54 protein-coding genes and 1 other RNA gene (1 of these 55 only partly in view) are annotated in these 56451 nt (G+C 58.9%); 26 read left to right on the top strand and 29 right to left on the bottom strand.

Annotation, left to right across the window (positions count from 1 at the left end):
* Window positions 1-886, bottom strand: the 5' portion of a protein-coding gene (locus Q4481_RS15135; RefSeq protein ID WP_304377230.1) for a threonine aldolase family protein. Its footprint begins 170 nt before the window's first position; only the first 886 of its 1056 coding nucleotides appear in the window; its start codon is at window positions 884-886; its stop codon lies beyond the left edge, outside the window.
* A 413-nt stretch (window positions 887-1299) separates the two neighbouring features.
* Here Q4481_RS15135 and gltB point away from each other — a divergent pair, with 413 nt between their 5' ends.
* From gltB to Q4481_RS15120, 3 genes are read left to right on the top strand one after another with little or no spacing between them, the layout of a single operon-like run.
* Window positions 1300-6021 (top strand): glutamate synthase large subunit, encoded by a 4722-nt coding sequence (gene gltB / locus Q4481_RS15130; protein WP_304377366.1) that lies wholly within the window; start codon window positions 1300-1302, stop codon window positions 6019-6021.
* Between the two features lie 8 nt (window positions 6022-6029).
* Entirely contained in the window at window positions 6030-6356 is a 327-nt protein-coding gene (locus Q4481_RS15125; protein WP_304377365.1) for a heavy metal-binding domain-containing protein, read from the top strand.
* Window positions 6357-6367: 11 nt separating this feature from the next.
* Entirely contained in the window at window positions 6368-7822 is a 1455-nt protein-coding gene (locus tag Q4481_RS15120; RefSeq protein WP_304377229.1) for a glutamate synthase subunit beta, read from the top strand.
* A gap of 66 nt (window positions 7823-7888) precedes the next feature.
* On the opposite strand, the gene Q4481_RS15115 is transcribed toward Q4481_RS15120, so the two are convergent.
* Both Q4481_RS15115 and Q4481_RS15110 read right to left on the bottom strand, forming a co-directional pair.
* A complete protein-coding gene (locus tag Q4481_RS15115; RefSeq protein ID WP_304377228.1) occupies window positions 7889-9046 on the bottom strand; it encodes an SGNH/GDSL hydrolase family protein in 1158 nt (385 codons plus the stop codon).
* Window positions 9047-9159: 113 nt separating this feature from the next.
* Entirely contained in the window at window positions 9160-10380 is a 1221-nt protein-coding gene (locus Q4481_RS15110; protein WP_304377227.1) for a lytic murein transglycosylase, read from the bottom strand.
* Window positions 10381-10567: 187 nt separating this feature from the next.
* Between Q4481_RS15110 and Q4481_RS15105 the strand changes: the two genes are divergently transcribed.
* Window positions 10568-11455 carry a UTP--glucose-1-phosphate uridylyltransferase gene (locus Q4481_RS15105; RefSeq protein ID WP_377353183.1) on the top strand — a complete coding sequence of 296 codons (888 nt, stop codon included), beginning with the start codon at window positions 10568-10570 and terminating at the stop codon, window positions 11453-11455.
* A gap of 54 nt (window positions 11456-11509) precedes the next feature.
* Here the strand turns inward: Q4481_RS15105 and Q4481_RS15100 are convergent, their stop codons facing one another.
* Complete coding sequence (locus tag Q4481_RS15100; RefSeq protein WP_304377225.1) at window positions 11510-12886, bottom strand: outer membrane beta-barrel protein; 1377 nt, start codon at window positions 12884-12886, stop codon at window positions 11510-11512.
* A gap of 244 nt (window positions 12887-13130) precedes the next feature.
* Between Q4481_RS15100 and Q4481_RS15095 the strand changes: the two genes are divergently transcribed.
* Window positions 13131-14126, top strand: a complete 996-nt coding sequence (locus tag Q4481_RS15095) for a KpsF/GutQ family sugar-phosphate isomerase (RefSeq protein ID WP_304377224.1) — start codon at window positions 13131-13133, stop codon at window positions 14124-14126.
* Window positions 14127-14145: 19 nt separating this feature from the next.
* Here Q4481_RS15095 and Q4481_RS15090 read toward each other — a convergent pair whose 3' ends face one another.
* The 11 genes from Q4481_RS15090 to Q4481_RS15040 all read right to left on the bottom strand — a co-directional run bounded on the left by Q4481_RS15090 (window position 14146) and on the right by Q4481_RS15040 (window position 25912).
* Window positions 14146-14604 carry an NfeD family protein gene (locus tag Q4481_RS15090; protein ID WP_304377223.1) on the bottom strand — a complete coding sequence of 153 codons (459 nt, stop codon included), beginning with the start codon at window positions 14602-14604 and terminating at the stop codon, window positions 14146-14148.
* Window positions 14601-15635, bottom strand: a complete 1035-nt coding sequence (locus tag Q4481_RS15085) for an SPFH domain-containing protein (protein WP_377353182.1) — start codon at window positions 15633-15635, stop codon at window positions 14601-14603. Before Q4481_RS15085 ends, Q4481_RS15090 begins: the two co-directional genes overlap by 4 nt.
* A 131-nt stretch (window positions 15636-15766) precedes the next feature.
* On the bottom strand, window positions 15767-16789 hold the full coding sequence (gene hemH, locus Q4481_RS15080; protein ID WP_304377221.1) for a ferrochelatase: 1023 nt from the start codon (window positions 16787-16789) through the stop codon (window positions 15767-15769).
* 131 nt (window positions 16790-16920) lie between these two features.
* Window positions 16921-18801, bottom strand: coding sequence for a 5'-nucleotidase C-terminal domain-containing protein (locus Q4481_RS15075; RefSeq protein WP_304377220.1), 1881 nt, complete (start codon window positions 18799-18801; stop codon window positions 16921-16923).
* A gap of 97 nt (window positions 18802-18898) precedes the next feature.
* A complete protein-coding gene (gene omp10 / locus Q4481_RS15070; RefSeq protein WP_304377219.1) occupies window positions 18899-19285 on the bottom strand; it encodes an outer membrane lipoprotein Omp10 in 387 nt (128 codons plus the stop codon).
* Between the two features lie 170 nt (window positions 19286-19455).
* Window positions 19456-20901 (bottom strand): homospermidine synthase, encoded by a 1446-nt coding sequence (locus tag Q4481_RS15065; RefSeq protein WP_304377218.1) that lies wholly within the window; start codon window positions 20899-20901, stop codon window positions 19456-19458.
* A gap of 149 nt (window positions 20902-21050) precedes the next feature.
* The gene (locus Q4481_RS15060) at window positions 21051-21932 is read right to left on the bottom strand and encodes a heme-dependent oxidative N-demethylase family protein (RefSeq protein WP_304377217.1); all 882 of its coding nucleotides are present in this window, start codon (window positions 21930-21932) and stop codon (window positions 21051-21053) included.
* Window positions 21929-22228, bottom strand: a complete 300-nt coding sequence (locus Q4481_RS15055; protein WP_304377216.1) for a YciI family protein — start codon at window positions 22226-22228, stop codon at window positions 21929-21931. The genes Q4481_RS15060 and Q4481_RS15055 overlap by 4 nt, the downstream gene beginning before the upstream one ends.
* Before the next feature lie 9 nt (window positions 22229-22237).
* On the bottom strand, window positions 22238-22864 hold the full coding sequence (locus Q4481_RS15050; RefSeq protein WP_304377215.1) for an aminotransferase class IV family protein: 627 nt from the start codon (window positions 22862-22864) through the stop codon (window positions 22238-22240).
* On the bottom strand, window positions 22861-24018 hold the full coding sequence (locus Q4481_RS15045) for an aminodeoxychorismate synthase component I (protein ID WP_304377214.1): 1158 nt from the start codon (window positions 24016-24018) through the stop codon (window positions 22861-22863). The genes Q4481_RS15050 and Q4481_RS15045 overlap by 4 nt, the downstream gene beginning before the upstream one ends.
* Before the next feature lie 22 nt (window positions 24019-24040).
* Complete coding sequence (locus Q4481_RS15040; protein ID WP_377353129.1) at window positions 24041-25912, bottom strand: M3 family oligoendopeptidase; 1872 nt, start codon at window positions 25910-25912, stop codon at window positions 24041-24043.
* 134 nt (window positions 25913-26046) lie between these two features.
* Here Q4481_RS15040 and Q4481_RS15035 point away from each other — a divergent pair, with 134 nt between their 5' ends.
* Complete coding sequence (locus Q4481_RS15035; protein ID WP_304377213.1) at window positions 26047-27618, top strand: sigma-54-dependent transcriptional regulator; 1572 nt, start codon at window positions 26047-26049, stop codon at window positions 27616-27618.
* A 369-nt stretch (window positions 27619-27987) separates the two neighbouring features.
* Window positions 27988-29811 carry a peptidoglycan L,D-endopeptidase MepK gene (locus tag Q4481_RS15030; RefSeq protein WP_304377212.1) on the top strand — a complete coding sequence of 608 codons (1824 nt, stop codon included), beginning with the start codon at window positions 27988-27990 and terminating at the stop codon, window positions 29809-29811.
* Between the two features lie 87 nt (window positions 29812-29898).
* Here the strand turns inward: Q4481_RS15030 and Q4481_RS15025 are convergent, their stop codons facing one another.
* The 3 genes from Q4481_RS15025 to Q4481_RS15015 all read right to left on the bottom strand — a co-directional run bounded on the left by Q4481_RS15025 (window position 29899) and on the right by Q4481_RS15015 (window position 31399).
* On the bottom strand, window positions 29899-30165 hold the full coding sequence (locus tag Q4481_RS15025) for a DUF2312 domain-containing protein (protein WP_304377211.1): 267 nt from the start codon (window positions 30163-30165) through the stop codon (window positions 29899-29901).
* 103 nt (window positions 30166-30268) lie between these two features.
* A complete protein-coding gene (locus Q4481_RS15020; RefSeq protein WP_304377210.1) occupies window positions 30269-30577 on the bottom strand; it encodes a DUF1244 domain-containing protein in 309 nt (102 codons plus the stop codon).
* Between the two features lie 15 nt (window positions 30578-30592).
* Complete coding sequence (locus Q4481_RS15015) at window positions 30593-31399, bottom strand: N-formylglutamate amidohydrolase (protein ID WP_304377363.1); 807 nt, start codon at window positions 31397-31399, stop codon at window positions 30593-30595.
* Window positions 31400-31752: 353 nt separating this feature from the next.
* On the opposite strand from Q4481_RS15015, the gene Q4481_RS15010 reads away from it, so the two are divergent.
* Together Q4481_RS15010 and pyk are read left to right on the top strand one after the other, a co-directional pair.
* Window positions 31753-32181 carry a DUF1036 domain-containing protein gene (locus tag Q4481_RS15010; protein ID WP_304377362.1) on the top strand — a complete coding sequence of 143 codons (429 nt, stop codon included), beginning with the start codon at window positions 31753-31755 and terminating at the stop codon, window positions 32179-32181.
* Window positions 32181-33620, top strand: a complete 1440-nt coding sequence (pyk, locus tag Q4481_RS15005) for a pyruvate kinase (protein WP_304377209.1) — start codon at window positions 32181-32183, stop codon at window positions 33618-33620. The genes Q4481_RS15010 and pyk overlap by 1 nt, the downstream gene beginning before the upstream one ends.
* Here the strand turns inward: pyk and Q4481_RS15000 are convergent, their stop codons facing one another.
* The 4 genes from Q4481_RS15000 to rcdA form a co-directional block, all read right to left on the bottom strand.
* Window positions 33621-34652, bottom strand: a complete 1032-nt coding sequence (locus tag Q4481_RS15000; protein WP_304377208.1) for an alpha/beta fold hydrolase — start codon at window positions 34650-34652, stop codon at window positions 33621-33623.
* A 23-nt stretch (window positions 34653-34675) separates the two neighbouring features.
* Complete coding sequence (locus Q4481_RS14995) at window positions 34676-35296, bottom strand: tetratricopeptide repeat protein (protein WP_304377207.1); 621 nt, start codon at window positions 35294-35296, stop codon at window positions 34676-34678.
* 57 nt (window positions 35297-35353) lie between these two features.
* Window positions 35354-35479: a type B 50S ribosomal protein L36 gene (ykgO, locus tag Q4481_RS14990; protein ID WP_025557146.1), complete on the bottom strand. Its 126-nt coding sequence runs from the start codon at window positions 35477-35479 to the stop codon at window positions 35354-35356.
* Between the two features lie 227 nt (window positions 35480-35706).
* Window positions 35707-36225: a protease adaptor protein RcdA gene (gene rcdA / locus Q4481_RS14985; RefSeq protein WP_304377206.1), complete on the bottom strand. Its 519-nt coding sequence runs from the start codon at window positions 36223-36225 to the stop codon at window positions 35707-35709.
* A 479-nt stretch (window positions 36226-36704) separates the two neighbouring features.
* Between rcdA and Q4481_RS14980 the strand changes: the two genes are divergently transcribed.
* From Q4481_RS14980 to Q4481_RS14960, 5 genes are all read left to right on the top strand, one after another.
* The gene (locus Q4481_RS14980) at window positions 36705-37733 is read left to right on the top strand and encodes a flagellar motor protein MotA (protein ID WP_377353125.1); all 1029 of its coding nucleotides are present in this window, start codon (window positions 36705-36707) and stop codon (window positions 37731-37733) included.
* Complete coding sequence (locus tag Q4481_RS14975) at window positions 37733-38761, top strand: peptidoglycan -binding protein (protein WP_304377204.1); 1029 nt, start codon at window positions 37733-37735, stop codon at window positions 38759-38761. The genes Q4481_RS14980 and Q4481_RS14975 overlap by 1 nt, the downstream gene beginning before the upstream one ends.
* Before the next feature lie 371 nt (window positions 38762-39132).
* On the top strand, window positions 39133-40410 hold the full coding sequence (locus Q4481_RS14970) for an MFS transporter (RefSeq protein ID WP_304377203.1): 1278 nt from the start codon (window positions 39133-39135) through the stop codon (window positions 40408-40410).
* Entirely contained in the window at window positions 40407-40598 is a 192-nt protein-coding gene (locus Q4481_RS14965) for a DUF1192 domain-containing protein (RefSeq protein ID WP_304377202.1), read from the top strand. Before Q4481_RS14970 ends, Q4481_RS14965 begins: the two co-directional genes overlap by 4 nt.
* A gap of 3 nt (window positions 40599-40601) precedes the next feature.
* A complete protein-coding gene (locus Q4481_RS14960) occupies window positions 40602-41300 on the top strand; it encodes a DUF1345 domain-containing protein (RefSeq protein WP_304377201.1) in 699 nt (232 codons plus the stop codon).
* Window positions 41301-41323: 23 nt separating this feature from the next.
* Here the strand turns inward: Q4481_RS14960 and Q4481_RS14955 are convergent, their stop codons facing one another.
* On the bottom strand, window positions 41324-42940 hold the full coding sequence (locus tag Q4481_RS14955; protein ID WP_304377200.1) for a TadE/TadG family type IV pilus assembly protein: 1617 nt from the start codon (window positions 42938-42940) through the stop codon (window positions 41324-41326).
* A gap of 219 nt (window positions 42941-43159) precedes the next feature.
* Between Q4481_RS14955 and Q4481_RS14950 the strand changes: the two genes are divergently transcribed.
* The 3 genes from Q4481_RS14950 (at window position 43160) to Q4481_RS14940 (ending at window position 45427) form a co-directional block, all read left to right on the top strand.
* Window positions 43160-43747 carry a 5-formyltetrahydrofolate cyclo-ligase gene (locus tag Q4481_RS14950; protein WP_304377199.1) on the top strand — a complete coding sequence of 196 codons (588 nt, stop codon included), beginning with the start codon at window positions 43160-43162 and terminating at the stop codon, window positions 43745-43747.
* The gene (locus Q4481_RS14945) at window positions 43744-44568 is read left to right on the top strand and encodes a TIGR00282 family metallophosphoesterase (RefSeq protein WP_304377198.1); all 825 of its coding nucleotides are present in this window, start codon (window positions 43744-43746) and stop codon (window positions 44566-44568) included. Before Q4481_RS14950 ends, Q4481_RS14945 begins: the two co-directional genes overlap by 4 nt.
* Before the next feature lie 112 nt (window positions 44569-44680).
* Window positions 44681-45427 carry a YebC/PmpR family DNA-binding transcriptional regulator gene (locus Q4481_RS14940; RefSeq protein ID WP_304377197.1) on the top strand — a complete coding sequence of 249 codons (747 nt, stop codon included), beginning with the start codon at window positions 44681-44683 and terminating at the stop codon, window positions 45425-45427.
* 62 nt (window positions 45428-45489) lie between these two features.
* On the opposite strand, the gene Q4481_RS14935 is transcribed toward Q4481_RS14940, so the two are convergent.
* Together Q4481_RS14935 and Q4481_RS14930 are read right to left on the bottom strand one after the other, a co-directional pair.
* Entirely contained in the window at window positions 45490-46488 is a 999-nt protein-coding gene (locus Q4481_RS14935; protein WP_304377196.1) for an LLM class flavin-dependent oxidoreductase, read from the bottom strand.
* Window positions 46489-46598: 110 nt separating this feature from the next.
* Window positions 46599-47180 carry a TetR/AcrR family transcriptional regulator gene (locus tag Q4481_RS14930; RefSeq protein WP_304377195.1) on the bottom strand — a complete coding sequence of 194 codons (582 nt, stop codon included), beginning with the start codon at window positions 47178-47180 and terminating at the stop codon, window positions 46599-46601.
* A gap of 53 nt (window positions 47181-47233) precedes the next feature.
* On the opposite strand from Q4481_RS14930, the gene Q4481_RS14925 reads away from it, so the two are divergent.
* A complete protein-coding gene (locus Q4481_RS14925; protein ID WP_304377194.1) occupies window positions 47234-47926 on the top strand; it encodes a DUF4336 domain-containing protein in 693 nt (230 codons plus the stop codon).
* A gap of 62 nt (window positions 47927-47988) precedes the next feature.
* On the opposite strand, the gene Q4481_RS14920 is transcribed toward Q4481_RS14925, so the two are convergent.
* On the bottom strand, window positions 47989-50286 hold the full coding sequence (locus Q4481_RS14920) for a methyl-accepting chemotaxis protein (protein WP_304377193.1): 2298 nt from the start codon (window positions 50284-50286) through the stop codon (window positions 47989-47991).
* Window positions 50287-50517: 231 nt separating this feature from the next.
* Between Q4481_RS14920 and ruvC the strand changes: the two genes are divergently transcribed.
* From ruvC to Q4481_RS14885, 7 genes are all read left to right on the top strand, one after another.
* Complete coding sequence (gene ruvC, locus Q4481_RS14915; RefSeq protein ID WP_304377192.1) at window positions 50518-51039, top strand: crossover junction endodeoxyribonuclease RuvC; 522 nt, start codon at window positions 50518-50520, stop codon at window positions 51037-51039.
* A gap of 82 nt (window positions 51040-51121) precedes the next feature.
* Entirely contained in the window at window positions 51122-51739 is a 618-nt protein-coding gene (gene ruvA / locus Q4481_RS14910) for a Holliday junction branch migration protein RuvA (RefSeq protein WP_304377191.1), read from the top strand.
* Between the two features lie 71 nt (window positions 51740-51810).
* Window positions 51811-52851: a Holliday junction branch migration DNA helicase RuvB gene (gene ruvB / locus Q4481_RS14905; protein WP_304377190.1), complete on the top strand. Its 1041-nt coding sequence runs from the start codon at window positions 51811-51813 to the stop codon at window positions 52849-52851.
* The gene (locus Q4481_RS14900; protein WP_304377361.1) at window positions 52851-53738 is read left to right on the top strand and encodes a metallophosphoesterase; all 888 of its coding nucleotides are present in this window, start codon (window positions 52851-52853) and stop codon (window positions 53736-53738) included. Before ruvB ends, Q4481_RS14900 begins: the two co-directional genes overlap by 1 nt.
* Window positions 53739-54242, top strand: coding sequence for an NUDIX hydrolase (locus tag Q4481_RS14895; RefSeq protein WP_304377189.1), 504 nt, complete (start codon window positions 53739-53741; stop codon window positions 54240-54242).
* Between the two features lie 2 nt (window positions 54243-54244).
* Complete coding sequence (gene ybgC, locus Q4481_RS14890; RefSeq protein ID WP_304377188.1) at window positions 54245-54694, top strand: tol-pal system-associated acyl-CoA thioesterase; 450 nt, start codon at window positions 54245-54247, stop codon at window positions 54692-54694.
* A 94-nt stretch (window positions 54695-54788) separates the two neighbouring features.
* The gene (locus Q4481_RS14885) at window positions 54789-54983 is read left to right on the top strand and encodes a hypothetical protein (RefSeq protein WP_304377187.1); all 195 of its coding nucleotides are present in this window, start codon (window positions 54789-54791) and stop codon (window positions 54981-54983) included.
* Window positions 54984-55077: 94 nt separating this feature from the next.
* Here the strand turns inward: Q4481_RS14885 and ssrS are convergent.
* The 3 genes from ssrS to Q4481_RS14870 form a co-directional block, all read right to left on the bottom strand.
* Window positions 55078-55234, bottom strand: a non-coding RNA gene (gene ssrS, locus Q4481_RS14880) — 6S RNA.
* A 56-nt stretch (window positions 55235-55290) separates the two neighbouring features.
* Complete coding sequence (locus Q4481_RS14875) at window positions 55291-55662, bottom strand: cell division protein ZapA (RefSeq protein ID WP_304377186.1); 372 nt, start codon at window positions 55660-55662, stop codon at window positions 55291-55293.
* Window positions 55663-55691: 29 nt separating this feature from the next.
* Window positions 55692-55964, bottom strand: coding sequence for a DUF4164 domain-containing protein (locus Q4481_RS14870; RefSeq protein ID WP_304377185.1), 273 nt, complete (start codon window positions 55962-55964; stop codon window positions 55692-55694).
* Window positions 55965-56281: 317 nt separating this feature from the next.
* Between Q4481_RS14870 and Q4481_RS14865 the strand changes: the two genes are divergently transcribed.
* On the top strand, window positions 56282-56451 hold a 170-nt coding region (locus tag Q4481_RS14865; protein WP_304377360.1), incomplete at its 3' end, for a thiamine pyrophosphate-binding protein.

Raw genomic sequence — 56451 nt, 5'->3', positions numbered from 1 at the left:
TGATGATGAAGACCTGGCTTGACCCGGTCTCCCAGGCGAGGCGCATGGTGCTTGATGCACGGACCAGCGCGACCAGTCGTGCAGCCATTTCATTGGCATGATGGGCAAGCTTCAGCCAGAGATCGTCACGCAGCCATGCATCGAACTGCGAGGAAACCAAAGCGCTCTTCGAAAAGAGATTGCCGGCACGCTTGCGCAGGTGCGGCAGGTCGATGCTGTTTGCCTGATCGAAGACGATCACCGCTTCCGCACACCAGCAGCCATTCTTGGTGCCGCCCAGCGATAGGAGATCGATACCCGCTTTCCATGTCATGTCGGCAGGCGTGCAGCCAAGTGCTGCCACGGCATTGGAAAAACGGGCGCCATCCATATGGACCTTTAGACCGTGCCGATGAGCGATCTCGGCGAGGGCGGCGATCTCCTCGAGACTGTAAATGGTTCCGGCTTCGGTGACCTGCGAAAGCGACAGCGCCATCTTCTGTCCGACATGGACATCGTTTGACGGAAAGCGGGCAATCGCCTGTTCGAGAGCGGCAGGATCGATCTTGCCCATCTGTCCCGGAACGCTTGCGACCGGAACCAGTTTGGCGCCTCCGGTCTGGAATTCGACGGCACCACCTTCATGATGAATGATATGGGCTTCCGAATGGCAGAAAATGACGCCACCCGTCCGCCGGCAGGAGGCCAGTGCGAGAGAGTTTGCGGCGGTGCCGGTCGCCACGAAGAAGGCTTCGACCTCGCGGTCGAAAAATCGGCTCAGCTTACCCGCGACCTCGCAGTCATAATCGCTTTGGCCATAGGGTGCGTGTAAGCCGGCAGATGCCTTGAGAATGCTCTCGGCGATGAGCGGGTGGGCGCCGGGCCAATTGTCGGATGCGAAGATCAATTCCGTCTTCCTTTTTTCGGTTTTGGAAGCCTCTGTTCACAAGGGTGAAAAGAACCTTTCAAGCGCGTAGATTCAAGCTCATATATCAGAAATCCGTACCGTTTTTTTATGTTGCGGTCTTGCAGCTATTAATGCTTTCTGTCATAGAGCCTATGAATAGGACAGTCATGCTGTCCTATTTTTCTGCGTGGATCCTGAAGGCCGAAACGGTCTTTCAAAAAGCGGTCCGGCTCCGGATGCGTAGGGGAAAACGCTGGAGCAGAAGCCGAAGGTTGCATAGAGGCCGAATGGCCCGAATATTGCAGCCGTTCAGGAAAATGCGCCGTAAGGTTCTCGCGAGTCTCTGGCATGCGGTCAGGGCTGGCGATTGGCAAGGGATGCCCGATTGGGCCATGGCTGGAGGATATGAGATGATGGAACAGACCCCATCGACCGTTTTCGATGAAGCGCGCAGTGCCGGTCAGGCCGCGACGACGAAAACGCCCTCTTTCAATGCCGGCTTGCCAGAGAAACAGGGTCTTTACGATCCTGCAAACGAACATGATGCCTGCGGCGTCGGTTTCATCTGCCATATGAAGGGCCAGAAGTCGCACCAGATCGTGCGCGATGGTCTTTTCATGCTTGAAAACCTCACCCATCGCGGCGCCGTCGGTGCCGATCCCTTGATGGGTGATGGTGCCGGTATTCTGGTGCAGATCCCCGACCGGTTCTTCCGTGAGGAAATGGCGGGCCAGGGTGTGACGCTGCCGCCGGCTGGCGAATATGCGGTCGGCTATCTCTTCATGCCGCAGGATGAGGCACAGCGTGCCCATATCAAGGGCATTATCGCTGAAGTCGTCGCTGCCGAAGGTCAGATCCTGCTCGGCGACCGCGCCGTGCCGGTTGACAATTCGTCGCTCTCCAAGGCGCCGGATATCGCGGCAACCGAACCCTATCACCTGCAGATCTTCATCGGTGCGGGCGAAGGCGTAAAGGACAATGCCGAATTCGAACGCCGGCTGTTCGTTTTGCGCAAGGTCATTTCCAACCGCATCTATGCGGAGACGGAAGGTCGCGACAACGGCTTCTACATCGTGTCGCTGTCGACCACGACCGTGGTCTACAAGGGCATGTTCCTGGCTTACCAGGTGGGCGCCTACTACCGCGATCTTGCCGATCCGCGCTTCGAATCGGCTGTCGCGCTCGTCCACCAGCGCTTCTCGACCAACACCTTCCCGTCCTGGAAGCTGTCGCATCCCTACCGCATGGTTGCGCATAACGGCGAAATCAACACGCTGCGCGGCAACGTCAACTGGATGGCGGCACGTCAGGCTTCGGTCTCTTCGCCGCTCTACGGCGATGATATCTCCAAGCTGTGGCCGATTTCCTACGAAGGCCAGTCGGATACGGCCTGCTTCGACAACGCGCTCGAATTCCTCGTGCGTGGCGGTTATTCCCTTGCGCATGCCGTGATGATGCTGATCCCGGAAGCCTGGGCCGGCAACCAGTTGATGGCGCCCGATCGCAAGGCCTTCTACGAATATCATGCGGCACTCATGGAGCCGTGGGACGGACCGGCAGCGGTGGCCTTCACCGATGGCCGCCAGATCGGTGCAACGCTCGACCGTAACGGTCTGCGTCCGGCCCGCTATATCGTCACCGATGACGATCGCGTTATCATGGCGTCGGAAGCCGGCGTGCTTCCTGTGGCCGAAGAGCATATCGTTCGCAAGTGGCGCCTGCAGCCCGGCAAGATGCTGCTGATCGACATGGAAAAGGGTCGCATCATTTCCGACGAGGAAGTGAAGGCTGACCTGGCGACCGCGCATCCCTACGGCGACTGGCTCGACAAGAGCCAGCTGATCCTTGAGGATCTTGATCCGGTCGAGCCGCGCGCACTGCGTCGCGACGTCTCCCTGCTCGATCGCCAGCAGGCGTTCGGCTATACGATCGAAGATACCAAGCTCCTGATGTCGCCGATGGCGACGACCGGCCAGGAAGCGGTCGGATCGATGGGCACCGATACGCCGATCTCGGCCATGTCGGACAAGTCGAAGCTGCTCTATACCTATTTCAAGCAGAACTTCGCCCAGGTGACCAACCCGCCGATCGACCCGATCCGCGAAGAGCTGGTGATGAGCCTCGTCTCCTTCATCGGTCCGCGCCCGAACATTCTCGATCATGCGGGTGCTGCCAAGGCCAAGCGTCTCGAAGTGCGCCAGCCGATCCTGACCAATGGCGATCTCGAAAAGATCCGTTCGATCGGTCATACCGAGGACCGGTTCGACACCAAGACGCTGGACTTCACCTATGATGTGGAGCGCGGCGACGAAGCCATGGCCGAAATGCTCGATCGCCTGTGCGACCGTGCCGAAGCGGCTGTGCGCGCCGGCTACAACATCATCGTGCTGTCGGACCGGCAGATCGGTCCGGATCGTATCGCGATCCCGGCGCTGCTCGCAACTGCAGCCGTGCATCACCACCTCATCCGCAAGGGGCTCAGAACCTCTGTCGGCCTGGTGGTGGAATCGGGCGAGCCGCGTGAAGTGCACCACTTCTGCTGCCTGGCCGGTTATGGCGCCGAGGCGATCAACCCCTATCTCGCCTTCGACACGCTGATCGACATGCACAAGAAGGGCGAATTCCCCCAGGAAGTCAGCGAAGAGGAAGTCGTCTATCGCTATATCAAGGCGGTGGGCAAGGGCATCCTCAAGGTCATGTCCAAGATGGGCATTTCGACCTACCAGTCCTATTGCGGCGCCCAGATCTTCGATGCTGTCGGCCTGTCTTCCGAGTTCGTCGACAAGTTCTTCTTCGGAACCGCCACCAAGATCGAAGGTGTCGGCCTTGCTGAAGTCGCCCGCGAAACCGTCGCCCGTCACGTCGCCGCCTTCGGTCGCGATCCGATCCTCGCCGCGACGCTGGATGTGGGTGGCGAATATGCCTTCCGTATGCGCGGCGAAGCCCATTCCTGGACGCCGGATGTGGTGGCCGAGCTGCAGCATGCCGTGCGCGGCAATGCCGAGGACCGGTTCCGGGCCTTCTCGAAGCTGGTCGATGAATCGGCTGTGCGGATGAATGCCATCCGTGGCCTGTTCGACATCAAGATGGCGGCAGAAAGCGGCCGCCAGCCGGTCGACATTTCCGAAGTCGAACCGGCTGCCGATATCGTCCGCCGCTTCGCAACCGGTGCGATGTCGTTCGGCTCGATCAGCCGTGAAGCACATACGACGCTTGCCATTGCCATGAACCGGCTCGGCGGCAAGTCGAACACCGGCGAAGGCGGCGAAGAAGCCGAACGCTATCTGCCGAAGCCGGACGGCTCGCTGCCGCTCGAGCGCTCTGCCATCAAGCAGGTCGCTTCCGGCCGTTTCGGTGTGACGACGGAATATCTTGTCAATGCCGACATGCTGCAGATCAAGGTCGCGCAGGGTGCCAAGCCCGGCGAAGGTGGTCAGCTGCCCGGTCACAAGGTCGATGCCACGATCGCCAAGACCCGTCACTCGACGCCGGGCGTGGGCCTGATTTCGCCGCCGCCGCATCACGACATCTACTCGATCGAAGATCTGGCGCAGCTGATCTACGACCTCAAGAACGTCAACCCGGCTGCCGATATCTCGGTCAAGCTGGTGTCGGAAGTGGGTGTCGGTACCGTTGCCGCCGGTGTCGCAAAGGCCCGTGCCGACCATATCACTGTCTCGGGCTATGATGGTGGTACCGGTGCATCGCCACTCACCTCGCTCAAGCATGCCGGCAGCCCGTGGGAAATCGGTCTGGCCGAAACCCAGCAGACGCTGGTGCTCAACGGCCTGCGCAGCCGCGTGGCACTGCAGGTCGATGGCGGTCTCAAGACCGGTCGCGACGTGATCATCGGTGCTCTTCTTGGTGCCGACGAGTTCGGCTTCTCGACCGCGCCGCTGATTGCTGCCGGCTGCATCATGATGCGCAAGTGCCATCTCAATACCTGTCCGGTTGGCGTTGCCACCCAGGATCCGGTGCTGCGCAAGCGCTTCAAGGGCACGCCCGAACATGTGATCAACTTCTTCTTCTTCGTGGCCAACGAAGTGCGCGAACTTCTGGCCGCCATGGGCTTCCGCAGCCTCTCCGAAATCGTCGGCCGCTCGGAACTGCTCGAGAAGAACGAAGCGATCGAACATTGGAAGGCCAAGGGCCTCGATTTCTCGCGCCTCTTCCACAAGGTCGAAGCGCCTGAAGAAGCGATCCGCTGGACCGAACGGCAGAAGCACCCGATCGACGATATTCTCGACCGCAAGCTGATCGAGGCGGCGATGCCGGCGCTCGAATACAAGCAGCAGCTGACGATCGAGACCGAGATCAAGAATGTCGACCGGTCCGCTGGTGCGATGCTCTCAGGCGAACTGGTCAAGCGCTACGGCCAGAAGGGACTGAAGGACGATACACTGACGGTGAAGCTCAAGGGCACGGCCGGTCAGTCGTTCGGCGCCTTCCTTGCGCGTGGGATCACCTTTGATCTCGAAGGCGATGGCAACGACTATGTCGGCAAGGGTCTGTCGGGGGGCCGCATCATCGTGCGTCCGCCGGCCAACACCCGCATCGTGCCGGAAAACTCGATCATCGTTGGCAACACGGTGCTCTATGGCGCAACCACCGGCGAATGCTATTTCAACGGTGTGGCCGGCGAACGTTTCGCCGTGCGTAACTCTGGCGCGATTGCCGTCGTCGAAGGCGTCGGCGACCATGGCTGTGAGTATATGACCGGCGGTGTCGTGGTGGTGATCGGCCAGACCGGCCGTAACTTCGCCGCCGGCATGTCGGGCGGTGTGGCCTACGTGCTCGACGAGAGCGGCGATTTCGCCAAGCGCTGCAACATGGCGATGGTTGAACTTCAGCCGGTTCCGGAAGAAGACGAGCTGCTCGAAAAGCTGCACCATCACGGTGGCGACCTCATGCACAAGGGCATGGTGGACGTTTCCGGCGACATGACGCGGCATGACGAGGAGCGTCTGTTCCAGCTGATTTCCAACCATGTGCATTTCACAGGGTCGGCACGCGGCAAGGAAATCCTCGACAACTGGGCAAGCTTCCGTCCGAAATTCCGCAAGGTCATGCCGGTCGAATACCGTCGTGCGCTTGAGGATATGGAACGCATGAAGATGCAGGATGCAGCCGAATGAGCAACGCGATCATCGTCACCACGACCAACACGTTCGAAGGGCGTGCTATCGTGGACTACAAGGGGATCGTGACCGGAGAGGCTATTCTCGGAACCAATATCTTCCGGGATCTGTTCGCCGGTATTCGCGATCTGGTTGGCGGCCGTTCGGGTTCATATGAACAGGTTCTTCGTGATGCGCGCGAAACCGCGCTTCGCGAACTGCGCGAGGCTGCTGCTGCACTGGGTGCCAACGCCGTTGTGGGCGTTGACATCGACTATGAGACGATTTCCACCGGCTCCAGCGGTTCCATGCTGATGGTATCGGCATCGGGCACGGCTGTTGTGGTTCGGTAAAGGGGAGAGATATGGGCAAGGTTACGGGTTTTCTTGAGATCGACCGCCAGGTTGGCAAGTATCAGCCGGCTTCGGATCGTATTCGCCATTTCCGCGAATTCACCATTCCGATGTCGGATCAGGAAGTGGTCAAACAGGCCGCCCGCTGCATGGATTGCGGCATCCCCTTCTGTCATGGTCCCACCGGTTGCCCGGTGCATAACCAGATTCCGGACTGGAACGACCTCGTCTACAACAACAAGTGGGAAGAGGCGATCCGCAACCTGCATTCGACCAACAACTTCCCGGAGTTTACCGGTCGTGTGTGCCCGGCGCCCTGCGAGGAAGCCTGCACGCTGAACCTCGAAGATATTCCGGTGGCGATCAAGACGGTCGAACAGGCGATTGCCGACAAGGCCTATGAAATGGGCTTCATCGTGCCGCAGCCGGCAACGGTGAAGACCGGCAAGTCGGTGGCCGTCATTGGCTCGGGACCGTCCGGCATGGCGGCAGCCCAGCAGCTTGCCCGCGCCGGTCACGATGTGACCGTCTATGAACGCGAATCGAAGCCGGGCGGACTGCTGCGCTACGGCATTCCGGATTTCAAGATGGAGAAGAACTTCATCGATCGTCGTGTCGACCAGATGCGCGGTGAGGGCGTTCATTTCCAGTGCGGCGTCAATGTCGGTGTCGATCTGCCGATCGAGAAGCTGCTCGCCGATTTCGATGCGGTTCTTTATTGCGGCGGCTCCGAACGTCCGCGCGATGCCGGCATCCCCGGCGTCGACCTTGCCGGCGTTCACGATGCGATGCCCTATCTGGTGCAGCAGAACCGTCGCGTCGGTCGCGAGAATATCGATAGCGTTGCCTGGGCTTCAGCGCCGATCCTGGCTGGCGGCAAGCATGTCGTTGTCGTCGGTGGTGGTGATACGGCTTCCGACTGCGTGGGCACAGCCTTCCGCCAGGGTGCCGTGCGCGTCACCCAGCTCGACATTCGCCCGATGCCGCCGGAAAAGGAAGACAAGCTGGCCGTCTGGCCCTACTGGGCAACGAAGATGCGGACGTCCTCTTCGCAGGCCGAAGGCGCAGTTCGCGAATTCCAGGTCGCGACGCTCGAGTTCGTCGGTGAAGATGGCGTCCTGACCGGCGTGAAATGCTGCCAGGTTGACGAGCGCCGCAAGCCGATTGCCGGCACCGAATTCATCATCAAGGCGGATCTCGCTTTCGTGGCAATCGGTTTCTGCGGTGTGCTTACGAATTCGGTCGTCAACGAACTGGGCGACAAGCTGGAACTGGTGACCGACAAGCGCGGCTCGACCAATGTGAAGGCGAACGAGCAGGATTATCAGACGACCGTGCCGAAGCTCTGGACGGCGGGCGACGTACGTCGCGGTCAGTCGCTGGTGGTCTGGGCGATCCGCGAAGGCCGCCAGGCGGCGCGAGCGATCGATGAATCCCTGATGGGCGCGACCACACTGCCGCGCTGAGGGCAGAGACAGATGCCCCGGTTCGCCGGGGCATTTTTGTAACGATCGATTTGGGGCCTGACCGTTCTAGCCAGCCGGCTCGACTTTCGGTGGCGTTGCGGGCCTGATCGCAAAATCATCGACCCGGCCCACCGGAGCGTCGACCGTTTCACCCTTTTCGATCAGGCGATCACGCGGACTATTTCCCGACGATTTCGGAATGAGTGCATCATCGAGCAATGCTGTTGATCCGTCCAGTTCGGGATCGGCGAGATTGACGGGTGGGACCACCTTGATATCCGCGATGTCCGGCGCCGCCTTCACGGCCTCGGCGGGCGTATCTGTTGTCCCCGGCAAGGCAATTGCCGGCATGGTGGCCACATCCGCTAGGCTGCGGATCGATTTCTCCAGATAGAAGGCCATCTTGCGCTTGCCGGCACGGGTCAGGCTCAATCCATCCGAGCCACGCAGTCGCACCGGCTGGCCGTTGATATCGGAGCCGGTGGCAATGAACTTGCCATCCTCATCGGCAAACCCGTCCCAGATGTCGATGAATGTCGCGCCGGTCATCTCTACCCGCGAGCGGTAGATGTTGTTGAGCGCTGCCGCATCCGTACTGAGCGAGTTCGACTGGAACGAGGGCAGGCCGGTCCAGATAATCGGCACCTGCCGGCTTCTGGCGACCTCGAGGAGCTTGTCGATGCGCTTCTGGTACTCGTTCTTCCAGGCGTCCGACTGAAACTTTTCCTTCGTGCCCGCAATCGCAATCTGCTGGCGGTCATTGGCGCCCAGCATAACCACCACCACCTTGGGCTTGATCTCCTCAATGTAGGTAGAAAGTGTCGCTGGCCAATCGAGATGGTCGGTACGCGCAAGGCCGGACGATCCGTCGGTTTTCTTTTCGATGACGATGTTCGGATCGGTCGCAAAGGCCGTCACCAGACCATCTGCGAGGGCTGATGCCATGAAATCACCGACGACGATGACCTTCCGGGCATCGGGAAGTTTCTCTACGGTGCCAGGGGCGTCGGCCGTAGTGACCGATTGGACCGAATTCCGGTTGCGTGGCTTTTTCTTCCTGGGTTTGGTGTCTGTAACGTCCTGTTTGCGCTTCTTGCGTCCGCCAAAGAAGAAATCGATGATGGAGCGTCGCTCCTTGATTTCCTGCGCATGCGCAACGGGGACCTGGAAAGGCGGAGCCATGTCGCCCAAGAGAAAGGCGATGGCGAGGGTTGCTACGAACACGCGCGGCAATAGCTTTCCCCTGATGGCCAAGGCTCCGTTCCTCCCGAATGAAAAGGACCGCTGAAGGTCACCGATCAGCGGTCCATATGGTGGCGATTATAAGGCGGTCGGCCTTAGCGGCGCAAGGCCTTGAGCAGTTTGGCGGAGGGTTCGCCATCCGGTGTCATGCCAAGCTGCGACTGGATGGCAGCGATTGCAGCCTTGGAGCCGGAGCCAAAATTGCCGTCGATCTCGCCGTCGTAATAGCCGAGCGTCTTCATGCGTTTCTGCAATTCGAACTTCTGCTTGATGTCGAGTGTTCCTTCCGGACGCGGCCAGGCGAGCTGCATGCCGCCATAACCGGCGATCTCGTCGGCAAGCAGACCGACGCCGAGGGCATAGGAATCGGCAGCATTGTATTTCTTGATCACGAAGAAGTTCTTGGTCGCCAGAAAGCCGGGGCCGTTCTCGCCAGCCGGCAGTTTCAGCGTGGCGCGATCATTGCCGTTCTTGAAGCCCTTGCCATTGGGACGAACGAAACCGAGTTCGGCCCATTCGGCAAGCGTCTTGGTCTTGCCAACGAACTTGTCGGCATTGGCGGGCGGATTGACTTCATAACCCCAGGTCTTGCCGGGCTGCCAGCCATTCTTCTTGAGAAGATTTGCGGCGGTGGCCAGTGCGTCCGGCACCGAACGCCAGATGTCGGCATGGCCGTTTCCATCGGCATCGAAGCCGTAGATCAGATAGGAGGTGGGAATGAACTGGGTGTGACCCATGGCGCCTGCCCAAGAGCCGGTAAAGCCTTCCGGCGATACATCGTTGCGCTGCAGGATCTTGAGGGCAGCGATTAGCTGCGTGCGGGCAAATTTGGCGCGCTTCTTGTCCGCATAGGCAAGCGTTGCCAGTGCGCGCGGCACATTGTGCAGGCGATCGGGCTTTTCGAGAACCGCGCCGTAATTGCTTTCCATCGACCAGATGGCGAGAAGAATATGCCGGTCGACACCGAAATGGCGTTCGATCGCTTTCAGAGTGCGCTCATGCTGGCGCAACATGTCGCGGCCGACGCCGGACGTGTAGGGATTGACGCGGCTATCGAGATAATCCCAGATCTGGTGCTTGAATTCCGGCTGATACGCCGCCTTCTGCAACACGGCCGGATCCGGCTCGGAAATGCCCTTGAACGCCTTGCGATAGGTCTTTTCCGTGATGCCGGCTTTGGCGGCAACGGGATAAAAGGCGTTGATCCATTTGACAAATGCGTCGTCCGCGCGCGCCTGCGGAGCGATGGCGAACGTCAAAGCGAATGCCAAGGGGAGAAGGCGCGAAGCGATGCGGTTTCCGAATGTGTTTTTCATGGCTTCATTCCGGCTTTTGCAGGTTTGATTTCCCGGGATCATCCCGGTCGAGATCGTCAACTTACAGAAACGAAGTCAACAAAGTCTTTACCATGGAAAGACCATAAGGTCACGCTTTTAAGGAAAAATAGGAATTGCCGGCTAAGGCAAACCGGATACAACAGTTTCATGATGAAACATGGAGGTGATTTTGGCCAAGGGTAAAGTAAAGAAGGCGGTTTTCCCGGTCGCCGGGCTCGGCACACGATTCCTGCCGGCAACGAAGGCGGTGCCGAAGGAAATGATGACCGTCGTCGACAAGCCGGTGATCCAGTATGTGGTCGATGAAGCGATCGAAGCTGGCATCGAGCATTTCGTGTTCGTGACGGGTCGCGGCAAGGGAATTATCGAAGATTACTTCGATATCCAGTTCGAGCTCGAGGCAACGCTCAAGGCGCGAAACAAGAAGGCCGAGCTCGAAATTCTCGGTTCGCTTCTGCCGAAGGCCGGTGCCGCAAGCTTTACCCGCCAGCAGGAACCGCTCGGTCTTGGCCATGCCGTCTGGTGCGCCCGTGATATCGTCGGCAACGAGCCCTTCGCGCTGCTTCTTCCCGACATGATCATGAAATCCGATATCGGCTGCATGAAGGGCATGGTGGATCTCTACCAGGTCAGCGGCGGCAATGTGATCGCGGTCGAGGAATGCGCGCCGGAACTCGCGCACCGCTACGGTATCGTGGCGCGTGGGGAGGATATCGGCGACGGTTTCCGCATTACCGGGATGGTGGAAAAGCCGGCGCCGGGCACGCAGCCGACAAACTTCTTCATCAATGGTCGCTATATCCTGCAGCCCGAGATCTTCTCGATCCTGGCGACGCAGGAACGCGGCGCCGGCAACGAAATCCAGCTCACGGACGGGATGCTGAAGCTCCTCGCGCAGCAGGATTTCACGGCCTATCACTACAAGGGCCAGACGTTTGATACCGGCGCCAAGGATGGTTTCATCATGGCCAACGTGGCGTTTGCGCTTGACCGTCCCGATATCAAGCATCTGGTCGAACATGATCTGAAGGCTCTGGTCGCGGCGCTGAAATGACCGCCTGCGGGCATCGGTGGAGCCTTTGCATCGGTGCCCGAAGCTTTTGCGATTTTAGCGTTTCAGCGTCAGGCCGAGGCCGGCAATGAAATTGTTGGTGGTCGTTGCCTTTGCCTGGCGGGTATTCTCCCAGGAAACATCGGCATTGAGGTCCAGCGAACGGGAGATCGACCAGGTCACGCCGGCTCCGGCTGTCGTGACATACTGATTGGCTGCACTGGCCAGATCATAATCGCGGTAAGTTTCCGAAGCCGAAAGACGTCCCTTGATATTGTCGAAGATCGCCTGGGTCAGCGCCATGTTCGCCGTATAGGCGACCGAGCCCGATGCGCCCGCGGTGGTCGAAGGCTCGATCGAAGTCTTCAGGCCCATTTCGACATCTGTCCCGCGCTGCGGAGACCAGGTGAGGTTGCCATCAAGCGTGAAGGCGTCGATGGCGCTGAGGCGACTGTCCTCGAAGTCCGCGAGCGCATAGCCTGCGGCCAGTTCGCCCTTCAGCTTCTCACCGAAATCGGCGGCCAAGCCACCTTTCAGCGCATAGAGCATGGAATCGCGCTGGTAGCCGAGGCTGTCCCTGGTCTCGTCGTAAAGCGTTTTTGCAGTCGAGACTTCAACGAACGGCATGAGCACGGGTGACAGATCGTATCCGAGGCGGCCACGAAGCGTGACGGTATTCTGGTTGCGGTCCGATTGATCGAGACTGGTCCCATTGGCCAATTGGGCCGGCCCATAAGTCGTCCGGCCGAAATCGACGCCGACCGTGCCGCGCAGCATGCCGAAATCATGGGTCAGGTCGCTGCCAAGGGTGAACTGATGGACCTTTGCCTGCGAAATGGCATTGGCGATGGCATTCGGATCGCTGACATCCTCCTGGCTGAGGTCATAGCCCGCCTTGAGATTGGCGATCGTATCGTTGGAGATATCGAGGCGCAGGTTCGCATCGATCTTGCCCTCGGGATCGTCCTTCTTGTCGCCGCTGAGCGTCTTCTGCCAGTTGCCCTCTGCATCGATCCGGAGTTCATGGGTCGACCAGTCGGATGTCAGGGATCCCTTGAAACCACTCTGAAGATAGGTCCTGGTGCTCGTCTTGTTGCCGGTCTGATCGCGCTCGACGCCGACCGTTTCCGTGATCGCTGGACGCAGGACGAAGCTACCCACGGCAATGCCCGGCGCCTCGTCGGGCGGGGCAGGTCGGACCTTGAGTTCATCGACAGTCAGCTCCCGTCGGTTCTCTCTCAAGGCTTCATTGGCGACGGGCGCGTAGGGATCTTCCTGCTCGAGCGGTTCAAGCGTCGCAGTGTCGGGGGACTGGTCATCCACTTCCGTTTCGCTCGCATTGCTCGCGTCGTTTGGCTGCTTGCCGGACAGGCGCAGATCCGTCGTATCGTCGACTGGCGATTGTGCATTCGCCACCGACTGCAACGAGGCCATCGCAACGCCGGCAGCAAGCAGCAGCCGAAACGTTTTGCGCGAGGTCCGTGAAGAGGCGAGGCGTAAAAGCATGGGTAACCGGGATCAAATCCGCTCAATGATTACTCATTGGTAAAGGAGCAAGGTTAAGCAAAGGTTTCCAACCGTCGATGGCGCTCCGGATTTTCCCCAGGATGCGCACCTTTCAATCGGTTCATTGAAAATCCCGTCTGGACAGGCGAAAAAGAAGGAGTAAACGGGAGCGATGACAGGAAATATCGCTCAAATGCCCGAAAACAATGCCGCGCGCTCGGCACTCCGCACCTTGCGCGCCGAAAAATCTGGCCTCGCCGATCTCGAAAAGGCGCTGAGCAACGGTCTTGCCGAACCGTTTGCGCAAGCCGTGGAACGGATTGTCGGCCTCAAGGGCCGTGTTGTGGTGAGTGGCGTGGGCAAGAGCGGCCACGTTGGCGCCAAGATTGCCGCAACCCTTGCATCGACCGGCACACCGGCTTTCTTCGTCCATCCTGTCGAGGCCAACCACGGCGATCTCGGCATGATCACGCCCGACGACGCGATCGTTGCCTTGTCCTGGAGCGGCGAAAGTACCGAACTGCAGGGCATCATCGCCTATTCGCGCCGCTTTTCGATACCGCTCATTGCAGTGACCTCCGGCGAGAGTTCAACTCTTGGACGTGCGGCGGACGTTCTGCTTTGCCTGCCGAAATCGCAGGAAGCCTGCCCGCATGGCCTGGCTCCGACGACATCGGCGCTGATGCAGCTTGCGATCGGCGATGCGCTTGCTGTCGCGCTTCTTGAAGCGCGCGGCTTTTCCGCGGTCGATTTCCGCACCTTCCATCCCGGTGGCAAGCTCGGAGCCATGCTCTCGCATGTCAAGAATGTCATGCATACGGGAGACCGGGTTCCTCTGGTGCCCAAGGGCACTTCGATGCCTGAGGCCGTTTCGGTTCTCTCGCACAAGCGTTTCGGATGCGTCGGCGTTGTCGACGATAGCGGCCGGCTGTGCGGGATCGTGACAGAAGGCGACATGGCGCGTAATCTGGCGCGGGATCTGTCCGTTCTCAATGTCGATGACGTGATGACGCGCGATCCCAAGACCGTGCGGGAAAATGCGCTGGCCACGAGCGCCATGGCGCTATTGGAGCAGCACAACATTTCCGCGCTGATCGTCGTCGATGACGAGCGCCGCCCGATCGGGATCGTGCATTTCCACGATCTCTTGCGGGTCGGCGTCGCCTGATCGGCTTAGGCTCGTCGGCTCATATCGCTTCGACCTTGAGATCGCTTCCGCTGGAACCGACCACTTTCACGCGGGTGCCTGCGGGTGCGTCAGCGCCCTCGACCATCCACATCGTATCGCCGATCCGGATGCGTCCGCGACCATTGACGATCGGTTCATAAAGATCGGCGGTGCGACCGATCAGGCTCTCCGTACGGCGGTTGAGGGTTGGCTCCTCATTGGCATTGCCATGCCGAAGCAGCCAACGGCGGCCGATGAGAACGCTCACAACGGCCAGTCCGGCAAAAACCAGCCATTGAACTTCCCAGTTCCACCAGTCGGCAGTCCAGAGGAAATTGGAGAGTAGGCCGGTCGCAAGCGCGGCAAGCCCGATCCAGACCAGAACGTTGCCCGGCACCAGGATCTCTGCTGCGAGGAGGATCGCACCAAAGATCCACCAGGCCCATGGCCCCATTTCGCGAACGAGCGAAGCGATCATGACTGGTTTTCCGGATTGGGACGGATAACAAACGGGTTCGGCGTTGTCGCTGTCGAGGGGACGGCGGAACCGGTGTTGCGGGTAGTCGGGCGCGGCGTGGTCGGCGTCGAACCGCCATTGTCGCCGAAAACTTCCTTGGCGATTGCCCCAATGCCGCCCAGCGAGCCGATCAGCGACGATGCTTCGAGCGGCATCAGCACAATCTTCGAGTTGCCCGCCGTCCCGATGGACGTCAGAGCTTCGGTGTATTTCTGGGCGACGAAATAGTTGAGCGCCTGAACATTGCCGGCCCCGATGGCCTGCGAAACCATCTGGGTTGCTTTCGCTTCGGCTTCAGCGAGACGTTCGCGGGCTTCTGCCTCGCGGAACGCGGCTTCGCGTTCGCCTTCGGCCTTGAGGATCGCAGCCTGCTTGGCGCCTTCCGCCTTGAGAATCTGGGCGGCGCGCAGTCCTTCGGCTTCCAGCACCTGGGCGCGCTTTTCGCGTTCGGCCTTCATCTGCCGCGCCATGGATTCGACCAGATTGGCCGGCGGCGTAATGTCCTTGATCTCGACGCGGGTGATCTTGATGCCCCAGGGATTGGCCGCTTCATCGACCGTGCGCAGCAGTCGTTCGTTGATCGTGTCGCGGTTCGACAGAAGTTCATCGAGATCCATCGAGCCCATGACCGAACGGATGTTGGTCATGGTGAGGTTCAGCAGGGCTTGGTTGAGGTTGGAGATCTGGTAGGCGGCCTGTGCGGCATTCAGCACCTGATAGAAGGCGACGGCATCGGCCTTGACGCTGGCATTGTCCTTAGTGATGACCTCCTGCGTCGGCACATCCAGCACCTGCTCCATCATATTGAGCTTGGCGCCAATCGTGTCGATGTAAGGGATGATCAGGTTCAAACCCGGATGCAGTGTGCGCGTATAGCGCTTGAAGCGCTCGACCGTGTAATTATAGCCTTGAGGCACGGTCTTGATACCGGCGATCAGTGTGGCAACCACCAGCACGACAATTGCGATGACCGCGATATCGAGACCCGACAAGGAATCCATCTTAGCTCTCCCGTTCAAAGACCGGGCCTAATGCCCGGTTCTTCCCTAATACGATAGGAGCGCCATTTTTATTTGCAAGTGACGACGGAAATACGGTGGTCGAAACGATTTCCGCCGCGTGGTTATACCCACCCCATCAATTCGCGACGAACCTGAGCCTCAAGCACGTTGATCCCGTCGGAACTGTCGTTCAGGCATGGAATGTGCGTGAATTTCTCACCGCCATGATGGTGGAAGATTTCACCGGCTTCGCCAGCGATTTCCTCCAGGGTCTCCAGGCAGTCGGAAACGAAGCCGGGATTCATGATCGCGATCCGCTTGATGCCCTTACCGGGCAGCGCTTCCATTGTCTTGTCGGTATAGGGCTGCAGCCATTCTTCCGGTCCGAAACGCGATTGGAAGGTCACCATGAACTGGTCCTTGCTGTAGCCAAGCTTTTCGCGCAGCAGACGGGCAGTCTTCAGGCAATGGCAGTGATAAGGGTCGCCGGCCTTGAAGTAGGATTGCGGGATGCCGTGGAACGAGGTGACGAGAAGCTGCGGTTCCCAATCCAGCGTCGCCAGATGGGCCTTCACCGAATTGGCCAGCGCTTCGATATAGGCCGGGTCGTCATGATAGGGTGGCACCGTCCGTAGCGCCGGCTGCCAGCGCATAGCCTTCAGCGCATCGAATGCCTTGTCATTCACCGTTGCGGTGGTCGACGCAGCATATTGCGGATAGAGCGGGAACAGCAGGATCTTCTCGCAGCCCTGATCGGTGAGATTCTTGATCTTGTCCTTGATCGATGGCTGGCCGTAGCGCATGCCCCAATCGACCACGACATTCGGCAGATCCTTGAGCCTTTCTGCCATTTTTTCCGCCTGAGAGCGGGTGTAAGTCCTGAGATAGCTCTCGTCGCGATCCTTGTTCCAGATCGCCTCATAGGCCTTGCCGACCTTCTGCGGCCGCCGGTTGAGAACGATGCCGAACAGGATCGGATACCAGAAGAATGGCGACCATTCGATCACGCGCCGGTCCATCAGGAATTCCTTCAGGTAACGGCGCATCGATTTGTAATCGGTGCCATCCGGTGTTCCGAGATTGACGAGAAGGACACCGACCTTGCCAAATTTTACGGGCGGATGATCTGCGGGCAGCATGCTCATGGGCAATTCATTCTCTTCTTTGCAAGATCTCTTTTACGAGCATCCCGCAGTTTTGGATCTTTAGGCCGCTTATAAAAGCAAATGGCGGCCCGGGGAATGCCCGGACCGCCCATTCGATGCGTCAGATCGGCTCACTTCGCCGGGATGACCAGTTCCTTGCCGATGGTCAGGTGACGGGGCTTGGGATTGCCATTGGCTTCGGCAATCTTCTTCCACATCGCGCCTGCACCATAGAACTGCTTGGCGAGGTTCCAGAAATTGTCACCCTTGACGATGACATGCTTGTTCTCGGCACCGGCAACCGCAGGCGGCTGGGTCGCCACTTCGGTCGAGGCCTTCGGCATTTCCGGTACCTTCACCTCGGCAGCCGGCTTGGCTTCTTCGACCGGCTTGGCAGCGGCGGCCAGTTCAACGATGCGGCCATCCAGATAGGGCTTGTAGGGCGAATTCTTGCTGATATAGGCGGCAACCGTATCTTCCAGGCTCGGCCCGAAATCGTAGGGGTTGATCGCCTTTTCCGCAAAGACCTTGTAGCCGTCGCCGCCGCCGCGCGTGTAGTTGTTGGCCACGACGCCATAAACCTTGGCCGGATCGATCGGAGCATAGCCGCTCGCGGTCTTGACCTGAACGTCGCTGACGCGGCTGCCGGCAGGCTTGGATGCATCGAAGCTGAACTTGAGGCCCGAGACCTGCGGGAAGCGTCCCTTGCCTTCCTCGACCTGCGACACGCCGCTTTCGAGCGCTGCGACCACGTCCTCGCCCTTGAGCTGGAAGGTCGCGATCGTGTTCTGGAACGGCAGCACCGTCAGCACTTCTCCCATCGAGACATCGCCGCCATCGATGGAGGCACGCAGGCCGCCACCATTGGCAAAGGCGATCTCGATGCCCTGATCCTTGACGCGGTCAAGCATGGCATCGGCCACGAGGTTACCCATGGCGCATTCGCGGGCGCGGCAATTGTCACGCGAGCCGTCGATCGGTTCTGCGGATGATCCGATCACCTTCTGCTTCAGGGCTTCGATCGGTGCGCCAAGTTCCTTGACGCGGGCCACATAGGCCTCATCGGGCTTGACGGTGGCATCGAGCAGCTTCGGTTCGCCGGTGGCCGACTTGACGACACCATTGTCATCGAACACGACCTTCAGTTCGCCGAGATATTTCGAATAGGCATAGGCTGTAACGATCGGAACGTCCTTGCCGGACGGATCCTTGACCATGGTCGGGTAGGGACCGGCCGCATTCTCGTCCTTGTTCGACAGAAGCGTATGGCTGTGGCCACCCACGATCACGTCGATACCGTCAACGGCGGCTCCGATCTGCTTGTCGCGCGGATAGCCGACATGCGAAAGCAGCACGATCTTGTTGATGCCCTGGGCTTCGATTTCCTTGACGGTCGATTTCAGGTAGGTGATCTCGTCCTCAAACAGGATCGCCGGGCCGGGCGAAGAGGTTTCCGGCGTATCGGTCGCGAGAACAGAGAGGATCGCCACCTTCTGTCCGCCAACATCCTTGATTTCATAAGGCTTCAGCTTGCCGCCGATCGGCGAGCTCGCCGGTGCCATGACATTGCCCGAGATGATCGGGAACTTGGCCGCGTCGATGAACTTTGCCAGTTCTTCCGGGCCATCGTCGAATTCGTGGTTGCCGACAGCCATGGCATCAAAGCCGATGCCATTCATGAATTCGGCGATCGCAGCGGTCTTGTACTGCGAATAGAAGAGCGAACCCTGGGACTGGTCGCCGGCATCGAGCACCAGGACATTGCCCTTGGCGCCGGTGATGGCATTGCGAGCAGTTTCGATCGCAGTCTTCATGCGGGCGATGCCGCCGAAGCACTCGTTCTTGCCTTCCTCTTCAGCCGAGCAGGTCGAATCGAACTTGTTGATGGCTTCGATTCGCGAATGGTAGTCGTTGATATGAAGAATATTGAGTTCGTAGTCGGCGAAGGCCGAACCGGCGGAGATCGCCAGGGCGGAGGCACCAAAAAAAGCCACGCGGAGGTAACGGTTCATCACAGTCTCCCTTTCGTCAGTAAACAATCAAGATGCGTTTAGCCCGGCAATGTGACAGGCAGTTTGCCGTGGGTGGCCTTGGCCACCCTTTGCGGCATCAGCGAACAACGACCGAATTCGATTGCCGCTTGAGAACGAATTGCAGACCGGAATCGGCGGTGCAGTTCAACTGGTCCGGCGTCACCATGGCGCAATTGACCTTGGATTGCTTGTTCTGCACCAGCGAGGTCAGGCTGATTTCGTAGAGATTACCCGATGAATTGATATAGGTGCCAGACGCAAGAAGCTGGTTCGAGCCATCCGTCGTCCTTGTGTTGAAACTGCCGGCCTGGAAGGTCGAGATCAGGCCGTTCGGATCAGTCCAGGTACCCTCGATGGAGGTGGCCGCCGGCCGGTTCGGCTCGGGCAGGGGGCGTTCCCGCTCGGTGGTGCAGGAAGCCAGTGCCGCAGTGGCGACAATGAGGGGAATGGCAAAGTACTTCATCAATTTCTCCCGTCGGCGCCGGCAGGCCATTCGCCTCAGCCCCGCCTTGTGTTCGATCGGCAGTTTGCAGCCTTTCGAAAGTGAAAGCAAGGGTTTGAATGGTCCAGCACACAACTGCCGGGAAAGGCACCCCGCGCATTGGCGCGGGGTGAAAGATCGAATTCGTCCGATCAGCGGACGAGGATGTTGCGGAACTGCCAGGGATCGTTTTCGTCGAGATCTTCCGGGAATAGACCCGGGCGACCATCGAGCGGCGTCCAGTCGGTATAGTGACCTTCCACCGGGCCGAGATAGGGCGACTGTACTTCCAGGCAGCGCTTGTAATCCATCTCGTCGGCTTCAACGATGCCGGCTTCCGGATTTTCGAGTGCCCAGACCATACCTGCGAGAACGGCGGAGGTTACCTGAAGGCCCGTCGCGTTCTGGTAAGGCGCAATGCGACGGGTTTCCTCGAGCGAAAGCCGCGAACCATACCAGTAGGCGTTCTTTTCGTGGCCATAGAGCAGGACGCCGAGTTCATCGACACCATCGACCAGTTCGTGCTCGTCGAGAACATGCAGAACCGGCTGCGCATTGCCGCCATTGCCGAACATTTCATGCAGCGACAGCACCGCATCATTGGCCGGATGGTAAGCGTAATGGCAAGTCGGACGGTAGGTTACATCGCCATCCTTGTCGCGCACCGTGAAGAAATCGGCGATCGAGATGGACTCGTTATGGGTGACGAGGAAGCCGTACTGCGGGCCGGGCGTCGGGCACCAGGTGCGAACGCGCGTGTTGGCGCCGGGCTGCTCGATATAGATCGCTGCCTTGGAGCCCTTCTTGTGCTTCTTGGCGTTCTTCGGCATCCATTTTTCGTGGGTGCCCCAGCCAAGCTCGGCGGGTTGCAGGCCTTCGGAAATGAAGCCTTCGACAGACCAGGTGTTCCAGAAAGTGTTGAATGGCTTCGGGTTCTTGGTGCGCTGCGTATCGCGCTCGGCAATATGGACGCCCTTGACGCCCACTTTCTTCATCAGCTTTGCCCAGCCTTCGCGATCGTCCTGTGCCGGTTCATCGAACTTGAGGCCGATTTCATTGGCGAGGTTGACGAGCGCCTGCTTGACGAACCACGAGACCATGCCGGGATTGGCGCCGCAGCAGGAAACCGCCGTCGCGCCACCGGGGCTGCGCTCCTTTTCGGCCCGCATGCTTTCGCGCAGGGCGTAGTTGGTGCGCTTGGCATTGTCCATGTCCTTGTCGAAATAGAAGCCGAGCCAGGGCTCGACGACGGTATCGATATAGAGTGCATTGTGCTTGCGGCAGAGCTTCATCAGATCCACCGAACCGGTATCCACCGACAGGTTGACGCAGAAAGCCTGGCCTTCGCCTTCGGTCAGCAGCGGCTTGAGGAGAGACTTGTAGTTCTCCTTCGTGACATGGGCCTGGATATGGCGGACACCATGCTTGGCAAGAAGCTCGGCCTCGTCGTTACGAGGATCGATGACCACCATCCGGCTCTTGTCGAATTTGAAGTGGCGTTCGATGAGGGGCAAAGTACCACGTCCGATCGAACCAAAGCCGATCATCACGATCGGACCGGTGATTTCGCCATAAACCGGGTAGTTGGCTTCTGTCATTTTGGGCTGGGTCTCCTATTTGCACAAATGTGTAGGTTCACTAAACACAGTTTGGCGTCATAAAAAAGGGGAAAAGGAGAGAGGCGAAGGGATGTGCTGCCTTCGAACTACAGCCTTCTTGTCTCAAGCGGTCGCGGTCGGACCCGGTTCTATCCTCTCAGATATTCGACCAGTTTGTCCTTCTTCTTGACCATGCCCTTGTAGCGCAGCTGCTCGGGCGTGAATTCTTCCAGCTTGGCGGCGAGCGCCAGCGCAAGATCGCGACGATCGGGCTGGCCGGCGAGCAGGGTCAACGGATCCTGGTAGATCCGGATCGTAAACAGGATGGCGCCGGTTTTCGGCAGCCGTCTGAGCGTCTGGCGCTCGACCCGGATGAAATTGTTGGCGGGATTGAAGTCGCCGCGATCCGCGCGGGCGCCACGTTCCGGCGGCCAGAACAGTTCGCCTTCCGGATAGATCGACCAGTTGAGGCGGGCAGCCGGCAGATCCGGCTGCAGATTGTCGAAGATGCGATTGATCATCATCGCGTTGCGGGTGCCGCCTTCAAAGCCCGGCACATGGGCATGAACGCCCTCCATCGGCAGGCCGGCCTTTTCCTTCAGTGACCAACCGGACGGAAAGGCGACATAACCGGCGGTCACGTTCCAGCCGTCCGGCTTCTTTTCCAGAACCACGAGATCATCGGCGACGATGGAACCGGCCGTCAGCAGGGGCGCGACATCGGGCTCATGAAGCGCAACGGACCGATCGAGAAAGCGGATGGTCTCATCTTCCCGGCGATAGAGTTCGGGATGTTCCCCGGTGAGATGCTCAACGAGCAGGTCGCGCGCTTCGGCCTGCGCCTCGCGTGATCCTTCTACCTCGCGGAAAATGTCGTCGCGGTTGGTTTCGAGCAGGCGGTTCTTCTCGTCGAGATAGGAGAGAAGATCGCCATCGGGCTCGATCCATTGTTTCGGATCGATGGCCGAAAGCCCGATGCTGAAAGGTTTGAGAGGCAGGGTAAAGGGCTTGTATCGGAACGGATCGCTCATGGTTTCGTCCCATCGTCTTTCAGAGCATCGAGACCCGCGACCGTGGTCGTGAAAGCGACTTCGACAATGTCGTAGTCGGCGACATTTCCGGTGACGAAAGGATCTTCGGCCAGAAAAGCCTCGATTTCCTGGCGCGGGCCGCGGGCGAGGATGACACCGCCTGTCCGCGGCACCTTTCGGCCGGATGCGAGAAACCAGCCCCGCTCGTAACCCTGTTTCACCCATTCCATATGAGGTGTGCTCAACGGCTCCACCTGTTCGAGCGGTACTTTATAGGTCACGGTCAGGATCAGCATCTTGGACTTTCAGGCAAGGATGGCGGGGATCAGGCCTCTCAGCGAATTGCCAAGATAAAAAGGTCGGCCGGCAATGTCATCCGGTTTGATTGCGGCGACCCGTGCCTTTTTGGCGCAGATGAGGCTCGTGCGCAGGACGCCCGCCAGGCATCCTGAGGAAAGCGGCGGGGTCAGCAACCGGCCGTGCCCTTCATCGACGAAAAGATTGGTGATCGTACCTTCGCAAAGCTCACCCTTTTCGTTGGTCAGCAGCACCTCATCGGCCTCTTCGGGCGAATATTCCGCGCGTGCCGCCTGATAGCGGGCCCGATCCGACGTCTTGTGCCGGAGTTTCGGATCGGACGAAGAGAGCCGGGTGTTGCTCGCGATCCGCGCGCGCCAGGTCTTACCTTCCGGCAAGGAAGCAAAGGGGGCCGAGGTCATCTCGTGACGACCATCGGGGAAAAGCTCGAGACGCAGTCGCAGGCTGGATGCCGCAGCCGCCGCGAGGTCATCGAGTGCTGCAAGCGCCGCATCAGCGCCCGGAAAGCCGAATATGCGTGCGGAGTTGGAGAGACGCGCCCCATGCAGGTTGCGACGGAGAATGCCCTGTCCGGGTTCGTAGCGCATGGTCTCGATGAGGGAGAAAGCGCTCATCGGCCGATCTCGCGGTCACCGACAGCGAAGCGTGCCTTCAAGAGGCATTCGGCATATTCGTCTTCGGCGTTGGAATCGAAGACAATACCGCCGCCGACATTGAAGATGGCCCGGCCATCGTCATAGAGCGAAAGCGTCCGAATGGCGACGTTGAAGCGCATGGTTCCATCCGGCGCGATGAAACCTATCGAACCGCAATAGGCGCCACGCGGACCGGCCTCGAGATCATGGAGGATTTCCATGGCCCGCAGTTTCGGCGCGCCGGTGATGGAGCCGCAAGGGAACAGTGCGGCAAAGATATCGCCGATCGTCAGGTCGGGCAGAAGCTTGGCGCGAACGTGGCTGACCATCTGGTGGACGGTTGGATAGGTCTCGACCTCGAAGAGTTTCGGCACGTCAAGCGTTCCGACTTCGGTGATGCGCGAGATATCGTTGCGCAGGAGATCGACGATCATCCGGTTTTCGGCCTGCGTCTTGATGTCGGCCTTCATCGTGGCGATGATTTCGGCATCTTCGGCTGCACTTTGGCCGCGGCGCGCGGTCCCCTTCATCGGATGGGTTTCGATATAGCCGTCCCGTCCGACGCGGAAGAAGAGTTCCGGAGAGCGCGACAACAGGATCGGCCCGCCAAGATTGACGAGGGCTCCGTAATGGACAGGCTGTCGCTCGATCAGTGACCAGAAGGCGGCGATCGGATCGCCTTTCCATGTGGCGTGGACCGGCATCGTCAGATTGGCCTGGTAGCAATCGCCCTTGCGCAGGTGCCCATGCAGCCGGTCGAAACGTTCGCGATAGTCCTCAAGGCTCCATTCGGCCCGCGGCGCTTCCAGGAACGGTTCGTTTTCCATCCTCTGCCGGGGTACGCCCAGCGGATGTTCAAAGGAAGGGCCGGCGAAAACGCCAAAGGCCATCAGCGGCGTTTCGAGCCGCACCGGCATCCGTCGCTTCAGCTTCTCCTCGAACAGAAAGCCCGCTTCATAGGACATGAAGCCTGCGATCCATTTGCCGTCCCGTCTTGCCTGCTCCAGCGATTGAAGGCCGTTGGTGAAACCTTCTTCATCCCATGCCACGATCAGCCGTTCCGGATGGACGAAGGCAAGCGTTTCGTCCTCCCGGTCATCGCGCAACAGCACGAAAGGTTCTTCTGGCGTCATAGGTCCTTCCTGATGGCGAGGCTCATGCCTCCCTATCAAGCGCCTCAAGTTCGTCAATCAGCCCTTCGATCATCGACAGGCCCTTGTCCCAGAACGACGGATCGGTGGCATCAAGGCCGAAAGGCTTGAGAAGGTCGGCATAATGCTGGGTCCCGCCGGCGCGCAGGAGCGCGAAATACTTCTCCTGGAAGCCTGGTTCCGCCTTGGCATAGACGGCATAGAGCGAATTGACGAGGCAATCGCCAAACGCATAGGCATAGACATAGAAGGGCGAATGAATGAAGTGGGGGATATAGGTCCACCAGTTCTCGTAGCCTTCCGAGAGCCTGATGGCCGGCCCGAGGCTTTCGGCCTGCACCGCCATCCACATTTCGCCGATTTGTTCCGACGTCAGTTCGCCTTCCCGGCGGGCCGTATGCACGCGGCGTTCGAATTCATAGAAGGCGATCTGGCGCACGACCGTGTTGATCATGTCCTCGACCTTCTGGGCGAGCATGGCCTTACGTTCGGTCCGGTCCTTCGTCTTGGCGAGAAGGGCGCGGAAGGTCAGCATTTCGCCGAAGACGGATGCTGTTTCGGCAAGCGTGAGCGGCGTTGCGCTCATCAGTGCGCCCTGTTCGCCGGCCAGCACCTGATGCACGCCATGGCCAAGCTCGTGCGCCAGCGTCATGACATCGCGCGGTTTGCCGAGATAATTGACCAGAACATAAGGATGTGCCGAAGGAACGGTCGGATGGGCGAAGGCGCCCGGCGCCTTGCCGGGGCGGGCCGGCGCATCGATCCAGTTCTCGTCGAAGAAACGACGGGTGATGCGCGCCATTTCCGGGTGAAAATCGTGGTAGGCCGAAAGGACGGTGTCCTTCGCCTCCTGCCAGCTGACCAGCTGTGACGGGGTTTCCGGCAAGGGCGCGTTGCGATCCCAATATTCCAGCTGCTCCATGCCGAGCCATTTCGCCTTCATCGCATAATAACGATGCGACAGTCGGGGATAGGCGGCCTTGACGGCAGCGGCCAAGGCATCGACCACCGGCCCCTCGACGCGGTTGGACAGATGTCGGCTGTCGGCAATGTCGTTGAATCCATGCCAGCGGTCGGAAATTTCCTTATCCTTGGCGAGCGTATTGGTGATCAGCGTGAAGATGCGGACATTGTCCCTGAACACGCCGGCGATCGATTGCGCCGCCCTGGCGCGCAGATCGGCATCCGGCTCCTGCAGCTTGTTGAGCGCCTCTTCGAGCGCCAGGCTTTCGCCATCGAGCGGAAAGCGAAGGGCCGCCATCGTTTCATTGAAGAGCCGGTTCCAGGCGCTCGCGCCGGTCTGGCTCTTTTCCAGGAAAAGCTGCTCGGTGCGGTCGTCGAGCTGGTGCGGCTTTTCACGCCGGAGATCCTCGAGCCAGGGGCGATAGTGGCCGGCTACCGGATCGTTCGTCATCGCGCCTTCCAGCGCGGCATCATCGATGCGATTGAGTTCAAGCCCGAAGAACAGAAGGTTGGAGGCCATGTCGGTGATCGCGGCACTGGTATCGGCAAAGAACTTACCGTTCGCGGGATCCGTCATGTCTCCATAATAGACGAGGCCGGCATAGGAGCCGATGCGGCCGATCAGATCTTCCAGGGCCTCGAACTCCTTCAGGGCCTGGCCCAGACCGCTGGTGCCGGTGGCCTTGCAGGCCTCAGGGAGCCTCCCCTTCCATTTGTCCCGGAAGGCTGCGGCATCGGTGCGGGCACGGGCGAGGTCGCCGAGGAAGGCTTCACCATCGCGCGACGGATAGAGATCGCCGAGGTTCCATTGCGGAAGATCGGAAAGCTCCACGGGACTGCCGACCGCTTCGGCTGCGGAATGCATCTGCTTCGGATCGCATTCGTTGCTATGAAAGAAGGGGCGGATTTTCATGATCTTTTCCTCGCAATTCCGGGTCGCCCTGTTTGATGCGGCGATCGTTAAAATGCAAGCATTTCTCAAAACAGGATTTTCAAGCCTCTGTGTCAGGGTAGCTCACACAACAAGAACAACAGGGAGACTTCCCCTTGACCACCCATGTTTTGCTGATCGATGACGATCCCGTCCAGCGGCGCCTTCTCAAGCATGCTGTCGAACGGATCGGGCATGTTCCCCATCTCGCCGAAAACGGTCGCCAGGGGTTGGAAATGCTGGCGAAACACGGCGACAAGATCGGCGTGATCATTCTCGACCTGATGATGCCGGAAATGAATGGCATTGCCTTTCTGAATGCCTTGCGCGAGCAGGGCACGGAAGTTCCGGTGATCGTTCAAACCGGGCAGGGCGGCATCGAAACCGTCGTCATGGCGATGCGTGCCGGCGCATTCGATTTCGTTGTGAAACCGGTTTCGCCCGAAAGGATCGGCTCGGCGATCACCAATGCGCTTAAGGTCGACAATGGCCAGGGAAGCCGGTCGAGTTCCCGCAATCGCAGCGGCGTCATTCGCTTCGATGACATCGTGGCGGTCAGTCCGGCAATGGCCCGGGTCATGGAATTGTCCCGCCGCGCCGCCCAGTCCGATATTCCGGTGGTGCTGGAAGGAGAATCGGGCGTCGGCAAGGAAATGGTTGCCCGCGCCATCCAGTCCGGCAGCGAACGGGCTGGCAAACCGTTCATCACCGTCAATTGCGGTGCCATTCCGCACAATCTGGTCGAAAGCATCCTGTTCGGCCATGAAAAGGGTGCCTTTACCGGTGCCACTGAAAAACATATCGGCAAGTTTGCCGAAGCCGACGGTGGCACGCTCTTCCTTGATGAAATCGGCGATCTGCCGCTCGAAGTGCAGGTAAAACTTCTGAGGGCGATCCAGAATGGCGAAATCGAGACGATCGGTGCGCGCCGGCCGCAGAAGGTCGATGTGCGCCTGATTTCGGCGACCAACAAGGACCTGATCGCTGCCGTCAAGGCAGGTGAATTCCGCGAGGACCTTTATTATCGCCTCAACGTCTTCCCGATCACCATTCCGGCTCTGCGGCGCCGCAAGGAGGATATTCCGGTTCTGGCCCGCACTTTCGTCGAACGGTTTGCCGCCAGCCAGAAGCTTGCCCGCGTGCCGGAACTGACACCGGCTGCCATGGCGCTGCTGACCGCCTATGATTGGCCGGGCAACATTCGCCAGCTCGAGAACACGATTTTCCGCGCTGTGGTTCTGGCCCAGGACGATCAGCTCAACATCGGCGATTTCCCGCAGATCGCCGCCCAGATCCCGGGCTATATTGCTGCCGACGGCGAAAGCATCTTCTCCGGCAAGCGCGATGTCGTCACTGCCCCCAGTCTGGCGGTGTCGGACATGCCCGAGGTCTATCCCGATTTCGGTGGTGCCTTTGCGACGCCTGTCGGGGTGAATTATCCCGGCGCTTCCAAACCCGTCGCACAGACTGAAGGATCGCTTGCGGCCATCGGTGAGGATGGTGAGGTGCGGCCGATTGCGGAACTGGAGGAGGAACTGATCCGGTTCGCCTTGCGCTTCTATCGTGGCCAGATGAGCGAAGTTGCTCGCCGGCTCGGCATCGGTCGCTCGACGCTCTATCGCAAGCTCAAGGATTACGGCATCGACCCCGACAATCCGCTCAAGCAGGTGGAGCCCGAAACCGCCTGAAGGTGATTCGCCTTATTGCAACTGCCCGCCGATTTCAACGGCGGGCTTTTTGCGTTTGCGTAAAATGCACCCGATTCAGGCTGTTTCCGTTGACCTCTGTCATGGCGGTTAGGACAGTCCGGTGCAAGTGTAGAGATCCAGGTTAAGCAAAGGATCTGGCGGCGATTCGAAGAAAGTGCTGGAAAACAGCGCTGGATTGGGGTTAAAGCCTTGCCTTGGTATGAAAGCCTGGTTGGCGTTTATCCCTTGTTAGTGCATTGTTCACTATATTCAGGGGTAGGAACGCCAGTAACGCATTTGCCATCGTCTGACCGTAATTGACCTGCATGAGGCAAATTGGGACACGATGGCCAGCGGACGGGGATCGAGTTGTATCGTAACGAAGACACCAATAACCGGGCAAGTGCTGCGGCTGTGACGCTGGGCGCTATGTTCAGGAAGGCGATGGTTGGTCTGAAGATGGCAGTTCCTGCCGCGCTTCTGGCTATGGCCTTCATGGTGCCGGGCGCCGAAGCTGCCCAGACCAGAGCCTTGAAAATCTACCACGTGCATTCCCACGAAAAGGCGACCATCGTTTTCAAACGCAATGGGCGCTATGACCCGAAGGGTCTGAAACAGCTGAATATGATCCTGCGCGACTGGCGCAAGAACGAGCCGACCCGCATGGACCCGCGGCTGTTCGACCTGATCTGGGAAGTGTACCAGAAGTCCGGATCGCGCGATTACATCCATGTGATCGGCGGCTACCGCTCTGCCGGCACCAATGCCATGCTGCGTTCACGCTCCAAGGGCGTGGCCGAAAAAAGCCAGCATATTCTCGGCAAGGCCATGGACTTCTATATTCCGGACGTGCCGCTGCGCAAGCTGCGCGAAATCGGCGTCAAGTTCCAGGTGGGCGGCGTTGGCTTCTATCCGACGTCGGGTTCCCCCTTCGTCCATATGGATGTCGGTGGCGTCCGCGCCTGGCCCAGACTGCCGCGTCGTGAACTGGCTCGCCTGTTCCCGGATGGCAAGACCCTGCATCGGCCTGCCGAAGGCGGAACCATGCCGGGCTATGCCGCAGCCCTTGCCGATTACCGCAAGCGGGTTGATGCCGACAGTATCCTGGTTGCCGGTGGCGGATCCAAGGAAACGGATAGCGATAACCGTCGCAGCAAGAGCCTTCTCGCCGCCCTGTTCTCCGGTGGTGACGAGGACGAGGAAGAAATTGTCGAAGCTTCGACCCAGATGGCAAAGGTCGAGGAAACCAAGCCTGCCCGGGAGGCCAAGCAGAAGCCTGAGCCGATCCTGACGGCTGCGGTTGACGAGAAGGACCTCATCAACGCTCCGGTTCCCGGCATTCGCCCGACCTACGAAAGCAGCGACTCCAAGCTGCAAACCGCACTTCTGTCGCAGAAGACAAACCCTGCGGAAGAAGCGATGCAGGCGGCTCTGGTGCCGCAACCGGACCCTGCGCTGGTTCCTGAGGCTAAGAAGGAAGAGTTCGTCAATCTGGCAACTGTCGCCGTTCCGGTTCCGCAATTGCTCGGTGCTCGCAAGCGGCCCGGCGACAGCGAGGCTGTGATCGAAACAGCCTCTGCCGAACCGGATGCCCTGAAATCGGCCATGGTACCGATGCCGATCGAGCGTCCCGCAATCAATGTCGCCAAGGCTGAAGATGTTGATCTGCCGGAGGCCGACGTGAAGCCGGAAGAGATCGCAGCTCTTGCTGCCGAGACCGGCCCTGCCGCGGACGACAAGGAAACCGACACCGACGAGGTTGCCGGCATCATCGACAGCCTCGATGCAGCCGACGCCAAGGACAGTGCCGACAATGGGCTGGCTGAAATGGCGGCTCTCGATGTGCCGAAACAGACGCTTACCCGATCGATCACGATCCCGAACGAGTTGCGGACCAGCGATGCCGAGCCGGTGCGTGACGTGAAGAAGGGCGGCCGTCCGAAAGCGAAGACCCTGGTTCAGAAGACCGATACCAAGAAGCCTGGCAAAGCCAAGGAACTGACCGGCAACCTGATTGCGAAATGGGCAATCGACAAGGGTCGCGTGGATCAGATGGCCAAACCCGTCAAGGCCCCGCGTTTTGTCGCCAGTGCCCTGACCCGTCAGCCTGACGACGCTTATGCTGCCGGTTTCAACACCAAGATCGATCCTGCCCGGTTTGGCGGCGAGGGCCTGTTCGGCAACACGCAGTAATCCGAGCCACCAGAGATCAGAAACGAAAAACCCCGTCCCGATCGATATCGGGACGGGGTTTTGATTTTGCACCGTGTGCGCTGAAGCTCATTCGTCGTCCGGCGGACCTTCGATCATGCCGAGCGCCATGAGATAGGTTTCCAGGATGGCTTCCTGTTCCATTCGCTCGTCCTTGTCCTGCTTGCGGATGGAAATGACCTTCTTGAGGATCTTGGTGTCGAAACCCGTGCCCTTGGCCTCGGCATAGACATCCTTGATGTCGTCGGCGATCGTCTTCTTCTCTTCTTCCAGACGCTCGATGCGCTCGATGAAGGACTTCAGTTGATCGCGCGCGACACCGTGTGCATCTGACATGCGTCCTGCTCCTTTTCTGATTCCACTCGGTTGATTGGTCGGATCACGTGCCGCGAAACAGTCGTGAGGTCAAGCCTTTTCCGCTGTTCGGCGGCGGCCTGTTTCAGCCTTCCTTCGGACGGTTGCGTTCGAAGGCAGCCTGTTTTTCGGGGCTTGCATCGAACTGGTAGCGGGCCTTCCAGTCTTCGTAGGGCATGCCATAGACATGTTCACGCGACTGGTCCTTGCTGACATCGAGCCCGGCAGCCTTGGCGGCGTCGAGGTACCAGTTCGACAGGCAGTTGCGACAGAAGCCAGCGAGGTTCATCAGATCGATATTCTGCACGTCGGTGCGCTCGCGCAAATGCGAAACCAGCCTGCGGAAGGCTGCTGCTTCCAGTTGGGTCTGTTGCTCGGGTGTCAAATCGGTCATCGCAGATCTCCTTTTTCAGATCGTGGGACTGGTGTCATAGGGACCGGTCCGCGACGGATAGATCTTGTATTCATGCAGCGTGGCGTCAGCATTCATCTGCTCGAAAATCGGTGCAAGGCGCCGGCTCCAGGCTTCGACGCCGGCTTCATCGCCGATGAGGTCCTGCCGGACCTCGAGCAACGCATGCGGGATACCGGCGCGCATGCAATGCTTGTACATCGTGTCCCCTTTGAGGGCACCGTCATAAGGTTCGTTGTCACCGGTGACGATGTCGGATTGGGCTTTGAGTGCTTGCAGCAGCGCCGTGGGCGCGCGCGGATCACTGTCCCACAACACGCCCGCATGCCAAGGCCGAGCCGTACCCTTCCAGGTGGGCGTGAAAGAATGCAGTGACAGAACCAAGGGCGCCCGTCCGCTTTCCTGGTCCACCGCTTTGATCAGTGCGGCCACCGCATCGTGGTAGGGGCGATAGTAAAGATCGACCCGGCGGGCGGCCTCTTCGGGGGCAAGCGGGTGATTGCCCGGAATGATGGCGCCATCGGAAATTTTCATGATCAGCGTCGGATCATCCGCTCCGCGGTTCGGATCAATCAGAAGCCGGGAAAAGCAGCTCATGACAGCAGGAGCATTCAACGTTGCCGCCAGCGAGCGCAGCAGCGGTTCTATACCGATGTCATAGGCGATATGACGGTTGAAAGCGGAGGCCGGCAGACCGAGATCGCCATACTGAGCCGGGAGGCGGTTGGAAGCGTGATCTCCGAGCAGAACCAGTCCAAGATCGTTGCGACCGGAGATGACTTCGAAGGGGCAAAAATCCTGCATTGACATAGTTTTCTCTCTTTTTTCTGTCTTTGCATGTCATCTTGCCCGTTTCAAGGCTGGCTTGTTGAGAGTTGCTTAAAGCAGGCCTATTAAAGAAATGGGAAGCCGTCCGAACTGGGTCGGCGGGTCTCGGCGGGGCCCCTCATGGGGTCAGAACGCGCGAAACGCGTCGATATAATCGATTAGAATTGCGTTGACATTCAAGTTTTGCCAGCGCACAAAGCAACAGGCATGTGGGAGCCGTTTGGAACATCATGCGAATCGTACTGCACGAACCGAAAAACACTGAGCATGGACGCATGGAATCGAAGCGCAAGGTTAGCGCCCAACGGAGCAGGCGCTCTGCTGGCGGCATGCTGGCAGCCCTTTTTCTCGGCGCAGGCTTGTCTTTTGCGATAGCTCCCAACGAAGCCCATGCCGAATTCCGAGTGTGCAATACGACACAAAATCTTGTTGGAGTCGCGATAGGGTACCGTTCGAAGGATGGCTGGGTATCCGAAGGCTGGTGGCAGATTCCTGCCAGCGGTTGCGCCACGCTGATCGAGGGCCAGTTGCAGTCGCGCTACTACTATCTCTATGCCGAAGATGCCGCCCGTGGCGGCCGGTGGGCGGGCAATGTCAACATGTGCGTTGCCGAAAACGAGTTCAAGATTACCGGCGTTCAGGACTGCTTTGCCCGCGGGTTTCAGCAGTTCGGCTTCAAGGAATATGACACCGGGCGTCAGGGCAGCTGGATGGTTCAGCTGACCGATATGCCCGCTCCACAGGAAAGCCAGAATTGATGAAGCGAGACCGTAAAGTCAAAATCCTTGCAACGCTAGGCCCTGCCTCTGCCGAAGAGGACATGATCGCCAAGCTGCACGAGGCCGGAGCCGATCTGTTCCGCATCAACATGAGCCATTCGAGCCATGACATGATGCGAACCCTGATCGGTCGCATCCGGGCCGTCGAAGCCCGCTCGGGCCGTCCGATCGGCATTCTTGCCGATTTGCAGGGACCAAAACTTCGCGTCGGAAAGTTCGCCAACGGATCGGTTGAACTGAAAGCGGGGCAGACCTTTACGCTTGATGATATCGACGAACCCGGCAACGAAAACCGCGTGTTCCTGCCTCACCCCGAAATTCTCGAATCCGTGCAGCCAGGACATCGTCTGCTGATCGACGATGGCAAGCTGCATCTCCTGGCCCAGGAGTGTGATGGTCACCGGATCGTCTGCACCGTCGTCTCCGGCAACAAGATTTCCGACCGCAAGGGTGTCAGCCTTCCCGATACGTTGCTTGCGGTCGGCGCGCTTACCGAGAAGGACCGTTCGGATCTCGATGCGGTGCTGGCAACCGGCAGCGTCGACTGGGTGGCCCTTTCCTTCATCCAGCGCCCAGAGGATCTTGCGGAAGTCCGCAAGATCGCCCGTGGTCGGGTCGGCATCATGTCCAAAATTGAAAAACCGCAAGCCATCGAGCGGATCGAAGAGATCATCGAACTGTCGGATGCGCTGATGGTTGCCCGTGGCGACCTCGGCGTGGAGATGCCGCTTGAGGCGGTTCCGGGCCTGCAGAAGCAGTTGACGCGCGCTTGTCGCCGGGTCGGCAAGCCGGTTGTGGTCGCTACCCAGATGCTGGAATCGATGATTTCGGCAGCCGTGCCGACTCGCGCCGAAGTGTCTGACGTTGCGACGGCCGTCTTCGAAGGCGCCGATGCGATCATGCTTTCGGCTGAGTCGGCGTCGGGCCAATATCCGGTCGAGGCGGTTTCGACCATGGCAGCGATCGCGCGCACCGTCGAGCGGGATCCCTACTATTCGAACATCATCCACGCACAGCGCCCGCAGCCGGAACCGACCGGCGCCGATGCGATTTCGCTCGCATCGCGCGAAATTGCCGAAACACTGAAGCTCTCGGCGATCGTCTGCTATACGGCGTCGGGCAACACGGGTTTGCGCGCTGCACGCGAACGGCCCTCGGTGCCGGTTATCGCGTTGTCGCCGATCATCGAAACAGCCCGGCGCCTTTCCGTGGTCTGGGGCATGCATTGCGTGGTTACTGAAGACGCTTCCGACCTTGACGACATGGTCAACCGCGCCTGCCGCATCGTTCATGCGGAAGGGTTCGGCAAGCCGGGCGATCGACTAATCATCACAGCTGGTGTGCCGCTCGGCACGCCTGGCGCCACCAACATGCTGCGGATCGCCTATATCGGCTCCGACGGAATGAGCGGCGTCTGATCAGCTACGGCGATGTCCCGATCGGGATATCGCCGCTTCCGCCACTTGGAGTGCGAGTTCAAGGTCGCTGGCTTTTCCGGCGACCTTTTCTATTGCGGCAATGGCAAGATCGGTAACGATATAATCGGGCTTGTGCCCCAGTCCCCTGACTGTGACGAGCTCGGCACCCGGAATATCGCGTTTCAATCCGCGTGAATGGATTTCTTCGTAAACAATGTCATCGCTGTCGCCGGTGATGATGACCGTGGGGGCCGCAATCGTGCTGTAGAGCGGGTGGATCCGTTCGACATAGTCCAGCAGGTTGGCGACATCCCGCGCATTGTTGAGGAAGTTCCGGGGCCTCAGAACCAGCGGGATCGCGGCCTTGTCCATGTAGCCCTTGGGCACGGGATTGGGATGAAAGACGTGCTCGATGCCGGCGCGCATCTGCAGCAGGCCAGCCGGCAGCGTCAGTGTGTGGCAGAACAGCCAGCCGATGACCGGAACATTTGCCAGCGAGTAATACCAGTCGATGCCGCCCGGCCAAGGATGGGTGGCAGGCGCCAGAAAGACAAGGCCTGCGACCTTTTCGGGATGGCGCAGCGCCAAGCTGGCAGTGATGGCGCCGCCGAACGAATGACCGATGACGATTGCTTTCTCGATGCAGCGTTTTTCCATCAATCCGGCAATCAGATCGGCCTGACCATCCGGTGTGAGGCTGCGCTTGCCGCCACGCTCTGAATAGCCATGTCCCGGACGGTCGATGAACAGCAGATCCGCCCGCCCTTTCAGTTGGCTGCCGAAGGCGCAAAGGAGATCCCTGAGATTGCCGCTGGCGCCGTGGATGAAAAGAAGCGGGGGCAGATCCGCACCTTCCGATGCGGGCATCAGCAAGCTGTTGAGCTTTGTCCCGCCAACGTCGATCTGTTCGCCGGGGTTCGGATAGCGCGCTGTGATGCGCCGTGCTTCCCAGGCCGTGTAACTGGTCGCGATGGCAAGAAGGACGAAGGCAACGGTTAGCGTTCCTTCGAGAAATGCGGCGAGGAATGTCATGGAGCAGTCGGGTCCGGCAATCGTCAGGTCTTTTGGCCGACAAGCTTGTCGATGAGTTCGAGCGATTCCTTCTGCGCGTCCTGATCGGCAGGGTAAAGCTTGAGATAGGCTTGCCAGGCTTGAAGTGCCTGCGCGTCGCGGCCGCTATCTTCCAGCATATTGGCCAGTGCAGACAGGGCGTTCAGATGGTGCGCATCGAGCGCGAGCACATGGGCGGTGTCCGCCATCGCCTTGGGAAAATTGCCCATGAGATAGTGCACGGTTGCCCGGCGGTTCCAGCCATCGGCAAAATCGGGCGCGAGCAGGGTCACCTGATCGAGGAAATCGAGGGCGGCGCCATATCTCTGCTCCGAAACGGCTTTGTCTGCATTGCCGATCAGCATGTCGATGGTCGCGCTGCCGGACTGGGCTTGCAGGCCCCGGATCTGATCGGCGAGGGTTTTCGCCTGTTCCGAATTGCGCTCGCGGGACAGTTTTCCGAACAGGGAGGCAAGCTGGGAATCATCGGGGGCCAGCGGACCTGGCTCGGCAGCAATCACCGGCTTGGGCGCCGAAGAATCGCTGTTGGCAGCCATCCCGAACGAGGGGATCGCCAGGATTAGGCAGAAAGAAATGGCAGATGCAAAAATACGCATGGCGGGCATGGTAGCCCGCCAGCGGAAATAATCAAACAAAATCGGCGCGACCGATCCGCCGGGCAATCAGCCCTGGCGAGCCTTGTAGCGCGGGTTCAGCTTGTTGATGATGTAGATCCGGCCCTTGCGACGGACCAGACGGTTTTCCCGGTGACGAGCCTTCAGGGCCTTGAGCGAGTTCTTGATCTTCATTTTTCTGATCCGCGACGTTTGCGGGAAAGGCCCCGCGACATTGACACTCAAAGGCGCGCCACTCTTTGAAAGGGCGCGCCCAAACTTTGGACAGGCATGTAACGGCAGACTCGGTTGCTGTCAACCGCTCTAGCCGGGATTTTCAGGGTCAACATCATGTTTTCCCGCAAACAAAAAGCCGGTTGACCCGGCTTTTTCACCTTCAATCATCTTTGATGGCCGCGATCTTACTGACCGCCGAAAGCCGTCTTCAGGAGCGAAAGCTGAGCCTGAACCGAATTCTGGTTGTTGGCCGTCATCGCCGGCTGTTCGTCTGCGCGATAGATTTCGCGGTCGAGAACGGCAACCCGGTTCTGAAGGCGGAGCGACTTCTCCACCAGATCACGGAAGCCTTCCGGAAGCTCGCTCCAGCCCGGAGCGGTGCGATCGACCGTGAACTGGTCGAGACGAACCTTCTTCTTTTCCGAAACAACCTGGTCGCGGGTCATTTCGCCATTGTTGACCGCGCGCTGCAGAAGGAGCCAGGAGGCAACCTGCATCAGACGGGTGGTCAAGCGCATGGATTCAGCCGCATAAAGCACCGATGCCATCCGCGGCAGAGCCTTGGAAGCCAGACGGCCCGGGCCGTCGAGATAGCTTGCCGTATCTTCGACAAGTGCCATGCCTTCGGCATAGAGTGCCTTGAATTGCTGCGAAGAGGCAGCACGATCGGCAAAGCTGATTGTATTGGCACCGGATTCAAGCATCTTTTCTTCCCATTCACGCAAGACAAGTGAAAAAAGCAGGGCCTGTTCTGGCCGTTTTTGTCAAGCGGATGATGCTCCGAGACCCACAATCACGCAAGTCGATTCTTAAAGAAGGGTTAATCTCCACAATTCGATTTAAATATCCGGGAAAACTCGGGTTTGATCGCCATAAAAAAAGAGCCGCGGAAGCGGCTCTCAAGGTAAAACAGGGAGAAAAATCAGACGCTCTCCAGCGATGGAATTGGCCTGAATCCGGAAGCTCCGGATATCAACAGTAATAGAGTAGAAAGGTTAACCGACGGTTACTTTGATGAGGCCAGAACATGCCTGGTGTCATCAACCCGATGAGGGATTGCGCCATTGTCGAGCGGAGAATGGCAGGACGGGAAAGCGGATAGCTGCCCGGTCTTCAATTCCTGACAAACTTCATTTAGGTTCTGAACTCAATTCGGATGCGGCCGAGAAGGAATGAAACGAGCATGGTGTTCTCAGGTGGTGCTAAAAACGAGAATGATGTGAAACCATCAGTTCACGGACGCACGCTGTCCAGTCCGATGTCCTATTTCTGGACGATGATCATATTCCTGATCCTTGCCGGCTTCACTGCGGCGATTCTCTTTCGCCAGGCGCATGCCGCTTTCATTGCCAATCCCGGTCTCAACGGCCTGATTCTGGGTGTATTGGCGGTCGGCATCCTGCTCGCCTTCAACCAGGTTCTCTCGCTTAGACCGGAGGTGCGCTGGTTCAACTCCTATCGGGCCGCTGGCAGTACAGAAAAGGCGGGCCGCGAACCGGTAATGCTTGCCCCGATGCGGGCCCTGATGGCTTCGAGCCAGTCCGGGGCAATCTCGACAACAGCCCTGCGGTCGATCCTCGATTCGATTGCCGCCCGCCTCGATGACAGCCGCGACACGACCCGCTACCTGACCGGACTGCTGGTGTTCCTCGGCCTGCTCGGCACGTTCTGGGGCCTGCTCGGTACGATTGGATCGATCAATACGGTGATCCAGGGACTGGATCCTGGCACCGGTGAGACGGCCGATATTCTCAACACGTTGAAGGAAAGCCTGTCCGCACCATTGCAGGGCATGGGCACGGCGTTCTCGACCTCGCTCTTCGGCCTGTCCGGATCACTCATTCTCGGCTTCCTCGACCTGCAGGCCGGTCGCGCACAGAATCGATTCTATACCGAACTTGAAAACTGGCTTTCTTCCGTCACCGATGTGTCGTCGGATTTTGCTCCGGCTGTGGTGGAAAACCTGGCTGCGGGATCGGCCGAAGAATTCAAGGCGCTGTCCGAACATCTCGCACGGCTCAGCCAGGAAGGCGGTTCCAACCAGCGGTCGACTGCGGCGATGGCAAGCCTTGCCGAGGGCATTCAGGGGCTGGTTCGCAACATGCGTACCGAGCAGCAGATGCTGCGCGACTGGATCGAAGCCCAGCAGGAGGAATCCAAGGCCTTGCGGCGGACGCTTGACAAGCTCACCGACAAGATTGGGGGCCAGTGATGGCACTCCGGCGCCGCGGCAAGGAGCGGACCATCGATTACTGGCCAGGATTCGTCGATGCGTTGTCGACGCTTCTGCTGGCAATCATGTTTCTGCTCACGGTTTTCGTTCTCGGCCAGTTTCTGCTGAGTCGCGAAATCACCGGCAAGGATGAAGTGCTTGCGCGTTTAAACAGTCAGATCAATGAACTGACGGAACTGCTGGCGCTCGAGAAGGGCGGCAAGCAGGATCTCGAGGATACGCTTGCCAATCTGCAGGCGCAGCTCAACAGCAGCGAGACTGAACGGTCGCGCCTGCAGCAACTGCTCGACAAGGGCAGCGGGGCATCAGACAGTGCCAATGCCCGCATCGGCGAACTGACCGGCGAACTTAACAAGGAAAAGGAAATCAGCCAGCAGGCGCTGAGCCAGGTCGAGCTTCTCAACCAGCAGATCGCCGCTCTCAGGGCGCAGATCGCTGCTGTCGAAGAGGCGCTGCAGGTCTCCGAAGCGAGGGACAAGACGTCCCAGGCCAAGATTGCCGATCTCGGCCGCCGCCTCAACGTGGCGCTTGCGCAACGCGTTCAGGAGTTGAACCGCTATCGCTCGGATTTCTTTGGCCGGCTCAGGGAAATCCTCTCGGATCGCGAGAATATTCGCATCGTCGGCGACCGTTTCGTCTTCCAGTCCGAAGTGCTCTTCCCGTCCGGCGCGGCGGAACTCAACGAGGCCGGCAAGGTCGAAATGGCCAAACTTGCCCAGGCGCTGCTCGAACTCGCCAAGGAAATACCGCCCGAAATCAACTGGGTCCTGCGCGTGGATGGCCATACCGACAATGTTCCGCTATCTGGAAACGGTCGCTTTGCCGACAATTGGGAACTGTCTTCGGCGCGGTCGACATCCGTGGTCAAATATCTGATTGCCCAGGGCATTCCGGCCAACAGGCTCGTGGCGGCAGGATTCGGTGAATTCCAGCCGATTGCCGAGGGTGACAGTCCGGAGGCGCGCCAGCAGAACCGCCGGCTGGAGTTCAAGCTGACGGAGAAGTGACGCAAGAGGGCTTGATCGTCATTCGCGGAGAAGGGCGGTGATCAGGATGATCGCGATCATCGCCACGGCTATTTTCCAGAAATCTTTTCGGCGCCTCAGGCCGGGAAGGCCAATCGGCCTGACCAGATGCAAGACCATCAAGACAATGGCGATGGCCGAAAGGATTTTCGTCAATTCTAAAGTTCCCGCCGCTTCATGCCATTAAAACGGCCCTTTTGATGTTCTACTAGCGCATCTCGCTGGTTGGAGGAAGCAGGCAAATCGATTAGAATTGCTTCGTTCCGAGACCCAATGTCCTCCAGCACAAGACCAACTCCGCTGCATTCCCTGAAATCAGACGGAATTTGCAATGCACGAAGCAGAGACTGCTGATGAAACATAATCTGATTTCCGTTCTGGCGCTTCTCACCGGAACCCTGTTCCTCTACCTGGGCAACGGCTTGCATAGCCTGCTGATGCCGATGCGCGGAACGGCAGAAGGCTATTCGGAGACTGTGCTCGGCCTGTTCGGAACATCCTGGGCGGCAGGTTTTGTGCTCGGCTGCATCTTTGCCCGGCAATTGGTGAAACGGATGGGGCATGTGCGTGCCTTTTCCGGCTTCATTTCCATCATCGCGATTACGGCGCTCATGACCGGTATCATTATCGAGCCGACGGCCTGGATTCTGTCCCGCGCTGTGACGGGTTTTGCGACTGCCGCAACCGCAATGATCATCGAAAGCTGGCTCAACGAGCGGGCCAGCAACGAGAGTCGCGGCATGATTTTCTCGCTCTATATTTCGATCACGCTCTTGGGAATTGTCGGTGGCCAGATGATGGTGGCCTTCCAGGACATCAATGGTTCGATCCTGTTCATGATCGCCGGCATCTTCTATTGCGTTGCCATGTTGCCGACGCTGGTTTCGACGGCGCAGTCCCCCAAACCGCTCAGCGAAGTGAAGCTCGATCTCGTTGGCCTTTATCGCAATTCGCCCGTTTCCTTCATCGGTATTCTGCTGGTCGGTATTGCCAACGGTGCCTGGGGCACGCTGGGGGCGGTTTTCGGCGCCAAGGCTGGACTTTCGACGGGCGATGTCGCGCTGATGATGACGATCACCATTTTCGCCGGCGCCGCCATGCAGATGCCGGCGGGCCGGATGTCCGACCGCATGGATCGTCGTTATGTGCTGGCCGTTCTTTCGGGAATCGGGTGGCTTGCCGGTATCCAGATGGCGATCGTTCATCCGCAGAACAGCATCGCGCTCCTGATTCTGGTCGGCATCTACGGGGCTGCTGCCAACGCGCTCTATCCGATTGCGGTTGCCCATGCCAACGACTTTGCCAAACCATCCGATTTCATGAATGTTTCGGGCGGGTTGCTGCTCCTATATGGTATCGGTACGGTCATCGGCCCGACGCTGGGAGGTCCGGTCATGGAACGGTTCGGGCCCTACGCGCTCTTCGGCGTCACCGCGACGGCGCACGGGCTCATCGCGATCTATGCGATCATCCGTTCTCGCTTGCGAGCGGCAATCCCGGTCGGTTCGCGTGAAGCCTATTCCACCGTCTCGAGCGGCACGCCGACCACACCTGAAAGTCTGGCCCTTGACCCGCGCTCGCAAGCCACTGACGGTGGCATCAGAGATGGAAAAGCGGAGGCTGCGGCATGACGTTGGAAGAGGATGATCGCCCGAAGCGTAAATTGTCCCATGAGATCGGCTCCGATCTTTCCCTTCTTTCCGTAGGGGAATTGAGGGACAGGGTCGGCTTGCTTGAGGCCGAGATTGCCAGGCTTCGGAGCGAAATCGATCGAAAATCATCGAGCCGGTCTGCGGCAGAAGACCTGTTCAAGAGGTAAGGCATGAAGCCGATCAAGGATGGGCGGCCGCATCGAGCGGTGGTTTCCCAGTTCATCGCCCATCCGCGACTGATGCTATCCGCATTGATCGGCGTCGCAACCTATCTCCTGGCAGGACCACAGTATGGAGAAGCCGCGCGGCTGCTGATCGGTTGGAATATCGGCGCGCTTTGTTTCCTCGCCATGATGCTGCAAATGATGTCGCGTTCGACCGGCGATGTCATGCGGGCGCGTGCTGTCCGAACCGATGAGGGACGGTTTTTCGTCCTGTCCCTGTCTCTGATTGCCGTCGTTGTCAGTCTGGCTGCGATCGTCATGGAACTGAGCCAGATCAAGACGCCAGATTCGGAGAACTGGCTTTTGCATGTCGCCCTGGCCGTGCTGACGATTTTCGTTTCCTGGGCCTTCATCCAGGCCATTTTTACTGAACATTACGCCCACGAATTCTACATGCATTGGCAAGATGGCCGCAGGATGCCGAACAGCGAAGGCGGGGGACTTGGTTTTCCCAAGGACACGAAGCCCGATTATATCGACTTTCTCTATTTTACGGTAACCATCTCGGTCGCCAACCAGACTGCTGATGTTATGATCGAGTCACGGCCGATGCGAATAGTCGTGCTGGTCCATTCCGTGATTGCCTATTTCTTCAATGCCGCGGTGTTGGCGCTCAGCATCAATATTCTCTCGAACAGCGTTTGACTGCGCCTTTTCATCGAGCAGAACTATTCATCAAGCTTGACCTGGGTGATCCCGGTCTTGATAGCCGCAAAGGCGGCTGCAAGGCCAGACCGATCGGGGACCGGAATGAAATGGGCAGGATTCGTCGCGCACTTCTCAAGGAGTGCGCTGGTCTTGGAATTACTCTCCTCAAGCAGGATTGTGTAGATTTCCACTCCATCCGCCTTGGCATTCGTGCAGGCTTGCAGCGTCTTGGCATCCATTGCTGCAGTGGTCACCGTTGCATCGTTGGTGGTAATGCCGTCCAGCCGGCCATCGACCAGAAAACCGAAGCTTGTATAGGCCGAGCCGAGGGCGCTTGTCGTGTGGCCGAAGAAATTGGTTCCATCTGTCAGAAGAACCATGATCTTGTTCAGGCCTGACGTGCGGGCAGGGAGCCCTTCAGTAAACGGTACGTTCGGCGAAAGCACGCGCCAACCCCAGGCGGCACCTTCCAGAATATTGGTGTTTCCGGCGGCGACCAGTGCATCGATGGCGGATTTGACTTTGGTGTAGTCCGAGGTCAAAGGCGTAATAGCCTGTGTTTCGCACATGAAATTGGGGCCCTTGGCCGCATGATAATTCGAATAGTATGCAGATGCAGAATTGTCCTGGGTAACGCTTGCCCAACTCTTTGCCGATTTCGCCCATTCGGACAAAGTCGTTGGCTTGCTGGTGTAATTGACGCCATAGCGGGTCCGGCGTTCGTTCCAAGTCTGTTGCCGGATGGTTGCCGGGGAATCGGAAAGCCATGAGTTCATGTAGTAATAAGAACCGGGTTCGTCGGCTGCAAAGGTGGGAATGAACAGCGTGTAGGGTTTCGATGCATCCGGCGCCGTGTCAGTCACGGCATAATCCACCCCGTTCACCTTTGGACGGGATTCGATGCATCCCTTCCAGGTGTGGCCAAGGTGGGAATAGAGCGCGAAGCGGCTAACGTCTGCGCCCAGATCCTGCTGGGTAATCGGTGATTGTCCGAGCGCGTCGATCCAGTTCGCTGGGGATTGCGTTACCTTGCCGTTGGACATGATCGCTCCATATTGCGGACCAACATTGACAAAGGTTGCAAAAGGAACCAGGGCGAACTTGAGATTTTCGGTTGCAATCACCTGTTTGTCGAGATCATCGACAAGGGTCTTGGCTGCGGCCTTCATGGCGTTGAGCTTGCCGCCCTCCATTGAGCCAGTCGTATCAAGAACAAGGGCAATCTCGAATTTTGTCTGCGCTACATTGGCTGTAGCAACCCTTGTTACATAGAGCTTCTTGATATCGAGAATGGAGAGAAAGGTCGTCGGCAGGGTGGCCTGTCCGGTGATTTTCACCGTGGAGGTTGTTCGGGACAGGTTGAGCTGAAATGCTTGGCCTTTAAAATTTGCGGCGATGAGCTTTTCGGCGCGAGAAAGAGCTTCCGTATCACTCAAGCTTTCGGTCTTTTGCGCTATCTGCAGAGCCGCGGCATCGACCGCGGTCTGAAGCTGATTGCCCGTGTTGTACTGTCGGGCGAAGTCGATCGCGACACCGATCGAAATAACCATCGGGACCAGCAACAAGGCAAACATCAGTGCAAAGTTGCCGGAGTTCGAGGTTCCAAATCGGGTGATGATTGAGTTTTTTGATTTCATAGACTGATCAATTCATGCCAATGCAATATTTGAAACGTACATCATACATTAGTTAATAAATATGTATTAATGTATAAAAAATAATCAATTGCATATTACATGATCAAATTTACGAATTGTCAGTTTTCCTGGACCGAACGCGTCTGGTTTAGTCGTGACCTCCGTTGCCGTTCGCAGGGTTTCGCCTTATGGAGATCCGATTGAAGACGGGATCGAAGCATGACCGCAAAATCTCTGAAGGCGCAGCTGCGGCAGGAGCGCCTGGCGTTGCGTGACGCCATACCGGCTGATGCCCGGATCGAAATGAGCCTCGCCATGGCGGATCTCGCCGGCGATGCGATCGATATTGCGCCGGGGGAGATCGTTTCTGGCTTTTTTCCGATCCGCTCGGAAGTGGATATTCGGCCGCTCATGCACCGGCTTGCGGCGCGCGGTGCTAAGCTGGCCTTGCCGATCGTACAGGATCGCCAGACCATCGTATTTCGCGAACTGGTGGCCGGTGCCCCGCTGGTCGATACCGGGTTCGGCACGACAGGTCCGGGGCCGGAGGCTGCCGTTCTAGATCCATCGCTGCTTTTAATGCCGCTTTCGGTCTTCGATGATCAGGGTAACCGCATCGGCTACGGCGCCGGCCATTATGACCGGGCAATCGCACGCCTGCATGCGAAGGGCATGAAACCGAGGCTCATCGGCATTGCCTTCGATTGCCAAAAGATCGATGCGGTTCCCGCCGAACCGCATGATGTTCCCCTTGATGCGATCCTGACCGAAAGCGGTCTCAGGCAGTTCGAAAGGAAAGAAGCATGAGGCTGTTGTTTCTCGGGGATATGGTCGGACGATCCGGTCGTCAGGCGGTCTGGGATCGGTTGCCGGGCCTTGTTTCCGACCTGAAACTCGATTTCGTGATCGTCAACGGCGAAAATGCCGCCGGCGGTTTCGGCATTACCGAAGATATCCTGATTTCGACGCTCTCGGCCGGTGCCGATGTTGTGACCACCGGCAACCATGTCTGGGACCAACGCGAAGCGCTGGTGTTTGCCGACCGGCAGGATCAGTTCTTGCGGCCGGCGAACTTTCCGCCCGGTACGCCCGGCAAGGGGTCTGGTCTCTATATCGCTCGCAATGGCGCGCGCGTGCTGGTCGCTAACATCATGGGACGCGTATTCATGCATCCGGATCTCGATGATCCGTTCAAGGCCGCGGAAGTCATTCTGGACGCCTGCCCGCTCGGCGAGCAGGCCGATGCGGTGATTTTCGATTTTCACGCGGAGGCGACCAGCGAAAAGCAGTGTTTCGGCCATTTTGTCGATGGGCGCGCCAGCTTCGTCGTCGGTACCCACACCCATGTGCCGACTGCCGATCACCAGATCCTCAATGGTGGTACGGCCTATATGTCGGATGCAGGCATGTGCGGCGACTACGATTCCTCGCTCGGGATGGAGAAGGAAGAGCCACTCAACCGCTTCCTGAGCAAGGTGCCGCGCGGTCGTTTCGAGGCCGCAAACGGTCCGGCGACGATCTGCGGTGTCGGTGTCGAAATATCCGATCGGACAGGATTGGCGGAAAAGATAGCGCCGCTTCGGCTCGGTGCGCGGCTGTCGGAGACCGTTCCGGATTTCTGGCGATAGGGTCGGACCGGAAGGTTCCGGCCCTTGCGGAAAAGCGCTGACCCTCTTGAATGCAGGGCAGCCAGACAATATAAGGCCGCATCCTAGACATCAGACAATCTGCAGGGGTGCCATGGCCGGCCATTCACAGTTCAAGAATATCATGCACCGCAAGGGTCGCCAGGATGCGATCCGTTCCAAGCTGTTTTCGAAGCTCGCGCGCGAAATCACGGTGGCGGCCAAGACTGGCCTTCCTGATCCGTCCATGAATGCAGCGCTTCGCCTGGCGATCCAGAACGCCAAGGCCCAGTCGATGCCGAAGGACAATATCGACCGTGCGATCAAGAAGGCATCCGGTGCCGATGCTGAAAACTACGATCAGGTTCGCTACGAAGGTTATGGTCCCGGTGGCATTGCCGTCATCGTCGAAGCGCTGACCGACAACCGTAACCGCACAGCGTCGAATGTGCGCTCCACCTTCACCAAGGCGGGCGGCGCTCTCGGCGAAACCGGCTCGGTTTCCTTCTCCTTCGATCATGTCGGCGAAATCACCTACAAGCTTGCGGCTGGCGATGCCGACAAGCTGATGGAAGCCGCGATCGAGGCAGGTGCAGACGATTGCGTATCCGACGAGGATGGCCATACGATCTATTGCGCGTTCGAAGCGATCGGCGAAGTTTCCAAGGCCCTCGAAGGCATTCTCGGCGAAGCTGAAACCGTCAAGGCGATCTGGAAACCGCAGAACACCATTACCGTCGATGAAGAACGGGCGCAGTCGCTGCTGAAGCTAACCGATACGCTCGAAGACGATGACGATGTCCAGAATGTCTATACCAACATGGATATTCCCGAAGAGGTCATGGCCAAGCTTTCGGGCTGAGACGCCGTCTTTTAACTGAATGACGAACCGCCAGCGATCCGGTCGCTGGCGGTTTTTTATTGTCAGTCTCTCGTCGGAGCAAAGGCCGGCAAAGCCGCAAAATGTTCGAGGGAGCGGATGCGGGCGGCAAAATCGTGAACCGGCGTCGAGACGATCAACTCATCGATGCTGGTCTCGGCAATGAAGGTATCGAGCGTCGCAGCCGCGGTTGCCGGCGAGCCGACGATCGCATAGCGCAACGTGTGCTCGACATTGATCCGCTCCATTTCGGTCCAGATCGCATCCATATTGTCGACTGGACGCGGAAACAGGCCGCGATTGTTGCGGCGCAGGTTGATGAACTGCTGCTGCGACGACGTGAAAAGGTATCGGGCCTGTTCGTCTGTGTCGGCAATAACCCCCATCACGCCTGCCATCACGTAGGGTTGGGCGAGCGAAGCGGACGGCTGGAAACGGGAACGGTAGATATCGATCGCCTCAAGCAGCATGTCGGGTGCGAAATGCGAGGCAAACGCATAGGGCAGGCCGAGGGCCGCAGCGAGATGGGCGCTATAGAGGCTTGAGCCGAGAATCCAGATCGGCACCTCGGTTCCGTAGCCCGGAACGGCAAGTATCTGGCCCGGCTGCGATGTTCCTAGATAGGCTTGCAATTCGACGATATCATTCGGGAAACTATGAGCTCCGGCTTCGAGATCGCGGCGAAGAGCACGCGCCGTGCGCATGTCCGTTCCCGGTGCTCGGCCAAGTCCCAGATCCACCCGGCCTGGAAAGAGATGTGCCAGCGTTCCGAATTGCTCGGCAATCACCAGCGGCGCGTGATTGGGCAGCATGATGCCGCCGGAGCCGATACGGATCCGTTTGGTTGCGCTGCCGATATGGCCAATCAGTACCGCGGTCGCCGCGCTGGCGACGGCCGGCATGCCGTGATGTTCGGCCAACCAGTAGCGCTGGAAGCCGAGCTCCTCGGCGCGGATGGCCATGGCGCGGCTATTGGCGAACGCATCCGAAATGGTGCTGCCTTCCGCCACGGTGGCAAGATCGAGAATGGAAAAGGGTATCATGAAGAGACTCGGAATTGCGAATGTCAGCTGCAGGTGGGGTCTAAATCTCCGGAATCAAGGTCCACGGACAAAGGAAAGCCCCCGATTCCCAATCTCTGCCCAGAGCCGCCTCAGCGCGGCGGACGTTCTCCGATCCCTTCGACAACAATGCGGATGATGTGTCTGATTTCATTTTCAGCGAATTGCCCATTGCTCAGGGCCGAAAGCATCGCCTGACCATAGATGCCGAGGAGCACGAGTGCCATGAAATTGGGGTTCTCATCCTTGCGAATGATACCCTGCCGCTGCCCGAGAAGCAGGATGTCCCTCACGAGCCCCTGGAAGGAAGGCCGGTCTGTCGGCGGCTCATTGGTTGGCCTTTCGGCTGGGGAAAGGGCTAGCCTTGCAAGCGAGGGGTTTGCCAGACACCAGCGCGCACTGTCGAGAAAGACGCTTTCGAGCAACAGAAGCACGTCTTCGTCGGCCTCTATCCGAATGCGATAGGGCGCATCAGCGGCCTCCACGCGCGCGATGAGTTGCCAGGCGATTTCGTCCTTTGAGGCGAACAGGTTGTAGACCGTCTTACGGGTCAGGCCCGCTCGCACTGCGATCTCCTCAACGGACGTTGCAGCCAGGCCTTTCTCGCGAATGGCTGCATCGGCAGCATCGAGAATGAGGTTGCGGGATCGTTGCGTTCTCTTTGGGATTGTCATAATTATACATTAGTGTAAAAATACACACATGTAAAGATTTATGAGGAATCCGCATGCTAAAGGAGTTCGGTCCGAATATCTGGATTGCCGATGGGACCGTGGTCACGGCCGCAGCCGGTTTCCATTATCCCACCCGCATGGGGGTGATCCGGCTGGCCAATCACGATCTCCTCCTCTGGTCGCCGATTGCCTTGTCGGATGAACTCGGCGCCGAAGTGGAGACGTTGGGCACGGTGCGCTATCTGATTCCGCCGAATGCGCTCCATCACACATTCCTTGGTGACTGGCAGCGGGCTTATCCCAGCGCCCTTGTCTATGCTCCGCCCGGGCTGCGGGAGAAACGCAAGGATATCCGGTTCGACGCGGATTTCGGCGATGGTCCGGTCGCCGCCTGGGCAGGGGAGATCGATCACGCGATCATGTGGGGCAATCGGATCACAACGGAAGTCGTCCTGTTTCACCGCGAAAGCGGGACCGCAATCTTTACCGATCTTATCCAGCAACTCCCGCGCGGATGGTTTAAAGGCTGGCGGGCGCTTGTTGCCCGGCTGGACCTGATGACCGCTGATGAACCTGCGGTGCCACGAAAATTTCGCTTGGCCTTCACTGACCGTCAAGCCGCGCGGCTATCTCTGGAGACCATTCTGGCATGGCCGACGCAAAAGGTGATCATAGCCCATGGCCCTCCGATCATCGAAGACGGCCAATCCTTCCTGCGTCGAGCGTTTCATTTTCTATCACGTTAGGCGGCGATTCCGCTGCACTGTCTGGACGTAAGATACTGACCCGGACGCGAGCAAGCGCGGTGTCAGGCTGATCTTCGCCAGGCGGATGGTTCGTGCTGCGCGAACTGGAACTGGCCGATCCTGCCATTCATTTCACCGGCCTCCTGAGCCAACTGGTGCGTCGAAGCGGTGGTCTCCTCCACCATTGCGGCATTCTGCTGCGTCATACTTTCGATCTGGCCGATGGAGCTATTGATGTTCCTTAGCGTTTCGGCTTCCTCACGTGTCGATTCCATCATGCCGACGATATGGCGATTGATCGATTCGACATGAGTGCCGATCGCTTGCAGGGCCTGTCCGGCTTTCTCGACCAGCGAGACACCTGTGTCGACTTCCGCCGTCGATTTGGTCAGCAGTTCCGAAATCTCCTTAGCCGCCCTGGCCGAACGTTGGGCCAGTTCGCGCACTTCCTGGGCGACGACGGCGAAGCCCTTTCCGGATTCGCCCGCACGAGCAGCTTCGACCCCTGCATTCAGCGCAAGGAGATTTGTCTGGAAGGCGATTTCGTCGATGACCGAGACGATCGAATTGATCTCTTGCGACGAAGTCTGGATTGCTTCTATCGCCTTGATCGTCTGTTCCATGATCTGAGCCGAAGCGCGCGTGCCGTCATTGGCATCCTTGGCAATCTTGGTTGCCTGCTCTGCACGCGCCATCTGCTGTCTGACGGCTTCGGTAATATGGCTGATCGCGGACGCTGTTTCGCTGATCGCAGCCGATTGCCGTTCGGTCCGTTCGGCCAACTGATCTGCCGAACTGCGCATTTCCTCGGTACCGGCCTTCACAGCGTTCGAATTGTGGCTGATTGCGGTGAGCGCGTTGGCCAGCTGCTCCACCGATGCATTGAAGTTCACGCGCAGTCCATCGAGTGCCGGCGGAAACGACTGCTGGATCTGGTAGGCGAGATCGCCGCGCGCAAGCCTGTTCAAGCCTTCCCCCAACATGGAAACAACCGACTGGAGACTGTCGGATTCTGCTCTCTGCTGGTCAGCGCGTGCTTGTCTTTCCTTCTCGTCAGCAGCACGAAGGGTGGCGGTCTGGGCTTCGAGCTCGCGTTGGTTGACAAGGGACGAACGGAAGCCCGCGAGTGCGCGTGACATCGTGCCGATCTCGTCATGACGGTTTTCGCCTTCGATCCGGGTATCGAGGGCCCCGGACGCCACGGCCTCGGTTGCCTTTGCAAGCCGTCCGAGGGGAGCGAGCATGCGGCGCAGGACGAATCCAGAAATTACTGACGTGATGATGAGAACGATTGCCCCGGCCGCTGCCAGAAGGAACGCGATTTGGAGCGTGCCCGATGCCAGTTCGCTGTCAAGGATGCTCTCTGCGATCAGAAACCGCTCTGTACCAACCGATACCGGCATATTGAAGCTGGTCGCGGCGCCATCCGTACGATCGAACTGTGCGACGGTCATCGCGGCATCGGCAAAGGCCGCGTCCCGGAACGTGAATGCTGCGGGATCGAGTGCCACGAGCTTGCCGGCGGCATCCGTGCTGATGACAGTTCCATCTGCGGAAATGATGCTGGTCTTCGCCGAACTATCCTTTGCAATGCCCATGGTCATGATCTTGCCGATGGCATCATCGCGAACCTGAAAGATGAAGATGCCCCGCAACTGGCCAAGATTGACGAGTGGAATGGCGACGTAGATATCCGAACGCCCGGTGGTCGCATTCACGGAAAGACCGGAAAACACGGCTGCGACATCATCGGTCTGAGCCTTGGCGACATTGGCTGTGGTTTGCGCAAACACCTTGCCAAGGCTGGTCTGGGCCAACTCCGGTGCGGTCGCGTTTTCGCCGAAGTTTTCAAGCTTCTTGTAGGAGTAGATGACGTTTCCCTTGCCATCGAGCATCAGCATGTCGCTGAAATGGGTCGCCGGTAGCAATTTGGCGAGTTCCGGCTGTAGTTCTTCATGTGCCGAGTAATAGTAGCCGCCGGGCCCTTCCGGCTTGAGGAGTTTTTCCCGCTCGTCGGCCGGGTTTGGATTGCCAGTGACAAAGAATTTCTGAAGCTCGGCCTTTGCCGCGCCGGGTGTCTTGTCGAGCGATTTCCATGCGCTCTTGAGATTGACCATCGCCTTGCCGAGCGTTTCAATCTTGGCGATCGAGGTGGCCTGATCCTGGATGATGTCGAATTCGTTCTCAAGATTGGCAGCGCGGAAGGTCAGGACGCTCTGCATCGCCTCCCTGGTCTGGTCGAGAAAAATCCTGTCGGAGCTGCTGTAGCTCAAAATGGCAAGCGCGCATATGGAAAGGAAAACCATACCGAGAAATATCGCGATAACTTTTGCCTGCATGGATTGAAACAGCTTCGACATGGACGTCTCTCATTCAGCGTGATCGTCACGGCTTTGCGCGGCTTTGCCGGTCGCGCCTCGATTTTGGCAAATCCGGATGCGAGATCTGCGTTGTGGGATTCTTCGCTAGAGTGCTTAATTAGCGGTAAAGAAATAAAGCGCGCTTTGCGAGAAATCTTTGTCCTGCAACAAGGGGCGCTTGCGTGCGTCAGCAGTTGGCGATCCTGAACTGCACGCCCTATACATAACGACATGAACAACCTGATTCGCATCATCGGCATCGATCCGGGCCTTCGCCGCACCGGCTGGGGTATCATCGAGACGCTTGGCAATTCGCTGAAGTTCGTCGCATCCGGCACCGTGACCTCCGATGACAAGATGGATCTGGCCTCCCGGCTCTGCCAGCTGCATGATGGTCTCGCAGACGTGATCCACAGCCACAAGCCGGACGAGGCTGCCGTCGAACAGACCTTCGTCAACAAGGATGCCGTGGCAACGCTCAAGCTCGGCCAGGCGCGTGGCATTGCCATGCTGGTGCCGGCGCGGGCCGGTCTCCCGGTCGCCGAATATGCGCCGAATGCAGTCAAGAAATCCGTGATTGGTGTCGGTCACGGCGAAAAGCAGCAGATCCACATGATGCTCAAGGTGCTGATGCCGAAGGCGACATTCGTCGGCAACGATGCCGCCGATGCGCTGGCGATTGCCATCTGTCATGCCCATCACCTCGGCGGCGCGGCAAGCCGGCTCAAGGCGATGGCGCGCATCCAAGGCTAGTTTGTTCTTGACCTGTTCTCGTCGGCATGCATAGTCCAGCGGCTGAACCAGGCATTTATTGATCTCATTTCCAGGCGCGAACATGATCGGCAAGCTCAAGGGCACTATCGAGGAAATCGGCGAGGATTACGTGCTCGTCGATGTGCACGGTGTTTGCTATGTCGCCCATTGTTCGGCCCGGACGCTGTCGCGGATCGGGTCCGCCGGCGAGGCGGTGGTGCTTTTCATCGAGACCTATGTCCGCGAGGACCAGTTTCGCCTGTTCGGTTTCCAGACGGCGCTCGAACGGGAATGGTTCCGGCTGCTGCAGATCGTGCAGGGCGTCGGCGCCAAGGTCGCGCTCGCCATTCTCTCGACCCTGACGCCATCCGAGCTTGCCAATGCGATTGCGCTGCAGGACAAGACGGCGATCTCGCGTGCGCCCGGCGTTGGCCCCAAGGTTGCCGTTCGCATTCTCACGGAACTCAAATCCAAGGCGCCCGCTTTTTCCGGCGACATGTCGGGTTCGATCGGGCTCAAGCAGGAACTTGGCGAAGGTGTCGCCGCAGCTCCGGTGGCGGATGCGGTGTCGGCGCTCACGAACCTTGGTTATTCACGTGATCAGGCCGCCAGCGCGGTCGCCGCGGCGTTGAAAACGGCGGGTGAGGGTGCCGACAGTGCCAAGCTGATCCGGTTGGGTCTGAAGGAACTGGCCCGCTGACGGGCGTTTGCAATCCGGCGGCAACCTGTTAAGCGGAAAGCAGGTACCGCCGACGGCATGGATACGAATCGATGAATGGTCCCAATCCCATCCTGACGCCGGAAAAGCGCGGCGAAGATCTCGACAGCGCCTTGCGCCCGCAATCGCTCGATGAGTTTACCGGCCAGGCGGAGGCGCGCGCCAATCTGAAAATCTTCATCGAAGCGGCGAAAAACCGTGGCGATGCCCTCGATCATGTGTTGTTCGTTGGGCCGCCGGGCCTCGGCAAGACGACGCTGGCGCAGATCATGGCCAAGGAACTCGGGGTCAACTTCCGCTCGACCTCCGGTCCGGTCATTGCCAAGGCCGGCGATCTTGCCGCACTCCTGACCAATCTCGAAGAGCGCGACGTGCTGTTCATCGATGAAATTCACCGCCTCAATCCGGCGGTCGAGGAAATTCTCTATCCCGCGATGGAGGATTTCCAGCTCGATCTGATAATCGGAGAGGGGCCTGCTGCCCGTTCGGTCAAGATAGACCTGTCGAAGTTCACCCTCGTTGCGGCCACGACCCGCCTCGGCCTTCTTACCAATCCGCTGCGGGATCGCTTCGGGATTCCGGTTCGCCTGAATTTCTACACGGTCGATGAACTCGAGCTGATCGTTCATCGCGGTGCCCGCCTCATGGGTCTTGGCATGACGAGTGAAGGGGCGCGTGAGATCGCCCGCCGAGCCCGCGGCACGCCGCGTATCGCCGGGCGCCTGTTGCGCCGGGTGCGCGATTTTGCCGAAGTGGCCAAGGCAGAGGCCGTAACCGCCGAGATTGCCGATATGGCGCTGACGCGGCTGGATGTCGATTCGATGGGTTTTGACCAGCTCGACCGCCGCTATTTGACCATGATCGCCACCAATTTCGGTGGCGGGCCGGTGGGTATCGAAACCATTTCTGCCGGGCTGTCCGAGCCGCGCGACGCGATCGAAGATATTATCGAGCCCTATCTGATCCAGCAGGGTTTCATCCAGCGCACGCCACGGGGGCGCGTGCTGACTGGGAACGCCTGGAAGCATCTCGGTCTCAATCCGCCCGCCAATCTCGTCGCCACCCAGTTCGGCCTGTTTCAGGACGAGGAATGATGCTGACCCGGCGTGGTTTTCTGAAATTCGTCTGGCGGATGATGCTCGCGGGAGCCGCTGTAACAACCTATGCCACCGGTGTGGAGGCGATGGGGACGCCCGACGTCACCACCTTTCGTCTGACGCCGAAAGGCTGGACGCCCGGATTGAAGCTCAGGATCGTCGCTCTTGCCGATTTCCATGCCTGCGAGCCCTGGATGGATGCGAAACGGATCTCAAAAATCTGCGCGCAGGCCAACGCGCTCGGCGGCGATGTGATCCTGCTTCTGGGCGACTACGTCGTTGGGCCCAATATTGTGCTTGGCCGCATTGCGCCGGAAGCCTGGGCAGGTTCGCTTGCGCAACTGGCGGCCCCTCTCGGCGTCCATGCGATCCTCGGCAATCACGATTATCACGACGATGCCGACTACCGCCGCGACTTCATCGTTCCGACCGCAGCCGAGCGGGCTCTTGATGCCGTCAACATTCCGGTGCTCGTCAACCGGGCCATTCGACTGGAAAAGGACGGACATGGTTTCTGGCTGGCCGGCCTCGGCGACCAGATGGCGACGGAACCGGTTACCTTTCGCCGTGGCATCGATGATCTCGAAGGATTGCAGCGGCAGATCACGGATACCGATCCCGCGATCCTGCTTGCTCATGAGCCGGACATTTTCCCGCAAGCCGGTGGCCGGTTTTCGTTGACACTTTCGGGCCATACGCATGGCGGACAGGTGAACCTGTTCGGCTGGCGCCCTGTTGCCGCCTCGCGCGGATCACGGATCTATCCGGTCGGACACTATCATGAAGGCGGGCGCGATCTCGTGGTCTCGCGCGGACTGGGCTGTACCGGAATGCCAGTGCGGATCGGTTCCTGGCCGGAAATCCTCGTCGTGGAACTGGGGTGAATGATGCGAAAAATGGTGCGGATCGATGCCGATCCCAATCTCTTCAACTACCGGATCGCAGGGCTTGCCCTGCGCAATGGCCATCTGCTCGTTCATCGTGCCACCCACGAACCCTTCTGGACCTTGCCCGGCGGGCGGGCGGAAATCGGCGAAGATTCGCGCGAAACGCTCCGGCGCGAGATGGTTGAGGAGCTGGAACACGAGACCGAAATCGGCAACCTGCTCTGGGTGGTGGAGAACTTTTTCTTCTTCGACAATCGCCGCTATCACGAACTCGGTTTTTACTATCGCATGGCAGTGCCCGACAGTTTCCCATTCGCTTCAGGAGAGATCGTTCATCGCATCGCCGATGGTGGCAGCGACCTGGAATTCAAATGGGTGCCGGCGAATGAAGCAAGCCTCTTGGCGCTGCCATTGCAGCCGAATTTCATTCCCGGTCGTATCGCAAATCTGCCGATCGTGACCGAGCATCTCGTCTGGCATGAGACCGTACCGGAAGGCTGAACATGACGACGTCGTTTGAGTTTCCGCTCAGTGGCCGCATGACCGAACAGGGTCATCAACTGGTCCAGCGCGTCTATTACGAAGACACCGATTTTTCCGGTGTCGTCTATCATGCGCGCTACCTGCACTTTCTCGAGCGCGGACGGACCGATTTCATTCGCTGTCTCGGCATCGAGCAGAGCAAATTGGCCAACCCGGAAGAGGGCGAGGCGCTCGTCTTCGTCGTCCACCGTATGGAGATCGACTTCAAAAGCCCGGCGAGGATGGACGACATCCTGAGCATCACGACACGCTGCGAGAAAGCCGAAGGCGTGAAAATGATCCTGCAACAGGAAATCCGCAGGGATGCGACCCTCTTGATTGCGGCTCGGGTCATCATTGCCTGCATCAACGGCAATGGCCGGCCCCGGCGACTGCCAGCGGACGTCGTTTCCGCCCTTGTAGAAAATTAATCCTGTTACCTACGATACACCGACCGCATAAAATCGCTGCCATAAACGTTTCCAAGCCGAGGATGAAAGCGACGGCTGGTGAGGCGCGGGAACGATGCACAAACTGATGATCATGACTTTGGTGACGGCCGTTGCAGGCCTTGCGCTCTATAGTGCTGCGCCCGCCGAACGCCTGCCGCTGACCGAACTCGCCCGTACGACAACCAAATCGGAATGCCGGATCGTGAGCGACATGAAGTACGATTACGAAGGCAAACCCTACATTAAAAAAGTCCGCATCTGCGCCTGAACCCCCGTTCGCAGTCGCAGCATGCATGAAGCCCGGTCCGCCGCCCTGCAGGACCGGGCTTCGCCTTTTTAAACTCGGTCGGATGATCGGGAAAGCGCGGTCCATGGCAACCGATGGATATGTCGATCCCTGGTGCCTACAAAGTAGGTGGGCGCCATGTGCTCAAGCCCACAGGCCGGAACAGGGACAGCTCCCTTAAGATCGAGTATGGCCCGGGGAAAAGTTTATCCTGTCGCGAGGCACAGACCGCATCTTCTATATAGCGTTGATCCGGTGAAAGCGAAAGGGCTGTTCCAGCGAATATGGATCAATCGACCGAAGCCGGTGCATTGATCTTGGCGGCAATGGCCTTGACCTGACTTGCGAGCTCGCCCAGCACAGCGGCCACGTTCTCATCATTCTTTTCAGAAACGGCAGCCATGCCGTCGCGGCTCTGGCGAAGCTTGTCGATTTCTGCTTCCAGGCCCGTCAGGCGGCGGTTGGCGTCAGAGAGTTCATCCATCACCATGATGGCCGCCATCACGGTCAGCCGCAGGTCGCCGATTTCGCCGAACTGGCCCTTGAGATGGGTGACATAGCGATCGAAATTGTCTGCCAGACTGGTGAGATGGGCTTCCTGGCCTTCCTCGCAGGCCATGCGATAGGCCTTGCCGTCAATCGTTACCGTTACCTGCGCCATGTCGAATTCGTTTCCGATCCTGCTTGCGATCAGCGGTCCAGAACCGCTCTGATCGTTTCCATCGCCGTTACCAGCCGTCTGGAAACTTCGCGATTGACCTCTTCCAGCCGGTTGGCGCGGAATTCGGACTGGTCGAGTTCCTGACCAAGGCGCGAGCGGTCGGCATGGATGCGCTTGACTTCTGCCTCGAGTTCGGCGGAATCGCGTTCTCGATCAAACCGGGCTTCGATCGCCCGGTCGAGCTCCGCCAATGCCCTGCGCAGTTCTTCCATTGCCAAATTGACCATTGCGCCTGCTGGCATAGTCGTCAATGTCCATTTCGATCGAATCGGTACCGGTCCGGCCGGACCATCCTCAAACCGATAGTATGGGAAGCTTCCGCCTGTCGTCAATTGACCAAAGCAACGCAAAATCAGGCAATTCTGTGGAAGAGTTGCAGCATCGCATTGCCGCCGGAAATCCGGACCAGGATCATCTTACGTGATGAATGGATAAATTCTTGGATTGGGTTGCCCAAAGCCGGTTGCTGTTTATTGACTCCCTTGCCTTAACTGCTATGTGTCCCCCAGCTTTGAGAGCCGTAGCGAATAACGGCCACAGATCTCGGGAGAAGGCGACAATGAGCGCACGTGAACAGCATGATCGCATGGCGAATGCGATCCGGTTTCTTTCCATGGACGCCGTTGAAAAGGCGAATTCGGGCCATCCGGGACTTCCGATGGGGGCGGCCGATATTGCCACGGTGCTGTTTACGCAGTTCCTGAAGTTCGATCCGAAGGCGCCGCTGTG

The sequence above is a fragment of the Fluviirhizobium alvei genome (genome assembly GCF_030551875.1).
Lineage (GTDB): Bacteria > Pseudomonadota > Alphaproteobacteria > Rhizobiales > Rhizobiaceae > Rhizobium_E > Rhizobium_E alvei.
This window is presented reverse-complemented; position numbering and strand designations above follow the sequence as displayed.

Coding starts and splice junctions, on each gene's coding strand:
- Q4481_RS14935 (WP_304377196.1), bottom strand. CDS start 46,488: ATGATACCCTTTTCCATTCTCGATCTTGCCACCGTGGCGGAAGGCAGC.
- Q4481_RS15120 (WP_304377229.1), top strand. CDS start 6,368: ATGGGCAAGGTTACGGGTTTTCTTGAGATCGACCGCCAGGTTGGCAAG.
- Q4481_RS15060 (WP_304377217.1), bottom strand. CDS start 21,932: ATGAGCGATCCGTTCCGATACAAGCCCTTTACCCTGCCTCTCAAACCT.
- Q4481_RS14920 (WP_304377193.1), bottom strand. CDS start 50,286: ATGTCGAAGCTGTTTCAATCCATGCAGGCAAAAGTTATCGCGATATTT.
- gltB (WP_304377366.1), top strand. CDS start 1,300: ATGGAACAGACCCCATCGACCGTTTTCGATGAAGCGCGCAGTGCCGGT.
- ybgC (WP_304377188.1), top strand. CDS start 54,245: ATGACGACGTCGTTTGAGTTTCCGCTCAGTGGCCGCATGACCGAACAG.
- Q4481_RS14870 (WP_304377185.1), bottom strand. CDS start 55,964: ATGCCAGCAGGCGCAATGGTCAATTTGGCAATGGAAGAACTGCGCAGG.
- Q4481_RS14940 (WP_304377197.1), top strand. CDS start 44,681: ATGGCCGGCCATTCACAGTTCAAGAATATCATGCACCGCAAGGGTCGC.
- Q4481_RS15110 (WP_304377227.1), bottom strand. CDS start 10,380: ATGAAAAACACATTCGGAAACCGCATCGCTTCGCGCCTTCTCCCCTTG.
- Q4481_RS15090 (WP_304377223.1), bottom strand. CDS start 14,604: ATGATCGCTTCGCTCGTTCGCGAAATGGGGCCATGGGCCTGGTGGATC.
- omp10 (WP_304377219.1), bottom strand. CDS start 19,285: ATGAAGTACTTTGCCATTCCCCTCATTGTCGCCACTGCGGCACTGGCT.
- ruvB (WP_304377190.1), top strand. CDS start 51,811: ATGAATGGTCCCAATCCCATCCTGACGCCGGAAAAGCGCGGCGAAGAT.
- Q4481_RS15000 (WP_304377208.1), bottom strand. CDS start 34,652: ATGACATTCCTCGCCGCATTTCTCGAAGGAACGCTAACCGTTGCCTTC.
- Q4481_RS15020 (WP_304377210.1), bottom strand. CDS start 30,577: ATGACCGATTTGACACCCGAGCAACAGACCCAACTGGAAGCAGCAGCC.
- Q4481_RS15065 (WP_304377218.1), bottom strand. CDS start 20,901: ATGACAGAAGCCAACTACCCGGTTTATGGCGAAATCACCGGTCCGATC.
- Q4481_RS14960 (WP_304377201.1), top strand. CDS start 40,602: ATGAAGCCGATCAAGGATGGGCGGCCGCATCGAGCGGTGGTTTCCCAG.
- Q4481_RS14895 (WP_304377189.1), top strand. CDS start 53,739: ATGATGCGAAAAATGGTGCGGATCGATGCCGATCCCAATCTCTTCAAC.
- ruvA (WP_304377191.1), top strand. CDS start 51,122: ATGATCGGCAAGCTCAAGGGCACTATCGAGGAAATCGGCGAGGATTAC.
- Q4481_RS15100 (WP_304377225.1), bottom strand. CDS start 12,886: ATGGCCTCGTTGCAGTCGGTGGCGAATGCACAATCGCCAGTCGACGAT.
- Q4481_RS15095 (WP_304377224.1), top strand. CDS start 13,131: ATGACAGGAAATATCGCTCAAATGCCCGAAAACAATGCCGCGCGCTCG.
- Q4481_RS15015 (WP_304377363.1), bottom strand. CDS start 31,399: ATGCAGGATTTTTGCCCCTTCGAAGTCATCTCCGGTCGCAACGATCTT.
- Q4481_RS14970 (WP_304377203.1), top strand. CDS start 39,133: ATGAAACATAATCTGATTTCCGTTCTGGCGCTTCTCACCGGAACCCTG.
- Q4481_RS14975 (WP_304377204.1), top strand. CDS start 37,733: ATGGCACTCCGGCGCCGCGGCAAGGAGCGGACCATCGATTACTGGCCA.
- Q4481_RS14900 (WP_304377361.1), top strand. CDS start 52,851: ATGCTGACCCGGCGTGGTTTTCTGAAATTCGTCTGGCGGATGATGCTC.
- ykgO (WP_025557146.1), bottom strand. CDS start 35,479: ATGAAGATCAAGAACTCGCTCAAGGCCCTGAAGGCTCGTCACCGGGAA.
- hemH (WP_304377221.1), bottom strand. CDS start 16,789: ATGAGCATGCTGCCCGCAGATCATCCGCCCGTAAAATTTGGCAAGGTC.
- Q4481_RS15075 (WP_304377220.1), bottom strand. CDS start 18,801: ATGAACCGTTACCTCCGCGTGGCTTTTTTTGGTGCCTCCGCCCTGGCG.
- Q4481_RS15010 (WP_304377362.1), top strand. CDS start 31,753: ATGCTGGCAGCCCTTTTTCTCGGCGCAGGCTTGTCTTTTGCGATAGCT.
- Q4481_RS15055 (WP_304377216.1), bottom strand. CDS start 22,228: ATGCTGATCCTGACCGTGACCTATAAAGTACCGCTCGAACAGGTGGAG.
- Q4481_RS14980 (WP_377353125.1), top strand. CDS start 36,705: ATGGTGTTCTCAGGTGGTGCTAAAAACGAGAATGATGTGAAACCATCA.
- Q4481_RS14945 (WP_304377198.1), top strand. CDS start 43,744: ATGAGGCTGTTGTTTCTCGGGGATATGGTCGGACGATCCGGTCGTCAG.
- Q4481_RS14885 (WP_304377187.1), top strand. CDS start 54,789: ATGCACAAACTGATGATCATGACTTTGGTGACGGCCGTTGCAGGCCTT.
- Q4481_RS14965 (WP_304377202.1), top strand. CDS start 40,407: ATGACGTTGGAAGAGGATGATCGCCCGAAGCGTAAATTGTCCCATGAG.
- Q4481_RS15045 (WP_304377214.1), bottom strand. CDS start 24,018: ATGACGCCAGAAGAACCTTTCGTGCTGTTGCGCGATGACCGGGAGGAC.
- Q4481_RS14875 (WP_304377186.1), bottom strand. CDS start 55,662: ATGGCGCAGGTAACGGTAACGATTGACGGCAAGGCCTATCGCATGGCC.
- pyk (WP_304377209.1), top strand. CDS start 32,181: ATGAAGCGAGACCGTAAAGTCAAAATCCTTGCAACGCTAGGCCCTGCC.
- Q4481_RS14925 (WP_304377194.1), top strand. CDS start 47,234: ATGCTAAAGGAGTTCGGTCCGAATATCTGGATTGCCGATGGGACCGTG.
- Q4481_RS15050 (WP_304377215.1), bottom strand. CDS start 22,864: ATGAGCGCTTTCTCCCTCATCGAGACCATGCGCTACGAACCCGGACAG.
- Q4481_RS15040 (WP_377353129.1), bottom strand. CDS start 25,912: ATGAAAATCCGCCCCTTCTTTCATAGCAACGAATGCGATCCGAAGCAG.
- Q4481_RS15025 (WP_304377211.1), bottom strand. CDS start 30,165: ATGTCAGATGCACACGGTGTCGCGCGCGATCAACTGAAGTCCTTCATC.
- Q4481_RS14950 (WP_304377199.1), top strand. CDS start 43,160: ATGACCGCAAAATCTCTGAAGGCGCAGCTGCGGCAGGAGCGCCTGGCG.
- ruvC (WP_304377192.1), top strand. CDS start 50,518: ATGAACAACCTGATTCGCATCATCGGCATCGATCCGGGCCTTCGCCGC.
- rcdA (WP_304377206.1), bottom strand. CDS start 36,225: ATGCTTGAATCCGGTGCCAATACAATCAGCTTTGCCGATCGTGCTGCC.
- Q4481_RS14930 (WP_304377195.1), bottom strand. CDS start 47,180: ATGACAATCCCAAAGAGAACGCAACGATCCCGCAACCTCATTCTCGAT.
- Q4481_RS14995 (WP_304377207.1), bottom strand. CDS start 35,296: ATGCCCGCCATGCGTATTTTTGCATCTGCCATTTCTTTCTGCCTAATC.
- Q4481_RS14955 (WP_304377200.1), bottom strand. CDS start 42,940: ATGAAATCAAAAAACTCAATCATCACCCGATTTGGAACCTCGAACTCC.